The following is a 50,124-nucleotide window of genomic DNA, read 5'->3' as shown; positions in this document are numbered from 1 at the left end:
GCCGCCATCTCCTACACCCTCATCTGTGAAGAGCCCCTTTCCCGGCAGGTTCGCCTGGGACAGGTAGGCAGCAGCGCGGCGGAGGACCTCGTTCTCCTGCTCCAGCAGCCGGATCTTCTTCCGAGCATCACGCAGTTCGGTCGACTCCTCCCGGGACGCACCGGGCCGGTTGCCGTCGTCGATGTCGGCTTGGCGGATCCACTTATGGAGCGTCATCTCGTGGACACCGAAGTCCTTCGCGATCTGCGCGAGAGTGACGCCGTCCTCGCGGGACCGGGCCACACGCACGACGTCCTCGCGGAACTCTCGGGGATAGGGAGCGGGCATGATGCACATCCTTCCAGGCCGCCCATCAGGCAAGCCAGATCAGATGTCACCTATCCGTGCGGCAGTCCCGGTCCACTCGTAGAGCTTGTCGCCCGGCTTCGCCGTGGACGGCCTCGTCATACCTTGGCTGTAACCGGCGAGCAGGAAGTAGGGAACGCCTTCCTCCTGCGCGATGGACAGCTCGACGGCGACCCCGGTGGCCGTGCCCATGTGCTTGCCGCACAGAACGATGACGAGGCCACTGGCCCTGATCTGCCGCCGGGCCCTCGCCCTCCAGTCGCTCGAGGGCTCCTTGAGCGACCAGTCATGGATGACAAAGGGCGAGTCGGGGTTCTTCGACTGGCCGACGAGCAGGTCCTTGAGCCTGGCGTCGTTGTCGTAGTCGAAGCTGATGAATGCGCGCTGTGCCATGGGTTCCTCCCGGCGTCGTTCGTCCGGGCGTTCCCGGTCCGCGACCATCATGTCAGTGGGTAGCGACACTGAGGCGCACAAATCCCTGGTAGGGAGCCTCACCTGATGACGCCGTCAGGCACTGACACACGAGCGCCAAGGGCACACCCGTTCAGCCCCATCCGTGCATCGCACTTCTTACACGAATCATGCCGTGTTAAGCACCGCGCCAATACCTCAATAAGACCTGTAGTTCTCGCGAACCCTTCCCGCCCAAGTTTTAATCACTACTTCAGACTGAGTTGCGAGATGTGGCTCCGATACCCCAATGGGAAGCTCTTGCACATATGCATCGCTCACACCGTTATCGAAGATTCCGCCAGTAATTCCCGGCTGACGGAATATCAATAGCGGGAGGCGAAGGGCAAACAAAATTCCGGCCTCCAGCTGGTTCCAAGGAGTCGGAATCGACACGTTGTTGAGCACCCGAGCTACAGGCGTACCCATCTTTGACTCAGCGCGCTCTGCGCGCATCTGTTCGAACCCAAGGACCACGCCTCCGGCGCAGTGCCTGGCAATCGAAAAGACTTCTTTCAATGGGACGTCGACGCCATAATCAGTTCGCCCTAAAGCTCGATGCTCAAGATTCTCGCGGCGAAGGAGTTCGACGATGTAGTCGTAGGACGCTTGTTGGTCGCTCGACAGGGCCGAGGGTGCCGACACAAAAACGGGAATTCGCGCAGTCATCGGGGCAGTCTAGCCCCTCTCCCGCAGAGCCTTTTCGCTACACATTAAACCTAAATTCTACCACGTCGCCGTCGCGCATGACGTACTCCTTGCCCTCCATGCGCACCCAGCCCTTGGCCTTGGCCTCGGCCATGGACCCGGCCTCCATCAGCTGGTCGAAGGAGACGATCTCGGCCTTGATGAAGCCGCGCTCGAAGTCGGTGTGGATGACGCCGGCGGCCTGCGGGGCGGTCGCGCCCTTGGGGATGGTCCAGGCGCGGGACTCCTTGGGACCGGCGGTGAGGTAGGTCTGCAGACCGAGCGTGTCGAAGCCGACGCGCGCGAGCTGGTCCAGGCCCGACTCCTCCTGGCCGGTGCTCTCGAGCATCTCGGCGGCCTCGTCGGCGTCGAGCTCGATGAGCTCCGACTCGAATTTGGCGTCGAGGAAGATCGCCTCGGCGGGGGCGACGAGATCGCGCAGCTGCTGCTGCATGGCGGTGTCGGCGAGGCCGTCCTCGTCGGTGTTGAAGACGTAGATGAAGGGCTTGGCGGTCATCAGCTGCAGCTCGCGCAGCTGGGCGACGTCGATGCCGGCGTCCTTCGCGCCCTGGTAGAGGGTCTTGCCGGTCTCGAGCAGGGCCTTGGCCTTGGTGACGTTCTCGAGCACGGCGGCGTCGATGAGGCCGCGCTTGGTGTCCTTCTCCAGGCGCTGCATCGAGTTCTCGATGGTCTGGAGGTCGGCGAGGATCAGCTCGGTGGTGATGGTCTCCATGTCGCCGGCGGCGTCGACGGAGCCCTCCACGCGGGTCACGTCGGGGTCGGAGAACGCACGGGTGACCTGGCAGATCGCCTCGGCCTCGCGGATGTTGGCGAGGAACTTGTTGCCGAGGCCCTCGCCCTCGCTCGCGCCCTTGACGATCCCGGCGATGTCCACGAAGGACACCGTCGCCGGCAGCAGCTTCTGGCTGCCGAAGATCTCGGCGAGCTGCGCCAGGCGCGGGTCGGGCAGCGGGACCACGCCGACGTTGGGGTCGATCGTCGCGAACGGATAGTTCGCCGCGAGGACCTCCGCGCGGGTCAGAGCGTTGAACAGGGTGGACTTGCCGACATTGGGCAGCCCGACGATTCCGATAGTAAGAGCCACGGGAGATGAGTCTACGAGGCACGGGCGCTCCGGCAACGCCCTCGGACAGTGAGATCGCGGACCCTGCCTCGCACAGGGCCGCTCCCGGCCGTCGCGACGCCCGAGCTGCCGTCATGGTCCACCGGCGAGCAATCGGCCGACAGCCGCCGCCGGACGGCCTCGGGGGCCCGCCGGCGCGCGGCCGACGGGACCCCGGAGAGTCGCCCTCAGTACGCGACGGTGAAGCGGGTGCGGCGGTGGGCCGGGGTCTCGATCTCGTCGACCAGTGCGACGGCGAGGTCCTGGCCGGAGAGATTCGAGTCGCCGTTCTCGTCGCTCAGCAGCACGTCGCCGCCGACGCGATAGGCGCCGGTGCGCTCCCCCGGGGCGAAGGAGCCGAAGCCGCCGGCGGGGCTGACGAAGAACCAGTCCAGCCCCTCCTCGGCGCCGCGGAGGTCCTGCAGGACGGCGTCGAGCACGCGCGGCTCCTCGGCGAACTCCTTGGGGAACTCGGGGGTGTCCACGAGCTTCGGGCCGCCCTCGGCGACCAGCAGCGAGCCGGCCCCGCCGATCACGCCGAGCCGCACGCCCTTCTCGCGGGCGAGACGGGCGACGGACGCGATCAGGGCGCGGAAGGCCTCGAGGTCGGCCATGTCGCCGCGGGGCGAGAGAGCGGAGACGACGACGTCGGCGCCGTCGAGTGCCTCGGCGAGGAAGGACTCCTCTCGCACGTCGCCGGCGCGATGGGTGACCCCGGCGGGGACCTGCTCGGGGGCGGTGCGGCTGAGCGCGAGGACGTCGTGGCCGCGGTCTGCGGCCTCCTGCGCGAGGTGGCCTCCTGCGTAGCCGGTGCCGCCGAGGATGACGATGCGAGCCATGTGCTCTCCTTCCGCGCCCGCTGCGGAGCGCTGCTGCGAGGCACCGTCGAGGGTGCCGTCTCGATGAGGGATCCACTGTGAAGCGTGGACCTGCATGCTCACTGTAGGTAACCTTCTCTCTGCGGGGAAGTAGGCACTTCGCGGTAACCCCTCGCCGCCGTCGGCCCTCTCCCGTGAGGAGTCCCGGCCCGCCGGGCCGTCGGCCTTTCACCCACAGCCCGTCCGCCGCCGTTCTTGCACTCGAGGAGACCGCCAGATGTCCGCCCTGCGCCCGTACGACCCCTTCTCCCGCGACTGCCCCTCGCGCCGCCTGCTGGACCGGATCGGCGACCGCTGGACGGTGCTGCTGATCACCACGCTCGAGGACGGCCCACGCCGCTTCTCCGAACTGCTGCGCACGGTCGACGGCATCTCCCAGAAGATGCTCACCCAGACCCTGCGCTCCCTCGAGGCCGACGGGCTCGTGCTGCGCACCGTCCACCCAGAAATCCCGCCGCGCGTCGAGTACGAGCTGACGGAGCTGGGGCGCTCGCTGCTCGAGCCTCTCGCTGCACTGATCAGCTGGGCGACCGACCACATGGGCGAGGTGCAGACCTCCCGGGATGCCGTTTCCGCAACCGCCTGACCGCGCGCCGGGCGCCCGGGTCCGCTCATCTGTCCCACCCCCGTGATGTGCTGATCCCATGAGCGGAACCACCATGCTCCTGCTGGGTCTCGTCCTCGGCGCGCTGCTCGGCGCCGCCGTGACGTTCCTCCTGCTGCGCGAGCGCATGCGCGCCGCGCACACACAGCGCAGCGCGGGCGAGGACTCGGCCGATCGCCTGCTGCGCCTGGCCGACGAGCGCCACGAGCGGGACGTCGCCCGGCGCGACGCCGCCGAGGAGGAGCGCGAGGCCGAGCTGCAGCGCACCCTCGCGCCGCTGACCGCGACCCTCGCCCAGCTCGAGCGGAACCTGGCCCGCTCCGAGGCGGCACGCGCCGAGGCCGAAGGGGCGCTGCGCAATCACCTCGGCGAGCTGGGGCGGCGGGCCCAGTCCCTCGAACAGGGCACCACCGCGCTCACCGCCGCGCTGCGCGCCCCGACCTCGCGCGGCCGCTGGGGCGAGGTGCAGCTGCGCAGCATCGTCGAGGCCGCTGGCATGCTCGAGCACGTGGACTTCTCCGAGCAGCTCGGAGGCACCCGGGCCGACGGGGAGAAGGGGCAGCGCCCCGACCTCGTCGTCCACCTCTCCGGCGAGCGCACCCTGGTCGTGGACGCGAAGGCGCCGATGGACGCCTATCTCGACGCGGTCGAGGAGCAGGACCCGAAGCGCGCCCGCGCCCGGCGCACCGCGCATGCCCGGGCGCTGCGCCATCACGTGGACCAGATCGCCGGCAAGGCCTACTGGAAGGCGCTCGGAGACACCCCGGAGTTCACGGTGCTGTTCGTGCCGAGCGACGGGGTGCTCGCCGCCGCGCTCGAGTCCGCGCCGGACTTGCTCGAGCACGGCTTCGCGAAGGACGTCGTGATCGCCTCCCCCGCCACGCTCATGGCGCTGCTGCGCACCGTCGCGCACACCTGGCGCACCGACTCGCTGAACCGCGACGCCCGCGAGGTGCTCGAGGCGGGCCGCGAGCTCCACCACCGGCTCGGGACGTTCACCTCCCACCTGGGGAAGGTGGGGCGGTCGCTGGACTCCTCCGTCGCCGCGTTCAACGAGGCCGTCGGCTCGCTGCAGTCGAGGGTGATGGTGACCGCGCGGAAGTTCGAGGACCTGGGCCTCGCCGGCACCGCGGTCGAGGACGTCGAGCAGCTCACGCGCCGTGCCCGCACCCTCGAGGAGGACGAGATCGCGCAGCTCGCGAGCCCGCGCGGAGACCGGACCGACCAGACGGAGGAGCGACGCCGCTCCGCCGGCTGAGACCCGAGTCCGCGCGTCGAACGGCCGACGCGCGACCGCCCGCGTCGGTCCTTCCGCCCTCCTGGCGCCGCCCGCCTTCGCGTCGCCCAGGCACCATCGACCCTCGCGCCGATCAGTCGCCGCGCCGGGTCTCGCGACGCTCGAGACCGTCGATGATCAGCGACAGGCCGAGGCCGAACTCGTCGTCGACCCCGAGCGTCCCGCCGTCGATCACGGGGACGTCCTCGCCCGGCTCCTCACCGCCCACCCAGGCGTCCGTCGCGAACAGACCGGCGATGTGCGGGAACCGCTCGGGGGTGATGACCTCGCCGAGCAGGGCAGAGCCCGCCGAGGTCGTAGCGAGCAGCCCCTCCTCGGCGAGATCGCCCTCAAGCTCCACCATCGAGGCCGCGAGCTGGGAGACCACCAGGATCGTGCCCACCTTCGCCTCCATGTCGAGGTCGAGGTCACCGAGGACCCCGAGGCCCAGGTCGGCCGCACGCATCGAGTTGGGCATCAGCACGGAGGACTGTCCGCGCGGGATGCCCAGCACCCAGGGGTGAGCGCGGTACGCCTCGCGCACGAGCTCGGCCCAGGCCCGCAGCCCCTCGCGCCACCCCTCGGGCAGCCGCGCCTCCTCAGGCAGCTTCAGCGCCGCGTCCTGCATGAGCAGCAGCAGCTCATCCTTGCTGGAGACGTAGCGGTACAGCGACATGGTGGTGAAGCCGAGCGACTTCGCGATCGCCTGCATCGTCACCGCGCCCAGCCCCTCGGCATCCGCGATCTCGATGCCGGCGCCGACGATCCGCTCGTGGCTCAGTCCGCGGCTGGGTCCGCGCTGCGGCGCCTCCTCCATCCCCCACGCGATCATCACCGCGCGCGGCAGTCCCGTCTCGCTCTTCTCGGCCATGGCCCCAGTGTTCCACCGACGGGCACGACGCCGCAGCGCACACCTGGATGCGCGCTGCCGGTCGCACCTCCGGCACCGACGCGACGCAGAACTATCTATGCAATACACGGTGTATGACATACGCTGTCTGCGTCATACACAGTTCGGTGGGATCCCTTCCCGCCCCTCCCCAGGAGCCGGCAATGATCGCACCCCCTCCCCTGCTCGAGATCCGCGACCTGCGGAAGTCCTACGGCCCGCGCCCCGTCCTCGACGGTCTCGACCTCGTCCTCCCGCCGGGCGTCCACGCCCTGCTCGGCCCCAACGGCGCCGGCAAGACCACCCTCATCAAGATCCTCTCCACCCTGCTCCCGCACGACGGCGGCAGCGTGCGCGTCATGGGCCTGGACCCTGTGCGCGATCGCCGCCGCCTGCAGGGACTGCTCTCCCTGACCGGACAGTTCGCCGCGGTCGACGGCGCCCTCACCAGCGCCGAGAACCTCGAGATGATCGGACGGCTGTTCGGCCTGCCCGGCGCGGAGGCGCGGTCCCGCACCACCGAGCTGCTCGAGCGCTTCGACCTGGCGCGCGCCCGCTCGACCCGGGCCTCGGCCCTCTCCGGCGGGATGCGGCGCAAGCTCGACATCGCCGCAGGGCTTCTGTCCCGCCCCCGTCTGGTGGTCCTCGACGAGCCCACGACGGGGCTGGACACCCGCAGCCGTCAGGTGCTTTGGGAGGAGATCCGCGGCCTCGCCGCCGAGGGCACCTCCGTGCTGCTGACCACGCAGTACCTCGAGGAGGCCGACGCCCTCGCCGAGCAGATCCATGTGCTGGACCGCGGCCGCATCGTCGCCGGCGGCACCGCCGAGGAGCTCAAGGCGCTCGTCGGCAGGGCCGTGATCCGCGTCCTCGACCAGGACGGCACCCTGCTCGAGGAGCTCGCGACCACCGGCACCACGCAGGACCTCGCCGCGCGCCTGGGCGAGGCCGCCCACCGCCACCCCGCGGCGACGGCGACCATCCACCGCCCCACCCTCGACGACGTCTTCCTCCATCTCACCGAGACCGGACCGTCGGCCGCTCCCGTCCGAGTCTGACCTCTCCTGCCCTGCACCCGAGCGATCCGTCCACGCCGCCACCCCAGGAGGCCCTCATGTCCGTCCTCGCCCCGGCCCGCCCCGTCCCGCATCCCGCCGACCCGGCCGAACCCCGCTCGGCCGGCTTCCTCACCGGGCTGCTCGTGCTGTCCCGCCGCAGCCTTCTCCATTCCTTCCGCGACCCCGAGTCGGTGCTGATGGCCGTGCTGCTGCCGGTGATGATGATGCTGATCTTCGTCTACGTGCTCGGCGGCACCATGAGCGTCGGCGACAACGCCCCCTCGCACCGCGAGTACCTGGCCTACGTGCTCCCGGCGATCGCGCTGACCGCAGCCGGCTTCGGCGCGTCCTACACCGCGGTGGTGATCAGCAACGACATGACCACGGGCCTGATCGACCGACTGCGCACCATGCCCTTCCCGGCGGTGACCGTGCTGCTGGGCCACACCGTCGCCTCGATGGCGCGGAACCTGGTGGCGACGGTGGTCGTGGTGCTGGTGGCTCTGGCCGTCGGCTTCCGCACCGACGCGCCGGCCGTGTCCCTGCTCGGGGCCTTCGGGCTCATCGCCCTGTGGATCCTGGTGATCACGGTGGTGTTCGCGACGCTGGGCCTCCTCGTAGGCTCCGCCGAGGCGGCGAGCGGCTACGGCTTCATCCTGCTCTTCCTGCCCTACCTCTCCAGCGGGTTCGCGCCGGTGGGGTCGATGCCGGGATGGCTGCGCGTGTTCGCCGAGCACCAGCCGATGACGCCGCTGATCGACGCCTCGCGCGCGCTGATGCACGGCCGGCCGCCGGGCGGCGACGTCGCGGTCTCCGTGCTCTGGTGCGCAGGACTCATCGCGCTCGCCCTCGTCGTCGCGGCCTACGTGCTCCCCCGCCGGACGTCCCGCTGAGCGATCCGAGACGGCGGCCGGGGTCAGTCGGAGGGCTCGGAGTCACGCGCCGACGGGGCGTGATTGAACAGGCGCAGCCTGCACGCCCCCGGAGTGGTGAGCTCCGAGCCCTCGTCGACCTCGAGCACGCACAGGCTCGCAGGATGCGCGGGGACCGTGCGCTCGGGGTCGAGGCCGACGGTGCGCTGCAGGAGCGCACGCACAGGGCCGCCATGGGTCACGATCAGCACGCTGCGCTCTCCTGCGCCTGCGGCCTCGGCGACGGCCTGCGCGACCGCGTCGAGGACTCTCGTGGTCAGCTCCTCGAAGGACTCCCCTCCCGGGGGCCGCAGCCGTCCGGCCCGCCAGTCCCGGTAGGCCACCGGGTCCGCATCGGCCAGGGCGGATGAGCTCTCGCCCTCCCACCGGCCCAGGTGCGCCTCGTCCAGGCGGGCGTCGGCACGGCCGGTCGCGACGCCGAGCGCCTCGGCGGTCTCCCGGGTGCGCCGCAGCGCCGAGGTCACGACCAGGCGGGGACGGTACGGGAGCAGCGAGGGCGCGAGCGTGCGTGCGTCGGCGCGCCCGGTCTCCGACAGTGCGATGTCGCGTCGGCCCTGGAGCCGGCCCTGGCCGTTCCACTCCGTCTCCCCGTGGCGCACCAGCAGCACGCGGATCATCGGGAGCCTCCCTGCACCAGCGCCCGGCTCCCGAGCGCGGATCGCTCGCGCGGGGCATCGACGGGTTCGTCCGGGACGGGCAGGACCTCATCCATCCGCCGTCCCTCCACGTCGAAGCAGGCCGCCGGCTGCGGGGGCAGCGCGATCCACACCTCGTCACCGGGCCGATGGTCGGTCGGGGCGTCCTGCGTGATGCTCAGCCTGCGCCCGACCGTCGGCTCGACGCCGAGCACCCATCGCTCCGCCATCGGCACCTGGTCCACGAAGACGGCGGGCAGGCGTCCGGGGCCCGGTCCGTCCGTCAGGACCGGTCCGGAGGGCCGGTACATGAGCTGCACCGCGCCCTCCGGCAGGGAGGGTCCCGCCGCTCCGACGTCGACGCCCCGGATGCGCAGTCGCCTCGCGCGCACCTCGCCGTCGAGGATCGCGGCCGGCGGGGTGCCGACGAAGGTCGCGGTGAAGGCGGTGGCCGGCTCCGCCAGCAGCTCCGCAGGGGTCCCGAACTGCTCGATCCGTCCCTCGCGCATGAGCGCGACGTGCGTCGCCATGGCCATCGCCTCGACCTGGTCGTGGGTGACGTAGACGCTGGTCGCCCCCGTTGCACGGTGGATCCGCATCAGCTCCGCCCGCGTGCCGACGCGCAGCGTCGCATCGAGGTTGGACAGGGGCTCGTCGAAGAGCATCACCCCGGGTCGGGAAGCGATGGTCCGGGCGATCGCGACCCGCTGCTGCTGTCCGCCGCTGATCTCCCCCGGATATCTCTCGGCGAGATCCTCGATGCCGAGCAGCTCGAGCACCTCGGCGACCCGTCGGCGCCGCTGGTCCCGGGGCCAGCCGGCGACGCGGAGCGGCCAGTCGATGTTCCCGCCGACGGTCTTGTGGGGCCACAGGGCGTAGGACTGGAACACCATGCCCGCGCCGCGCTGGGCGGGATCGACCTGCACGCTGCCGTCTCCGCGCGCCACCGGCCTGTCCCCGAAGCGGATCTCGCCGCCGGAGGGATCCTCCAGTCCCGCGAGCATCCGCAGGGTCGTCGTCTTCCCGCATCCGGAGGGTCCGAGCAGGACCAGGAAGGCGCCGGCGGGCACGTCGAGCGAGATGCCGTCGACTGCGGCGGGACCGTCGGCGGCTCCGTAGCTCTTGCGCAGGTCGGTCAGGGAGATCGGCAGGCCGGTGCCGGGCCGGTGCGGCGAGGGGGAGATCATGCGGACTCGTTCCATGGTCGGGCAGCGCCTTCGGCGCGGCGGGCGAGGAGCGTCGCACCCACCGAGATCACGGCGATGACCACCGTGACGGCGTTGGCGAGCTGGGTGAAGTTCTCGGAGGAGTACTGGTAGGTGAGCACGGCGAGCACCGGCATCGCCGGGGTGGCCAGGAGCACCACGAGCGACAGGTCGCGCACCATCTGCACGAACACGAGCACCCCTCCGGTGAGCAGGCCCCGTGCAGTCAGCGGCGCGATGATCGCCCGCAGGCGCAGGCCGAGCCCGGCCCCTGCCATCCGCGCGGACTCCTCCACGTCGCGGGAGACCTGCGAGAGGGCCGCCGTCGAGGAGCGCACCGCGAACGGCAGGGTGGCGGCGATCCCGGCGATCACCAGCAGCGCGAAGGTGCCGTACAGGCTGGGCAGCGGCCCGATGGGCGCCCCGAACTGGGCGATGAAGGCCGCGCCGAGGGCGATGCCGGGGATCAGGAACGGGAGATAGGACAGCAGCGCCATGGCGCCGAGCACCGGCCTCGGACCGCCCGAGCGGGTGATCACGTACGAGATCAGCAGTCCCAGCAGTCCTGCGCCGAGGGCGACGCACACCCCGAGCGCCACCGTGTTCCAGGTCGCCTGGAGGATCTGCGGGTTCGACAGGATGCCGCGCTGGCCCTGTGCGAGGGACGGGTCGGAGCCGCCGATCCAGAAGTGGAGCGTGAACCCGGAGGAGAAGTCGTTCGTGCGCCGGGTCAGCGAGCTCGCCAGCAGCACCAGTCCCGGGATGATCGTGGTCAGGAGCACGAGTCCCCAGGCCAGTGTCGCCACGGGCAGCGCCCACGCGCCCAGCCGCACGGTGCGACGGCGACCGCCCTTGCCGGTGATCGTCTCGAACCGCCGCCGGCCGCCGGTGGCGCGCGAGGCGACGAGCATGATCATCGCCGAGACGACGATCAGCACGATCGCGAGCACGTAGCCGCGGGAGACGTCGCCGGTGGAGATCGCCCCGTACAGCCTGGTCGACAGGGTGTGGAAGCGCACGGGCAGCCCCAGGAGAGCGGGGCTGACGAAGTTCGAGACGCCCTCGGCGAAGGCCAGCAGCGCTCCCGAGAGCACCGCCGGGGCCACCACCGGAAGGGCGATGTCGCGGGCCACCGCGAAGCGCGAGGCCCCGGTCATCTCGGCCGCCTCCGTGAGATCGCCGCCCACCGCGGCGAGCGCGGCGGCGATCAGCATGAACGAGAGCGAGAAGTAGTGCGCCGTCAGGGTGAGGGCGACGGGCACCGGGCCCCAGGCGATCCAGTCCGGGACCGGGATCCCGAGTCCCGCGAGGATGCCCGTGGTCCCGCCCAGAAGGTCGTTGCGGAAGACGGTGTCCCAGGTCAGCGCGAGGGCGAAGCTCGGCAGCGCGAAGGGGATCGTGGCCAGCACCGCGATCGCCCCGCGTCCGGGGATCCTGGTCATCACGACCACCCAGGCGAGGAACCCTCCCAGCAGCGTGGAGAGCACCGCGGTCGCCGCGCCCATCAGCAGGGAGTTGCGCAGCGGCCGCCACAGGAGGTTCTCCGACATCCGGCTGGCGAACACATCGCCCCAGGCCGTCCGCTCGCCCTCGGCGAGGGTGGTGGCGACGAGGCCGCTCAGCGGGGCCGCGACGAGCACCAGCAGCACCAGCAGCGTGCCCGCGGCGAGAAGCACGACGGGACGACGGACCGTCCCGGCGAGGCGTGCGGCACGTCGGGACCAGGGACGAGTGTTCTCGGCGAGAGCGGTCATGCTCGGCCTTCCTCCGCGAGAGCGGTGCGTCGATCGCTCAGCCGAAGGTGAGCAGCAGGTCGGCGACCTGACCGCGGACCTCCGCGGTGGCGGCCGGGTCGATCGTCCAGGCGCCGAGCTCGTCCAGCGGAGCGGCGTCGGCCGGGACCGTCACATCGGTGCGCACGGGATAGTCCCCGGGCACGTGGAAGGGTGCATAGGCCGGACCGCCGGTCTCGGAGTCGTCGCCCATCATGAAGTCGATGACCAGGCGCGCGGCAGCCGGGTGCGCCCCGCCGCTGACCAGTCCGAGATAGGCGGGGAAGGTGATCCCGACGGCGGGGGCGGTGTCGAGGGAGGCCTGGAGCGCCCAGCCCTCCTCCTCGTTGTCCCGACGGTCCGAGTAGGACGTGAAGCCGACGGGCGGCGCGTCCTTCCCGGTGGCGCCGACGGCGGCGTTGACGTTGTCGGTGTCGTCGACGAGAACGAGACCGTTGGCGTAGAGGTCCTTGAGGAACTGCTCGCCGGCGTCCCGCACGTCGTCGTCGAGCTCGACCGGCCTGCCGAAGTGCGCCTCGTGCGCCTCCGCCATCGCGTCGGCCTGCAGCACGATCTCCGTCATCAGGTCCAGGTAGTCGCCGCGCACGGAGGGGTCCACGGAGATCACCCGACCGTTCCACTCCCCCTCGGTGAGCTGCCACAGGTTCGCGATCGGGCTGCCCTCCGGATAGGACTCCTCGTTGTACATGAGGATCTTCGTCGAGAGACGGTTGGCAAGCAGCGGCTCCTGGAACTCCTCGGGCACCACGTCGGCGACGCGCTCGGGGACGTGGGCGGTGAGGATCCCCGTCTCGAGCAGCTCGGTGAGCACGACGGGCGCGTCGGAGATGTAGGCGACGTCGGCCGAGGGCGCCCCGGCCTCCGCCTCGGAGCGCAGCCGTGCGATCTGCTCGGTCGCGGAGATGTCATGGCCGATCATGTCGATGCCGGGGTAGGCCTTCTCGAACTCCTCCTCGACCTGGGCGATCCGGGAGGTGAAGGCGTAGACCGTCACCTCCCCCTCCTCCCTCGCGCGGGCCACGAGCTCCTCGTGGGAGAGCGCGTCGAGCTCGGCGGCGAGCTCATCGGCGCCGGCAGCCTCGGCGTCGGCGGGCGCGGTCGGGGCTCCTCCTCCGCAGGCGCTCAGGCCGAGCAGCACGGGGAGGGACGCGGCGGCGGTGATCTGGAACTGGCGGCGGGTGGTGCGCATGGCGAGGTGCTCCTGAGGTGTGGGGCGGCAGACCGGGATCGGGCAGGGCGGGCCAGGGGCGTGCAGGGGGCGGGCAGGGCGGACCGCACCGCGAGCGCCCGGAACGGCAGCGGGGCGCAGCGGTGGGAGTCGTCGGCGGGAGGCGTCGGAGGCGGGGTGACTGCGGTGAGGGTGTCGGACGAGTCGGCGGTCGTCAGTCGAAGACGGGCAGCAGATCGTCGAGCCGGTCGAGGGCGGGGAGGGTGAGACGCGGATGTCGCTGGGCGAGGGCGAGGACGATCGCATTGGAGATCGCCATCGGGACGGTGAGCGAGGCGAAGCCGTCGAGGTCGCCGCGGGGAGCGGCGAGGACGGTGGTCGGGGCCGGGTCGAGGGTGTGCAGCGAGTCGGTGACCAGCACGGAGCGAGCGCCGACGGCGCCGACGTGGCGCAGCAGGGGGCCGAGGTCGCGCGGGGCGCGGCGGAAGGCGAACGCGAGCACGAGGTCGTCCTCGCGGAGCGGGAGGATGCGCTCGGCGAGGTCGCGGCCGCTGCCGGCGAGGTTCACCGACGTGATGCCGAAGCGACGCAGCCGTCTGTCCATGAGCTCTGCCAGCACGCTCGCATTCCCGCGCCCGAACACGAAGATCCGCCGTGCCCCGGCGATCTCGTCCGCGACCTCGGCGAGGAGGTCGTCGTCGAGGTGGCGCACGAGCATGTCCAGCGCCCGCACCTCGCTGTCCACGAGGGCGCTGAGCGGGCCCTGGGAGCCACGCTCCCGCTGCTCGGAGCGGAACCGGTCGGCCGAGCCGGTGAGGCGTCGGTTGTGCTCGGCGCGCAGCTCCTCGCGCAGCTGGAGGTAGCCGTCGTAGCCCAGGCGCTGCGCCAGTCGGGTCGCCGCGGCGGGATGCGCCCCGGCGCGGCGGGCGAGATCCTCGCCGCGCCAGAGCGGCGCCTCGACAGGGTTCTCGAGCAGCTCGTGCAGGAGGGTGCGGTCGCCCCGGGTGAGGAGCGGGGACTTCTCGTGGACGCGCTCGGCGAAGGTGGGCATGCCCTCACCCTAGGGGCAATTTTCCTTGCAGGATGGATCCTGCGCGCAATTTTCATTGCTGTTCATGCGGTGCTCACCTCGATGCCCCGCACCACGCGGACGCGCGCCTCAGCGGCCCCGGCGCACCAGCACCACGGCGCCGATCACGATCGCGGCCAGCAGCACACCGCCGCCGAGTCCTCCGAGCACGGCCCACACCACCGGCGGCACGGCGAATCCGCTGCGCTCGTCCTCGGTCGGCGGGTCCTCGAGCTCGGGCGCGCCGCCCGCGTCGGAGGCTCCCCCGCTGTCGGAGGCTCCCCCGCCGTCCGAGGCCCGGGGAGCCGAGCCGGGGTCCGCGGCGAAGCGGTCCTCGACCGCGCCCTGCCCGCTCAGCTCCGGCCCCTCGGCGGGCTCGCCCACCGCATCGAGATCGAGCACGTAGGGCACCTCGAACAGACGCTGCGCCGAGTAGTCGGAGGGGACCACGGCGAGCTGCAGGTAGTAGTCCCCGGCGAGGAAGGAGGTGCGGGCCTCGGTGCCGCCGTCCTCGCGGTTGCGGAACTGGATCGGGGAGCCCTGGTTCACCTGCAGAGTGGTCTTCGGCGCGGCCTTCGTCGAGACCCCGGTCGCCTCGCCCGAGGCCGACGGCGGCACCACGAGGTACACGTCGTCCCTCAGCGGCGAGTACAGCCGGGCCTGCAGCGTCAGCCCCATCCCGCCCGGCACCTCGAACTCGCCGAGCGCGATCGCCGCGCGGACCTGCTGGCCGTACTGAGCCGGGATGCGGAAGAACTGCACCTCGCCGGGGATGATCGTGCCGCGCATCGGCCCGTCGAGGTCCTCCACGGCGGAGGCGAAGGAGAACGCGGGCTGGATCTGCTCACCGTCGGTAGGAACGGCGAGCGGCTCCTGCGGGCGCACGTACTTCGCGGCGGGAGGCAGGCCGTCCAGCGCCACCTTCTCCTCCGCGAAGAACTGCAGCTCGACCGGCACCGCCTCCTCGAGCGCCGGGTCTCCGGTGCGCTCGACCTCGAGGATCACCGTGCCGTCGGCGTCCTGCCCGAAGCAGGTGAGGTTCGCGGTCTCCCCCAGGCGCGGGGTCGCGACGGCCGCGGTGATCGGCCCCTGGCCCAGGTCGGCCTCCGCGCGGGCCTGGACCTCGCCGATGCGGCAGTCGACCCCGTCGGCCGAGCTGGTGGCCAGGCGCAGCTGCGCGAGGCTGCTGGCGTCCCCGCCCCCGCCGGGCAGCACCATCGTCGCGGTGAGATGCGCGATCTCGCCCTCGGCGAGCTGCAGGCGGTAGAAGCGGGAGAAGCCCTCGCCGTCGTCGATCGCGGCGCTGCCGTGCTCGAGCACGTCGAGGAAGGAGCCAGGTGCGAGGTCCACGGCGGTCTCGGGGCTGGTCCCTCCGGTGATCGGCTGGCCCTGGGTGGCGTAGCCCTGGATCGCGCGGGTCATCTTCACCAGCAGCTCGTCGCGCAGGGTCTCGGCGTCGGTGGCGTCGGCGAAGGTGCCGCCGGTCGCCTCGGCGATGCAGGCCAGCTCGTCGCGGGCGTCCTGCTCGGCCTTGAAGCCGATCGTGTGGATACGCATCTCGGGGTGCTTCTGCGCGAGGTCGGCGGCGACCTCGCAGGGCGGCGGGCCGCCGCACTCGTCGATCCCGTCGGAGACCAGCACGATCGAGCGCATCTCCGCCTCCGGCAGCTCGGCCGCGGCCTTCGTCAGGGACAGGCCGATCGGGGTGTACCCGGAGGGCTGCACGCCCTCGATCGCGCCGAGCAGCGCCTGGCGGTCCAGCCCGTCGGGCTTCACCAGGGTCTTCACGTCCTGGCAGCCGGCCTCCTGCCTCGCGGCGGTCGCAGGATCGGAGTTGCCGTAGGTCATCAGACCCACGCTCGCGTCCTCGGGCAGCATCGGCACGAGGGTGCTGAGCGCCTCCTTGGCCACGTCCATGCGGCTGCGCCCGCCGACGTCGTCGGCCCGCATCGAGCCCGAGCCGTCCACCACCAGCATCGACGGTGCTGTCCGGCCGGTGTTGTAGCCCTCGGCGCGGGCCTGCGGCAGACCGGCCGGGGCCAGCACGACGAGGGAGACGAGCAGGGTCGCCAGGAGCGCGAGGGACAGCGGGCGGGCGGCCGTGCGTGGGATCACCGGACCATCATGCCGAATCCCGACGGTCGACGGTGCCGGTCTCCACACCGAGATGACCGACGGGTCAGGAGCTGCTGAGCCGGCGTCCGCACGCCGCGGCGGGTCAGGACTCGGCAGTGGCGCGATCCCCGGTGGGCTTGGTGCGGCGGTCGGACTCGCCGCGGCTCTTCATCTCCTGGCGCAGCTCCCGCGGCAGGGAGAACATGAGGTCCTCGGTGGCAGTGCGCACGGGCTTCACATCGCCGAAGCCGCGCTCGGAGAGCTCGGCGAGCAGCTCCTGGACCAGCACGTCCGGCACGGAGGCGCCGGAGGTCACGCCCACGCTCTCCACACCCTCGAACCACTCCTCGCGCAGCTCGGAGACGCTGTCGATGCGATGGGAGGCCTTCGCCCCGGCCTCGAGCGCGACCTCCATCAGGCGCACGGAGTTCGAGGAGTTCGGGGAGCCGACGACGAGGACGAGGTCCGCGTCGGGGGCGATCTTCTTGATCGCGACCTGGCGGTTCTGGGTCGCGTAGCAGATGTCGTCGCTGGGCGGCGCCTGCAGGGTGGGGAAGCGCTCCTTGAGGCGGTCCACGGTCTCCATCGTCTCGTCGACGCTGAGGGTGGTCTGCGAGAGCCACACGACCTTCTCGGGGTCGCGCACGGTGACCTTGTCGACGTCCTCGGGGCCGTTGACGATCTGCACGTGCTCCGGCGCCTCGCCGGCGGTGCCCTCGACCTCCTCGTGGCCCACGTGGCCCACCAGCAGGATGTCGTAGTCCTGGTGGGCGAAGCGCACCGCCTCCTTGTGGACCTTGGTGACCAGGGGGCAGGTCGCGTCGATGGTGCGGAGATTGCGCTCCTCGGCCATCTCGCGGACCTTCGGGGAGATGCCGTGGGCGGAGAAGATCACGAGCGCGCCCTCGGGCACCTCGTCGACCTCCTCGACGAAGACGGCGCCCTTCTCCTTCAGGCGGTCCACGACGAACTTGTTGTGCACGATCTCGTGACGGACGTAGACGGTCTCGTCATAGTGCTCGAGGGCGCGCTCGACGGCGACGACGGCACGATCGACGCCCGCGCAGTACCCGCGGGGCTCGGCAAGGAGGACGGTTCCGGTGCTCACGCCTCCCATCGTAGGAGGCCCGCGTCTGAAGTGGCAGGTCGTGGGGCAAGAGTCACCAACCCTCCACAGGACGGCGACATCCACAGCCGGCGCCTTCCGGTCCGCGCGATGTCGGCCGGTCGTGGAAGAGTGGACCCCATGACGCAGACGACCCCCGATCCGGGCGGGGCGGGCGAGGGCGCCGAGGTGACCGGCGCCCCGGCCGCCGGGGCCCGCCCGCCGCTCGCCGCGACCGCCGCGCAGACCACGGCGGAGAACCCGTGGCCGCTGCGGCAGCTGTCCGTGAAGGTCGGCGAGTACGTCGCGCGGATGTCCCCGCTGTGGGTCGAGGGCGAGATCGTGCAGCTGAACCGTCGGCCGGGCGCGGGGCTGAGCTTCATGACCCTGCGCGACATCGACGTGGACATGTCCTTCTCGGTGCCGGTGCGCGAGCACGTTCTGCGCGCCCTGCCGGTCGAGCCGGTGCCCGGCGCGCGCGTGGTCGTGCACGCCAGGCCCACCTTCTGGACCAAGCGCGGCAGCCTCCAGCTCGAGGCCGACGACATCCGCCCCGTCGGGCTCGGCGAGCTGCTGGCCCGGCTCGAGCAGCTCAAGCGGGTCCTCGCCGCGGAGGGTCTGTTCGCCGCCGCGCGGAAGAAGCCGCTTCCCTTCCTGCCGCGCGTGGTGGGGCTGATCTGCGGGCGGGAGTCCGCCGCGGAGCGCGACGTGGTCGTCAACGCCCGTCGGCGCTGGCCCGCCGTGCAGTTCGAGATCCGGGAGGTCGCGGTGCAGGGGACGAAGGCGGTGCGGGAGGTCTCCGCGGCGCTGAAGGAGCTCGATGCCCGCGAGGACGTGGACGTCATCATCATCTCGCGCGGCGGAGGCTCCCTCGAGGACCTGCTCCCCTTCTCCGACGAGCAGCTCACCCGCCTGGTCGCCGGCGCCGACACCCCGATCGTCTCCGCGATCGGACACGAGGTGGACACCCCGCTGATCGACCTCGCCGCCGACGTCCGCGCCTCCACCCCCACCGATGCCGCCAAGCGCGTCGTGCCCGACATCCAGGCCGAGCTCGAGCAGCTGGACCTGGGCCGCACGCGTCTGCGCGCCGCGATCCGCGCCCGCATCGAGCGGGAGCAGTCGGGGCTGGACGCCATGCGCTCGCGGCCCGTGCTCGAGAACCCCTCGAGCATCCTCGCCGGCCGCGCCGACGAGATCCGCTCCCGCATCTCGCTGGCCCGCACCCTGATCGGCTCGCGCCTGGACCGGGCGGCCGACGAGGTCTCCCACCTCGGCAGGCAGGTGCGGGCCCTGAGCCCCCTGGCGACCCTCGAGCGCGGCTACGCCGTGGTGCAGACGGCCGACGGCACGATCATCCGCGCCCCCGAGCAGAGCGAGGTCGGCGAGGCGCTGTCGGTGCGGGTCGCCGGCGGCCGCTTCGGCGCCCTGCACGTGGACACCGACCCCTATACCCCGCCTGCCCCGCAGGCACCGACCGACGACCAGGCCCGCCCCGCCCAGGATCGGACCGAGAACGACGAGGAGACCGCATGAGCACGCCCGATGCCCCGGAGAACGCACTGACCGCCGACGAAGGCGCTCCCGGCACCCCGGGCACCGCGCCCGTCACCCCTGCCGGGGACGAGAAGGCCCTCCCCGCCGATGTCGCCGAGCTGTCCTACGAGGCGGCCCGCGACCAGCTCGTCGAGGTGGTGCGCCGCCTCGAGTCCGGGCAGGGCGGGCTCGAGGACTCGATCGCGCTGTGGGAGCGCGGCGAGATGCTCGCCCGTCGCTGCCAGCAGTGGCTGGACGGGGCCCGCGAGAGGCTCGAGGACGCCGTGGCCGCGCGGCGCGAGGAGGACGGCGCCGAGCGCTGAGCGACCGCTCCGGATCGTCGGCCGAGGCCTCAGCCGATCGCGGCGAGCGCCTCGTCCATGAGCTGCTCGAGCTCGGCCTGATCGGCCGCGCCGTGGACGAGGATCCCGAAGCCCTCGCCCTGGCAGGCGATGCCGGTCTGCTCCGCGTCGTCCCCGCCGCCGAGCACCTGGCACTCGGCGCCCCGAAGGCTCGTCTCCTCGGTGACGGTCGCGCCGGGCATCTCGGCCGACAGCAGCGACGCGCTGACCTCGGCGTCCTCGGCCAGGGTCACGAGATCCCCGCCGGGCGCGGTGTACTGCACGGTCCAGCGCGGGCTCTGCCCGTCGGTGAAGCGCGCCGAGCGCACCTGCCAGTCCTCGCCGGTCGCGGGCACGGCGACGGGGAAGTCGGCCACGTCCTGGGCGCGCTCGGCGGTCGCGGCGACGTCCACCTCCGAGTTCTCCAGCGGCTCGCGCTCGAGGTCGCTGCCCACCCCGAAGAAGCCCACCGCCAGCACGATCACCACGAGCATGGTCAGCACGATCGCCCAGACGATGTTGCGCAGCACCGTGTTCTGCTTGGTCGGCAGCTGGTACGCGGACCTCGGCCGCTCGACGGGCAGCTCGTCAGCGCCGGTCACCTCGGCCTGCGTGCCGACGGCCCCGGCCCCCGCGCCGTCGGACCCAGCACTCGCTGCCGCTGCGCCGTCGGCCCCCGTGCGACCCGCGCCCTCGCTGTCGGCCCCCGTGGGGACAGGGCCGCCCTCACCGCCGGCGGGGCTCGCGGTGCGGTCGGGGCTCTCGGACTGGGCATCGTGCATGCGGGCCATTGTCCCCGCCCGCGCCGCCCTCCGCCTCCCGTGGTGATCCGGGCCACGGCGCCCCTCCCTCGCTCATGTCGCCCGCGCCCTGGAAACCTGCGATGATCGAAGCGTGACCGCGAGAATCCTGATCGCCGGAGAAGCCCTCACCGATATCGTCGTCGACGCCGATGGCGCTCGTCGCGAGCACCCCGGCGGCTCCCCCCTGAACGTGGCCGTCGCCCTGTCGCGACTCGGCCACGATGCCCATCTGCTCACCGCGATCGGCGACGACGCCCGGGGCGACGCGATCCGCGCCCACCTCGATGAGTCCGGCGTGCAGCTTACGCCCGCCTCGGTCCGACCCGGCCGCACCTCGACCGCCGAGGCTGTGCTGGATGCGCACGGCGCCGCGACCTACACCTTCGACCTCGCCTGGGACCCGGACACCGCCGGGCTGCCCGAGACGCCGGACGCCGTGCACACCTCCTCCATCGCCGCCGTCCTGGATCCGGGGGCCACGACGCTCTCCGCCCTGCTGCGCAGCGCCCGCGGGTCCTCGACGATCAGCTACGACCCCAATGCGCGCCCCACCCTGATGGGCGCGCCGGAGGACGTCCGCGCTCGGATCGAGGAGAACATCGCGCTGTCCGACGTGGTCAAGGCGTCCGACGAGGACGTGGCCTGGCTGTACGGCACCGAGGACGTCGAGGACGTCGCCGCCTCGTGGCGCGATCTCGGCCCGTCCCTCACCGTGCTGACCCGCGGCGGCGACGGCGCGGTCGCGTTCTCCGCCAGCGGGCGCGTGCAGGTCGCGCCGGTGCAGGTCGAGGTGGTCGACACCGTCGGCGCCGGCGACACCTTCTCCGCCGGGATCCTCGACGCGCTGGCCGCCAAGGACCTGCTCGGCGCTGATCGCCGCGAGATGCTCGCCGCGATCCCGTCGGACGATCTCGCGACCGTGCTCCGACGTGCCGCCGCGCTCTCAGCGATCACCGTCTCGCGCGCCGGCGCGAACCCGCCCTGGAGTCACGAGCTCACCTGACCCGCCCGCCCGGGGCAGCTGCGCGGGCACGCCGAACCAGCCCGCCTCCCCCTCCACCGGCCCGGGGCCACCCGAGGACCGGACCCGACCACCCGACAGAGAAGACGAACAGGAAGGCCCGTCGATGAACCAGTCCACCCCCGCAGCGCAGCAGAGCGACTACCGCATCGAGCACGACACCATGGGAGAGGTGCGCGTGCCCGTCTCGGCGCTGTACCGCGCCCAGACCCAGCGTGCGGTCGAGAACTTCCCGATCTCCGGGCAGGGCCTCGAGCCCGCGCACATCCACGCTCTCGCCCAGGTCAAGAAGGCCGCCGCCCGTGCGAACAAGGAGCTCGGGGTGCTGGACGGCACCATCGCCGACGCGATCGTCGCCGCGGCCGACGCGGTCATCGCCGGCGAGCACGACGACCAGTTCCCGGTGGACACCTACCAGACCGGCTCGGGCACCAGCTCGAACATGAACATGAACGAGGTCCTGGCGACCCTCGCCACCAGCGCGGGCACCGAGACCCACCCCAACGACCACGTCAACTGCTCCCAGTCCAGCAACGACGTGTTCCCCACCTCCGTGCACGTCGCCGTGACCGCCGGCGTCGTCGAGCACCTGCTGCCCTCCCTCGCCCACCTCGCCGAGGCGCTCGAGAAGAAGGCCGAGGCGTGGAAGGACGTCGTCAAGTCCGGCCGCACCCATCTGATGGACGCCACCCCCGTCACCCTCGGCCAGGAGTTCGGCGGCTACGCGGCCTCGATCCGCTACGGCATCGAGCGCGTCGAGGCGGCGCTGCCCCGCACCGCGGAGGTCCCCCAGGGCGGCACCGCCGTCGGCACCGGCATCAACACCCCGATCGGCTTCCCGCAGAAGGTCATCGCGAACCTCGTCGACCAGACCGGCCTGCCCTTGACCGAGGCGCGCAACCACTTCGAGGCGCAGTCGAACCGCGACGGCCTGGTGGAGATGTCCGGCGCGCTGCGCACCATCGCCGTCTCCCTCACGAAGATCTGCAACGACCTGCGCTGGATGGGCTCCGGCCCCAACACCGGCCTGGGCGAGATCGCGATCCCCGACCTGCAGCCCGGCTCCTCGATCATGCCCGGCAAGGTCAACCCCGTCATCCCCGAGGCGGTGCTGATGGTGTGCGCGAAGATCGTCGGCAACGACGCGGCCATCGCCTGGGGCGGTTCGCAGGGCGCCTTCGAGCTGAACGTGCAGATCCCGCTGATGGGCACGAGCCTGCTGGAGTCGATCCGCCTGCTCGCCAACGCCTCCACGGTGCTGGCCGACAAGACCGTCGACGGGCTCACCGCGAACGAGGAGAAGGCCCGCTTCTACGCCGAGGCCTCCCCCTCGATCGTCACCCCGCTGAACAAGCTGATCGGCTACGAGTCCGCCGCGAAGATCGCCAAGCACGCCGTCGCCGAGCGCATCTCCGTGCGCGAGGCCGTGATCGCGCTGGGCTTCGTCGAGCGCGGCGAGCTCACCGAGGAGCAGCTCGACAGCGCACTGGACGTCCTCTCGATGACCACGCCGAAGGCCTGATCCGTGCTTCGGGTGCCACGGCATCTCGGTCAGACACGGCGTCGCGCATGACGCGCGAACGGGCAGGGGGCGAACCGTCGACGACGGTGCGGCCCCTGCCGATGCCGCTCCCGCTCGCGCTCCTGCGCGGGCTCTTCACGGTGGCGGGCTGGATGATCTCGGCCGCGCCGCTCGCTTTCCTCGCGCTGCTGGTGATCCTGGTGGTCGAGTCCCTGCTCGCGGTCGTGCACGTGCCGGCGTTCTCGACCTCAGACTATGGTGATCGCCTCATCGGGCTGATGCTCGGAGCCGGCGCGATGGTCTCCGGTGCGGCGCTGCTCGTGACCGTCTTGGTGTGGACGGTGCTGCCGGCCATCGAGCTGCACCTCGCACGGGCCAGCGCGCCCCGTGCACGTCTGTCCGCGCAGGACGGTCGACGGCTCGTCGTCCCTGCTGCGCGGCGCGCCGGCCTTCTCCTCGCGGTCGCGGCCGTCGGCCTTCTTGCAGTCGGTGCGGTCGTCGGGCTCCTTGCGGAGGAGCGGGGGGACGGTCTCCATGCAGTGGTGTTCGCCGGTCTCGGTCTGAGTGCGGCAGTTCTGAGTCTGTTCGTTCGACGGCGAACCTCCGGTTCATCTGCTGATCTCATTGCGCTGGAGACGGCCTGGCCTCGCGTCGAGTCGACACCCGAGCAAGTGACGGTGATCCTCGCGCGCGAGCGCCGGCGCGAGGAGGATCCAGCGCACGACGTGCCGATGCACGGCCGACGACGGTCCGACGCTCGCCTGCCGGCAGACGGTTCGTATCTTTCCGCGTGGCCCCTCGCGCTCGTCGGCGCCGGAATCACGGGTCTCGTGCTGTCCGACGTGCTCGAGTACGACGGTCCGTTGCTGGCCGTGCCTTTCGCGCTCCTGCTCGCCGCCGCCGGGCTTGGTGCCTTGGTCGCGATCCTCCCCGTCCAGAGTGCTTCGAGAACTTGGGCACGCGAGACCAGTGCGGAGACCGCACCGCGAGCGTCCGCCGCCGTATACACGCGCCGTCATCCCGCTTTGCTTCCCGCCGCGATGCTCGCGATGACGGCGGCGGCCGCGTTCACCGCTGCACTCACGGCGCACTGGCTCGGTCCCACCACGTACTCGTCGGTATCCCTGTCGACGAGCTCCACACTCGGGGCGCTTGGAGTCACGCTCGCTGTCGTGTCGATCGGAGTCAGCGCGATCGAGCATCGGGGGACACGGGCCTGGCGCGAGCGGTTCCTTCTCGCCCGTCAGGATCTCGATCCATTCTGGTGCCCCGACCTGCACCACGATGGGTTGCAGAGCATCCACGGCTGGCTGAACGGGGACGACGCACCTCCGCATGGACGACGGACTCTCTGACACTGCAAGCATTCGAACGCGACAGCCGCCCTGCCGCGCGTTGCCCGGTCGGGCCACACCGTGCCGATGCGCACGGCGCACCTTGACCTGGAGCGCACTCCAGGGTCTGGGATGAGCGGCATGTGGATCCTGCTGCTCGGCCGGACACACCCATCGGCTGCTGAGCTCTCCCGCCGAGCACGCACATCCCGCGGTCCGTCGCCGCCGTCCCCGCCGTCGCCGTCGCCCCACCAATGTCGCCGTCCCGGCGTCGCCCTGCAGTCGCCGCCTCCGCTGCAGCGGTGTCTGTGGTCACTGGCGAAATGCGGGGATCCTCCGCCCCAGAGAACGTCGGTGCCCAGATACCGCCAGTGAACACAACCACGCCGACCGGCCGGCGCCCTTCCGACGTCCCCGGTCCTCGGTACTCGGTCCCCGGTCCCCGGTCCCCGGTCCCCGGTCCCCGCACGGATGTTCAGCCACTCCGGGCGCTCCGTCGGAGCTCGCGTCGATGATCACCGCGGCTGAGGATCGTCTGCAGCTTCCGGCGCGTGTCCGGCCAGTGCAGGAACACCTGCTCCCACGTCAGGCGCGTGACCCGGTACCCGATCGACTCCAGATACAGGTCCCGTGCCCGGTCCTCGGCATAGCTCAGCGGGTCGTCATGGAACTCGCGGCTGTCGCACTCGATGATCCAGTTCCGCCCCACCAGCAGATCCACGCGCCGGGCGTCGTACGGGAAGCGCACCTGGGTCTTCACGCCGATGCCCCGCGACTCGAACCACCAGCGGACGGCCGTCTCGGTGCCCGACTCCGCATCACCTCGCACGCGTGAGAGCGGCCGACGGATGTCCTTCGGCAACCTCAAGAGGAGCTGTTCCAGCTGCCCCCGGCCGATCAGCCTGCGCTGGAGCGAGGACTCCATGAGCACCGCCGCCTTCACCGTGGGAAGGCATCGAGCAGCGTGCTCCAACACCAGGCCCAGGTCAGGGACGGGATCGTCGTCCGGCCAGGATCGCAGCTCCGGTCCGTGCAGGACGAGACGCTGCAATGGCCTCTTCCCGGTGTCGTTCATCCGCCCGCGCCGCAGGGGCAGCTCCCTCACGTCCTCGAGCTCGGGCGGCAATCTCAACATCCGCGGCCGGAACACGTGCACGCCGGTGTGCGGTGGTGTCCAGACTCCGTGCAGGGATGCCGCGTCAAGGCAGGTGGGGCGCAGCCCCAGCTCGAGCAGGGCGAGGAGGTCGGTCGGCGCCGCGTCGGTGACGTACCAGGGTCGCACCGTGCGATGCTCGCCGTGTGCAGTGCGTCGAAGGAGCTCGGCACGGGCGACGCCCTGCGCACGGAGGGTCCGCTGGTGGTCAATGCCGTCGATCTTCATGAGGGCATCGGAGCATGTCCCCACTCGTGGCCGACCACGCGCATCCCTCCTGGGGACGGAGCGCCGGTGGGGAGGAACAGTCCCAGCGCCGGCGCCGCCAGGAAGACTTGATCCCGGTCCGGAACGTGCAGGGAAGGTCAGCCGGGCAAAGGTGCCGACGGCCAGAGGCAGGACCGGACGTGATCCGAGAGCCTCGCCCCTGCCCGCGCCGCGGTCCTCTGCGTTGACTGGCGGAATACGGGGACGCTCCCGCCTATACGGACTCCGTCCGGCTATGCCGCCAGTCAACGCATGCGCTGCCGACGCGCGACGTGACGACTTGGCGTCGGCGAGCCCGCGGACGCAGCGGGTCTCGATGTCTCACACTCAGCGCGGCGAGCCCGCGGAGGCGGGATGTGCCGGCTCCCCGCACCCCGGACCCCTGCGCTCACTGGCGGAATACGGGGATGCTTCCGCCCATGCGGCCTCCGTCCGGGTATACCGCCAGTGAACGCAGAGACTCCACCGCAGCGTGGACCGCCCCCCGGCGCTCAGCGCCAGGACCGTGCCCCGCCCCTCAGGGGATCGGCTCGTCCAGCACGTGGGTGACCAGCTCCGCGACCTTCGACCGCTCGGAGCGCTGCAGGGTGATGTGCGCGAAGAGCTCCTTCTCCTTGAGCGCCTCCACCACGGAGGCGATCCCGTCGTAGCGGCCGATGCGGAGGTTGTCGCGCTGGGCGATGTCGTGGGTGAGCACCACGCGGGAGTTCTGGCCGATGCGGGAGAGCATGGTCAGCAGCACGTTGCGCTCGAGGGACTGGGCCTCGTCGACGATCACGAAGGCGTCGTGGAGGGAGCGGCCGCGGATGTGGGTCAGCGGGAGCACCTCGAGCATGCCGCGGGAGAGCACCTCGTCGATGACGTTCTGGGAGACCATCGAGCCGAGGGTGTCGAACACGGCCTGCCCCCAGGGGCCCATCTTCTCACTCTGGTCGCCGGGGAGATAGCCGAGCTCCTGCCCGCCGACCGCGAACAGGGGACGGAACACCATGATCTTCCGCTGGGTGCGGCGCTCGAGCACGGCCTCGAGACCCGCGCAGAGGGCGAGGGCGCTCTTGCCGGTACCGGCGCGGCCGCCGAGGGAGACGATGCCGATGGACTCGTCCTGGAGCAGGTCGATCGCGACGCGCTGCTCGGCGGAGCGGCCGGCGACCCCGAACACGGTCTGGTCGCCCTGCACGAGCCGCACCTGTTTGTCGCGGGTGACGCGGCCCAGCGCCGAGCCGCGCGGGCTCGTGATCGTCAGGCCGGTGTGCACCGGGTGGTGGGCGATCTCGGGCACTTCGACGACCTGGCCGTCGTAGAGGTCGGTCATGGTCTGCTCGTCCACGGAGGTGGCGACCATACCGGTGTAGCCGCGGTCGCGGGCGAGCTCGGCCCGGTACTCCTCGGCGTGGATGCCGGAGGCGCTGGCCTTGATGCGCATCGGCAGATCCTTGGACACCAGCACCACGTTCTTGCCCTCGAGCTGGAGGTTCTTCGCGACGGCGAGGATGCGGGTGTCGTTGTCGCCGAGGCGGAAGCCGTCGGGCAGCGAGGCGGTGCTCATGTGGTTCAGCTCGACGTGCACGTGGCCGCCGTCCTTGCCGATCGGGAGCGGCACGGAGAGGTTCCCGTGGAGCTCGCGCAGGTCGTCGAGGATGCGCAGCGCCTGCCTCGCGAAGTAGCCGAGGTCGGGGTGGTGGCGCTTGGCCTCGAGCTCGGTGACCACGACGATCGGCAGCACGATGTCGTGCTCGGCGAAGCGGTGCAGCGAGAGCGGGTCCGAGAGCAGCACCGAGGTGTCCAGCACGTAGGTGATCACGCCCGTCTCGATCTCGGCGAGCAGCTGCTGGGCGGCGCCGGGCCGGAGCGAGGGGACCACGGGGGCGCCGTCGGGGTTCGCGGCGCCGATCACCGCCGTCCCGCCGTCCGGTCCGGGCGAGAAGCTGCCGCCGAAGGCGGTCGTCGTCTCGCGGGCAGTGGTCGTCTCGTCCATGGGAGCCTCCCGGAATCTCGCGGATGCCTGGACCTTAGCCCTCGGTGCACCCGCCGTCGGGCGAGTCCCGCGGGCGGCGGACACGACGTTCACCCGATCGTCATCGGGAGTTCTGCGGGCTCCCGATGAGGGCCAGTGTGCCACCGCTCACAGCGCGATGCGGGGAGGGCGCGGGCGGTGCGTCGCGCTCACGGCGGCCGACGAGGCACGGGGCCGACGGTCTCAGGCTCCGTACCGGCGCTCGCGTCGGCAGAAGTCGCGCAGGGCGCGCAGCAGGTCGATGCGGCGGAACCCGGGCCAGTAGGTCTCGCAGAACCAGTACTCGGAATGCACCGACTGCCAGAGCAGGAAGCCGGAGAGGCGCTGCTCGCCGGAGGTGCGGATGATGAGGTCGGGGTCGGGCTGACCGCGCGTGTAGAGGTGCTCGGCGATCGCGCCGACGCTGATCCCCTCGGCGATCTCCTCGATGCACTTCCCCTGCGCGCCGAGGTCCCGCACCAGCTCGCGCACCGCGTAGACGATCTCCTCGCGGCCGCCGTAGCCGATCGCGACGTTGACGGTCAGGCGGGCCTCGGGCGAGGTCTCCTGCTGCAGGCGGTCGATCCCCTCCCGCATCTCCTCGGGGAGAGAGTCGGCGCTGCCGGTCAGGCGCACGCAGTAGCCGGCATCGGTGATCTGCTCGATGGTGGAGGTGATGATCTCGTACAGGGCGACGAGCTCCTCCGGCGGGCGCCGGAGGTTGTCGGTGGAGAGCATCCACACGGTGACCAGCGGGATGCCGAGGTCCTCGCACCAGGAGAGGAACTCGACGATCTTCGCGGCGCCGGCGCGATGACCCTGGGCGGTGGACTCCCCCGCGGCCTTCGCCCAGCGGCGGTTCCCGTCGACGATCACGCCGAGGTGCTGCGGGAGGTCGAAGGACTCGAGCTCCTTGGACAGCCTGCGCTCGTACACGCGGTACAGCAGCCCGTCGCCGGCCATGCGCGCCTCCGTCCCCTCGTCGTGCCCGCCCGGCACCACCGCCCCGGGTGCGCGCCGGGTGCGGCGCGCTCCGTCCATTATCGACGACCGCGGGAGCGCCGCCCGACGATCGGTGGGAATCCGCACGAGACGGTCACAGCACCCCCATATCGAACCTACGGTTGCGTAGGTTACGGTGTGCCCATGACCCCCGGACCCCATGACGAGGCCGCCGCGAGCGCCTCCGGCCGCACCCCGCGCGCCGCCGACGAGTCCCCCGCCTCCCCCGGCGGCGCCCCGACGCTCCAGGACCCCGCGCCGCGCGAGATCGCCGAGGCCGTCGCCGGCAGCGGCGGCACCACCGAGCTGCGCGACGAGGACCTGCCCACGGCGGAGAACTTCCCCTTCGCGCCCCGCACCCTGACCCGGGCGATGGCACGCCGCGCCACCCAGCTCGGCCTCCAGCTGCCCAAGCCGCGACTGCGCGGGATGCTGCACCTGATCGCCTTCCCGACCACGCTCGTGCTCGGGCTGCTGCTGGTCGCCGTCGGCCAGACCTTCACGATCCGCCTGGCCTGCGCGGTCTTCGTGCTGACGGCCGGGATGCTGTTCGGGATCAGCGCGGTCTACCACCGCGGCACCTGGTCCCCGCAGCGCGCGATCATCCTGCGCCGCTTCGACCACGCGAACATCTTCCTGATCATCGCAGGCACCTACACCCCGATCGCCGCGGCGCTGCTGGCCCCGCGCCAGGCGCTCACGCTGCTCGCGATCGCCTGGGGCGGCGCGCTGGTCGGGGTGTGCTTCCGGATCTTCTGGACCGGTGCGCCGCGCTGGCTGTACGTCCCCGCCTATGTCGCCCTCGGCTGGGTGGCCGTGTTCTACATGCCGCAGCTGCACGCGGGCGGCGGCTGGCCGGTGGTGATCCTGCTGCTCGCGGGCGGACTCGCCTACACGGCGGGCGCGGTGATGTACGCGCTGAAGCGGCCGAACCCCTCCCCCGCCTGGTTCGGCTTCCACGAGATCTTCCACGCGGGCACGCTGATCGGCTTCGGCTGCCACTTCGCCGCCGTCGCCGCGGCGGTGCTCTGAGCAGAGCCGCTTCCCGGGCGGCGTGCGCTCAGCGGCGCGAGTCGCCCTCCTGCGCATCCTCCGAGGGGTCCGAGACTTCCGTCGGTCCCGCAGGATCCGTCGGCTCCGCGGAGCCCGCGGGCTCCCCGTCCGGCGCGGCGTCCGCGCCGTCGGCCTGCGCCTCCTCGCCACCCTCGCCGTCGGCGGTCCCTCGGTAGGCGGCGTCACCCGCGGCCTTCTCGCGCCCGGCCGCCTCGGCATCGACCTTCTCGGCCTCGGCCTCCTCGCGCTCGAGCTGCGCCTGGCGCTCCTCGACCCGGGCCCTCGCCTGCACCCGTCGGACGCGCCGCGTCATGTCGATCAGGAGCAGCACGACGACCACCGCGAGCACGAAGGTCGCGAAGAAGCCGGGCAGACCCGGGGAGACGGTGACGGAGTTGAACTCCTCGCCGTCCGACGGGCTCGGCGCGGCCTGGAGCACGGTGCCGAGGGCCGGGAGCACGCCCGCCCCACCGAGACCTGCCCCGATCACGGGCGGGCCTCCACGGTCTCGTGGCGGAGCCCGGCGAACAGGTCCCGCTCGGGCAGCTTCACGCCGATCCGGGAGATGTGCAGCTCGTAGTCCTCGGTGCCCCAGGCCGCGATCTCCGCGTCGTGCGCGATGCGGAAGAAGGGCCCCTCGGGGTCGACCTGGGTGGCGTGGGCGCGCAGCGCGTCATCGCGGATCCCGAGATAGTCGCGCACGTCGATGCGCGTGGTGAGCAGCCGGTCGTGGCTCTCGTCGTAGTGCTGGAGCATCTGGTCGAGCTCCTCGTTGGGGGTGCCCTCCGCGCGCAGGTGACGGCTCACGGCGGCGAAGCGCTGACGGTGGAAGCCGTTGATGTAGTACAGCTTCGCGATCTCCCAGGGCTCGCCGAGCTCGGGCGCGAAGTCCGGGTCCGCGGCGAGGTCGAAGGCCGCCACGGAGATGCGGTTGACCTGGATGTGGTCGGGGTGCGGGTAGCCGCCGTTCTCGTCATAGGTGGTCATCACGTGCGGGCGCAGTCGGCGCACCGCCTCGACCAGCGGACGGACCGCCTCCTCGACGGGGAGGGTCGCGAAGCTCCCGGCCGGCAGCGGCGGCAGCGGGTCCCCCTCAGGCAGTCCCGAGTCGACGAAGCCGAGCCACTCGTGGTCCACGCCCAGGATCTCCTTCGCCCGCTCCATCTCACGGCGGCGGATCCCGGGCAGGCTCTCGGGGGTGATCCCCGGATCGTCGCGGAGGCGGGGGTTCAGCACGTCGCCGCGCTCTCCGCCGGTCGCGGTGAGCACCGTGACCTGCACTCCCTCGCGTGCGTAGCGTGCGGTCGACCCGGCACCCTTGGACGACTCGTCGTCGGGGTGCGCATGGACGGCCACCATCCGCAGGGGCTCATCGGGGGCGGGCAGCTGGACGGTCACGGGACTCCTCGGAGACGACGGGCGGGGCACTGCCCCGGTGCGGTTCACGCGCGCGACCGACTCGGTCCGCGACACCTGCACCAGCGCCCGATCGTACGCCACCCCTCCGCGAGCGAGCAGGGCGCGGGCCGCCTCCTCGCCTCGGACGTGACCGGTCCCTCGCTCCCTCCGCCCGGCCTTCCGGGCCGCTCCCGGGGAGGGTCTGGGAGACTGGGCGCATGGACGATGTCGAGGACCTCCACCGCCAGCGCTACGGCGGACCGCTCGTCTCCCCCCGCACCGCGAAGATCCTGGTCGCCGTCGCCGGCGCGGTGTTCGTCGCGATCGTGATCGTGGTGGGGCTCTTCGTCGCGCGCGAGGAGGTCCGCTACGACGTCCTGGCCTACGACCACCTCGCCTCCGACCGCATCGGCGTGGACTTCGTGGTGACGATGGCGCCCGGCACCGAGGCGACCTGCCGGATCCAGGCGATGAACGAGGGGCGCGCGCAGGTCGGCTTCGTCGAGACCACGATCCCGGCCCAGGCCGAGCGCCGCACCGCGCACCGCGTCGAGATCTCCACCCAGGGCGAGGCGGTCTCCGCCGAGGTCGTCGGCTGCACCGTCGGCTGACCCCGTTGCCGACCGGAGGACCATTCCCGCGGATTTCACGATGCGCGTAAAACGTCCATCGGTCCCGGGAAATGCTCAGCGCGCCGTGTAATGTTGCACGGAACCGGCGAACGACCGGTCATCATCACCCGCACACGGGGCGCATGAGGACATGTGCCCCGTGATTCGCGTATTGGGGGTCTTCGTCCCCGTGCGCTTCACCGAGGACGACAGGAGTGAACCCATGAGCAGCCAGCCGAATGGCGCCTGGCTCACCCAGGACGCGTACGACCGCCTGGCCAAGGAGCTCGCCGAGCTCGAGGGCCCGGGCCGCACCGAGATCGCCGAGCGCATCGCCGCGGCTCGCGACGAGGGCGACCTTAAGGAGAACGGCGGCTATCACGCCGCCCGCGAGGAGCAGGGCAAGATGGAGGCGCGCATCGCGGACCTCCAGCGCCTGCTGAAGAACGCCGTGGTCGGGGAGTCCCCGGAGGACGACGGCGTCGTCGAGCCCGGAATGGTCGTGGCCATCTCGATGGCCGGCAAGGAGCGCACCTTCCTGCTCGGCAACCGCGAGATCGCCGACGGCGACGACGACCTGGAGGTCTACTCCATCGAGTCGCCGCTGGGCAGCGCGATCCACGGCTCGAAGGTCGGCGACACCGTCGACTACACCGCGCCGACCGGGAAGTCCTTCCCGATCGAGATCCTCCGCGCCAAGCCGTACTCGGCCTGAGCCGCGCGCCCCACGGGGCGACCGGGCACTGCTCGGACCGACGAGAGAGCCCCTCCGGCAGCTGCCGGAAGGGGCTCTCTCGCGCCGCGAGCGGGGTCAGTCCCGCTCGTCCTCCGCGCGGTGACGCGGAGCGGGCTGTTCGGCCGACGCACCGTCCACCTGGTCGGTCGACGGGGCCCGGGGCGCGGTCCCCCCGGGCGCGTCAGCGGGGTGAGCGCCGGCCGCACCGGCGTCCTGCGCGTCCGTCCCGTCGGCGGCGTGCGCGCCGGTCCCCGTCGGCGACGCGCCGCCATCCGTCGCGCTCCGGCGCTCGACGGCGGGAACGGTGCCGAGCATCGCCAGATCCGCCGAGGAGTCCTCGTCGGCCGACGCCCGCTGCGCCTCGGAATCCGAGGAGGCCTCGGCAAGCTGGTGCGCGGGCACGCCGGCGCCGAGCGCGGCGAAGTGCTCGGCGCTGGCCCTGTCGTGGCCGAGCTCGGGGCTCGGGTCGCGGCCCACCACGTACAGCAGCGTCGCGTTGACGAAGGCGATCAGCGGGATCGCGAACAGCGCGCCCGGGATCCCGGCGATCATCGCGCCGAGGGCCACGCCGAGGAACACGCCGAGCGGGTGGATCTCCACGGCCTTGCCCATCAGGAAGGGCTGGAGCACGTTGCCCTCGAGCTGCTGCACGGCGAGCACGACCGCGAGCATGATCAGCGCGCCGACCCAGCCGTTCAGCACCAGCACCAGCAGCACGGCGATCGCGCCGGAGGCGATCGCGCCGACCAGCGGGATGAAGCTGAACAGGAACACCAGCAGCCAGATCGGCACCGCGTAGGAGCCCAGGCTCAGCGCGACCATGCCGATCGCGATGCCGGTCGCGTCGACCGCGGCCACCAGCACCTGCGTGCGCACGTAGGCCGACAGCGCCTTCCAGCCGCGGCGGAACGCCTCGTGGGTGGGCACGCGGGCGGCGGGCGGCAGCAGGCCGACGGACCAGCGCCAGATCCCGCCCCCGCCGTGGAGCACGAAGAACAGCGTGAACAGGGCGACGACGATCCCGGTGCCGATGTTGCCGAGCGCCGTGGCGGTGGTGACCGCGCCGCTGACCAGCTGGCCAGAGTACTGCTGCAGCTGCTCGAGCCCTTCCTGGAGGGCGGAGTCGATCATCGGGGTGTCGATCTGGAAGGTGCTCTGCACCCACTCCAGCAGCGCCTGGAAGCCCTGCACCGCGCGGGTCTGGATGTCGTCCCACTGAGCGATCAACTGCCGACCGGCGAGGGTGAACATCCCCGCGATGACGAGCAGCAGGCCCAGCAGCGCGATGCCGCTGGCCGCGGCGCGGCCCAGGAAGGTGTAGCGGGTGAGGATCTTGACCACGGGCTGGAGCAACGCGGCGAGCAGGATCGCGATGAGCACGGGGATCACGATGGTCGTGACCCGGGTGAGCCCCCACAGCAGCAGTGCGCCGGCGGCGACGATCACGAGCAGTCGCCACGACCATGACGCGGCCCGGCGCACTCCGATCGGGATCTCCTGGACCTCGGGGGCGAGACCCGAGTCCCCGGGGGCGGGGCGCGGATTCGACATGGGGCTCCTTCCGTTCGAGCCACGGTGACTCACCGGCATCCTAGTCACCGCCTCGCTCTGCTCCGCGACTGCCACTCTCCTCCACGACTGCCTGCGCCTTCGACGGCGGCTCGATCCCGGTTCGACCGATGCTCTGCCGCGGTCGAGCACCGACGAAGGTCGTGGTCCCGCCCGCCGTGGGAAGGGATCGTCGCGGACGGACCGGCCGATAGCGTGACCCCATGCACAGCAACCCCTCCCTCCCCTCCTCTCCTCCTGTCCCGGGGACCGCCCCGGAGGCGGGAGGGACCTCGGCGCCGCCCCCGGCCCACCCCTCCGGGACCGTCGAGGCGCCCGGCCCCCTCGCCGGTGCCGCCGCCCCGGTCTCCGCCGAGGCGTCGGTCCCGAGCTCGACCGCACTGTCGATCCGCGGGCTGCGCAAGTCCTTCTCCGGCACCGAAGTGGTCCACGGCCTGTCCCTGGACGTGCCGCAAGGCTCGTTCTACGGGATCGTCGGTCCCAACGGCGCCGGCAAGACCACCACCCTGTCGATGGCGACGGGCCTGCTGCGGCCCGACGGCGGCACCGCGCACGTGCTCGGCCATGACATGTGGGTCGAGCCGCAGGCGGCCAAGGCGCGCCTCGGCGTCCTCGCCGACGGGCTGCGCACCTTCGACCGGCTCACCGGACGGGAGCTGCTGACCTACGTCGGCCTGCTCCGCGGGATGGAGCCGGCCGTGGTCGAGGAGCGGATGGAGTCGCTGCTGACCGCGCTCGACCTCGCGGGCGAGGACGGGAAGCTGGTCGTGGACTACTCCGCCGGCATGACCAAGAAGATCCTGCTGGCGAGCGCCCTGCTGCACGCCCCGCGCCTGCTGGTGCTCGACGAGCCGCTCGAGGCCGTCGACCCGGTCTCCGCGCAGGTGATCCGCACGATCCTCACCGCGTACGTCGAGGGCGGCGGCACGGTCGTGCTCTCCAGCCACGTCATGGAGCTGGTCGAGGGGCTGTGCAGCCACGTCGCGATCATCGCCGACGGGCGGCTGATGGCCGATGGCACCCTCGACCAGGTGCGCCAGGGCGGCAGCCTCGTGCAGACCTTCATCGACCTCGTCGGCGGCGGGGACGTCGCGGAGGGGAGCCTGTCGTGGCTGGAGTCCTGAGCACCGAGCACGCACGGACCGCGGCCGCGCAGGACGTGCGCCACGGCGAGATCCGCGGACGCGACCTGGTGCGCCTGCAGCTGAAGCTCAAGTGGACGCTGTGGAAGCGGTCCTACCGCAAGAACGTCGGCAAGATCATCGGCACCTCGATCGGGGCGCTCTACGGCCTGGGCGGCCTGGCCATGCTGGTCTTCCTGTTCCTGGGCACGACGCTGTGGGCCGGGGAGGGAGAGCTGTTCCCGCAGATCGTGCGCGGCCTCGGCGCCGTCACCGTGCTGCTGTGGTTCCTGATCCCCGTCCTCGCCTTCGGGATCGACGACACCCTGGATCCGCGTTCGTTCGCCCTCTTCCCCCGCAGCGCGAGGGAGCTGCAGCCGGGGATGTTCGCGGCGGCCGCGCTGAGCCTGCCGAGTCTCTTCACCCTGCTCGCGCTCGCGATCGCCACCGCCTTCGAGCTGCTGTGGCTCGTCCTGTTCGGACAGGGCGCCGGGTGGGTCGTGCTCGGCGCCCTCGCGCTGATCCCCGCGAACCTCGCCGGCCTCGCGCTGTGCCTGCTGCTGCCACGTGCCTGGTTCGCGCACTCCGCCGCGCGGGCCTCGAGCCGCAAGGGCCGCGAGCTCGGCGGGATCTTCGGCTTCCTGGCGATGTTCGTGGCGATCTACGCCTTCTCGCTGTCGATGCAGCGCATCGAGGACCTCGACGTCACCTGGGTGCGCGAGCAGCTGCCCGGCGTGGTGGAGGTGCTGGCCTGGACGCCGCTCGGTGCGCTGTTCTCCGTGCCGATGGATCTCGTCGAGGGACGGGTGCTCACGGCGCTGCTGCGCGCCCTGATCGGCGCGGCGACGATCGTGCTGGTCTGGCTGTGGTGGCGGCGCTCGATCGATCTGTCGATGACCTCGGCGCTGACCGGGGACGCCTCCTCGGGCCAGACGAAGGTCTCCCCGCTCGTGCCGCGCTTCGTGCCCGCCGGCCCCTTCGGCGCCGTGCTGGGCAAGTCCCTTCGCTACTGGCGACGGGACACCCGCTATCTCGCCGCCCTCGGCATCTACCCCGTGGTGATCGTGTTCTTCGTGGCGATGGGGTTCATAGTCCCCGAGGCCCGACCGATGATGCTGGGCATGGCCGTGTTCATGTGCGCGATGACAGGGCTGAGCATCTCCAACGAGATCGGCTTCGACGGACCGTCCGGCTGGGTCAACATCGTCGCCGGCGCCCCTGCCCGCGCCAACCTGCTGGGCCGCATCGCGGCGATGGCGGTGCTGATGATCCCCGCGGTCGTGGTGGTCACCGTCACGCTGCCGCTGCTGTACGGACTGCCGGAGCTGATCCCCATGACCGTCCTCGGCTCGCTCGGCGCGATGATCTCCGGCTGGGGCACCTCGATGGTCGTGGGCGTGCTGCTGCCCTACCCGAGCTCTCCCCCGGGCACCAACCCGATGAAGGACAAGTCCGCCTCGAGCTCCAACGCCATGCTCTCGATGGCGATCTCGATGGTGACGGTGTTCGTGCCGATGCTGCCGCCGCTGGGTCTCGGCATCTGGGGCGCGATCGCGGGGAACCTGGCGCTGATCACCGGGGCCGGCGTGCTGGCGATCGTGATCGGCGTGGCCGTGCTGCTGATCGGTCTGCGCATCGCGACGGTCCGCCTGGACGCCCGCTACCCGGACATCTTCCAGAAGGTCCGCGACCACGTGTGAGCCGGTGCCGGGCCGGGGCTGCTGACCTGACGCCTCCGGCCCTGCGCCCGGCAGCGCCAGGCGACCGGGGAGGGTCAGGCCGACGGGCCGCCGGGCGCGCCGAGCGTGCGCTCCATGACGAGGGCATCGATGCGCCGGCCGCGGATCCGGTAGTAGCCGCGTCGTCGGCCGATCTCCCGATAGCCGGCGGCGGCGTAGACGGCGCGGGCGCGGTCGTTGTCCTCGCGCACCTCGAGCAGCATCCGCTCGGCGCCGCCGCGCCGGGCCTGCTCCTCGCACCAGGCGAGCAGGGCGCGGCCGATGCCCTCCCCCTCGCGACGGGTACCGATGGTGTGGAGGTCGGCGAGGTCTCCGGCGAGCATGATCCCGGCATAGCCGAGCAGCGCGCCGCCGCGCGAGGGGAGCGTCCGGCCGTCGGGGCTGCAGACCGGTTCGGCGTCGCCCTCGACCGCGACGACATAACGGCGGTCGGGGTGCTCGACCTCCTCGGCGAGCTGGAAGACGGTCCAGGCCTCGTCGGGGAACAGCTCGAGCTCGGCGAAGGCGATCTCCTGGACGTCCTCGAGGGTCGCCGGGCGCAGGGTCCAGACCCCGTCGGCGGCCGTCACCTCAGCGGCCGAGCGCGCTCTTGCGCGCGGTGGGCTTCGCGGCGTCGGGCTCGCGCAGGTACATCGGCTCGGTGCTCGTGAGGTCCTCGCCGCGGACGGCGAGGGCGGAGGCGGCCAGCAGCAGGTGCCCGGCGTCGACGTGCTCGAGCCCGACGGTCGCGGGCAGCAGCTCGGGGTAGAGCGCTGTGCCGGAGCCGACGAGCAGGTCGCAGGCGGTCAGCTCGGAGGCGACCTCGGCGGGCGCGTCCACAGCCGGCTCCGCGATGCGGAGGATCTCGCCGTCCGCCTCGCGGCGGTAGCGGGCGTGGTAGACCTCGCGGCGGCGCGCATCGAGCGCCACGCCGACGGTGACGGGGCCGCGCTCGGCGGGCACGGCGGCGAGGGCCTCGTGGGCGAGGGCGTCGAGGGAGCTCAGCCCGTGCAGCGGCACGCCGAGCACGGAGGCGATCGAGCGGGCGGAGACGAGCCCCACGCGCAGGCCGGTGAAGGGGCCCGGGCCGCGGCCGACGACCACGCAGGTCAGCTCGCCGCGGGTGACGCCTGCGGCCTGCAGGGTCTCCTCCACCAGGGCGAGCAGCACCTCGTCGTGGTGACGAGAGCGCGTGTCGGAGCGGACGGCGAGGATGTCCGGCGAGGGATCCGTGCTGTCGCCGGCGAGCTCTCCACGGGCGACGGCGACGCTCACCGCGCCCGAGGTGTCGATTCCCAACAGCATCAGCGCTCTCCCTCGGCGGTGTCGGTGGTCGGATCGGCATCCGCCGCGGTCGGTTCGGCATCGGCGGGCTCCGCCGTGCCGTCGAGCCCCGCCACCGCGGCGAGCGCCGCCTCGAGCGCGGCGATCGCGGCGCCGTCCCAGCGGGGCCCGCGCGGGGTGAGCCGCAGCGTGCGGGGCTCGTCCGGGTCCAGCGGGTCGTCGACCCGGTCGGGCCGCTCGAGCTCGACCAGCAGCACCGAGTCCGCGAGATGCTCCACCCGGTCCCTGCCCCATTCCACGACGGTCACGGCGCGGTCGAGGTCGGCCTCGAGGTCGAGGTCGTCGATCTCGCCCTCGCCGCCGAGGCGGTAGGCGTCCACGTGCACGAGGTCGGGGCCGCCCGTGAGGCTCGGGTGGACCCGCTCGATCACGAAGGTGGGCGAGGCGACGGGGCCGCGCACGCCGAGGCCGGCGCCGAGTCCCTGGGTGAAGGTGGTCTTGCCGGCGCCGAGCGGTCCGTCCAGGACCAGCAGGTCGCCGGGACGCAGCGCCCCGGAGAGCGCCTGGGCGAGGGCGCGGGTGCCGTCCGCGTCGCGGGTGCGCAGCACGACGGCGCCGTCGGACTCCCCCGCCGCACCGTCCGCGCTCCCGGCCGCGCCGCTCCCCTGGGCCTCGCTCATGCGCGCACCTCCCGGGTGACGCGTCCGGAGACGGAGGTCAGCACCTCGTAGGGGATGGTCTCCGCGGCGCGGGCCCAGTGGTCCGCGGTCGGAGCGGAGGGGGCGTCGGGCTCTCCGCCCGCGTCGCCGAACAGGACCACCTCGTCGCCGGCGCGAGCGGCGGTCTCGGGGCCGAGGTCCACGACGATCTGGTCCATGCTGATCCGGCCCACCTGGGGGACGCGGCGGTCCCCGCTCCGGGTGCGCACGAGCACGTCGATGCTGTCCGAGGCGGTGCGGTGGAGGCCATCTGCGTAGCCGATCGGCACCAGGCCCAGGGTCGTGGCGCGGCTGGTGCGGTGGATCCGGCCGTAGCCGACGCTGTGCCCCTCGGGCACCTCCTTGACCAGCGCGAGCCGGCTGGAGAGGGTCATCGCGGGGCGCAGCGGGACGTCGGCCGGGACCGGCGGATAGCCGTACAGCGCGATGCCGGGACGCACGATGTCGCGGTGCAGGTCGGGGCGGGTGAGGGTCGCGGCGGAGTTCGCGATGTGCTGCAGCGGGATCGGTCCGACCTCGTCCTCGAGCGCCTCGCAGGCCGAGTCGAACAGCTCCGCCTGCTGGTCGGTGGCGGGGCCCTCGGGATCCTCCGCGCTGGTCAGGTGGGTCCAGGCGGCTGTGAGCTGGAGGAAGTCGTCGTCGCGGATCGCGGCGCCCATCTCCCGGACCTGCCAGGGCAGGACGCCGTTCCGGCCCATGCCGGTGTCGATCTTGAGGTGGACGCGGGCGCGACGGTCCGCCTCGCGCGCCGCCGCGGCGACCAACTGCAGCATCTCCGGGGAGCCGACGGCCACGTCGACGCCGGAGCGGAGCACCTCGGGCAGCACGATCCGCGCGGTGTGCGGCTCGTACAGCCAGGTGAGGATCTGGGCGTCGAGGTCCGCGCGGGCCAGCGCCAGGGCGCTCGCGGGGTGGGCGACGCCGAGCCAGGTCGCGCCACCCTCGATCGCGGCACGGGCGGCGGTGAGCATCCCGTGCCCGTAGCCGTCGGCCTTCACGACCGCCATCAGCGCCGTCTGCTCCTCGAGGAGGGTCCCCAGCGCCCGCGTGTTCTGCGTGATCGCGGAGGGGTCGATCACCGCCCGGTTGGGCACGTGCCGGGGGTCCTCGGCAGGGATCGGGATGGTCATCTGGCTCCTCGGTTCAGGTCCTGGGCGTCCGCCAGGATAGTCCCGATGGCCTCCGGCAGAGAGTCCGCGACGTCGAGGGCGACCAGGGGGTGCAGTCCGTCACGCGAGGTGAGGCGCCCGGCGCGGCCGTGGAGCAGCGCCGCGAGCGCGGCGGCGTCGGGGCCGGGCAGGCCCGCGGCGAGGAGGGCCCCGAGCACCCCGGCGAGGACGTCCCCGGTGCCGGCGGTCGCGAGCTGGGGCGTGGCGTCGTCCTGGGAGCGCAGCGGCCCGCCGTCGCCGGGGGCGACAAGCGTGATCGCGCCTTTGAGCAGCACGGTCGCGCCGGTCGCCGCGGCGAGCGCCCGGGCGAGCTCGGGAGCGGGCAGGTCCGGGTCGAGGTCGAGGCGGCGGGCGAGGCGCTCGGCCTCGCCGCGGTGCGGGGTGAGCACCACGTCGGGGCAGAGACGGGTGCCGGGGTCGATCGCTCCGAGCGCGCCCGCGTCGAGGACGCCGCGGCGCGGCGCCTCCGCCGGGACGTCCATCTGCCCGGCCAGCAGCGCGACGCCCCTGCGCACGCGGGGGTCGTCGCCCGGCAGACCGGGGCCGATCACGACGGCATGGGTGCGGGCGAGGGTCTCGTCGTCCAGCACCCGGCCGCCGGCGCGACCGGGGCCGACGGGATGGCCGACGGTCTCGGGCCGGGCCCGCAGCACCAGGTCGAGCACGGCCTGCGGGGCGAGGCAGCGGACCATCCCCGCGCCGGTCCGGGCGGCGCCGGAGACGGCGAGGACGGCCGCGCCCGGGTACTGCTCGCTGCCGACGGCGAGCGCGACCACGCCACGGCTGTACTTGGTGGAGTCGCGGCCCGGGCGCGGGAGCAGGGCGCGCACGTCGGCGTCCTCGAGCCGTTCGACGGCCGCCCGGGCCGGGAGGTGCTCCTCGAGGCCGAGGTCCACCAGGTGCACGGTCCCGGCGAGCTCGGCCCCGCCCGGCAGCAGCAGCCCCGCCTTCACCGCGCCGAAGGTGACGGTCGCCCGCGCCGGGAGCGCCTCGGGCGCCGCCTGGCCGGTGGTGGCGTCGACGAAGCTGGGAAGGTCGGCGGCGAGGACCGGCACGCCGCTGTCCCGCACCGCCGTGAGCAGGGGCACGAGCGCGGCGGGGACCTCGGGCCGGCCGCCGATGCCGAGGATCGCGTCGATCACCAGGTCGGCGCCGCTGAGGAGGTGGGCGAGGCGCTCCTCGTCGAGGCTCGCGAGGGGGTGGAGGACCCCGCCCGCCGCCTCCAGCGCGGCGGCCCCCTCCTCGTGGCGGCGCGGGGCGGTGGTGATCGCATCGGCGTCCAGGGAGTGCTCGCGACGCAGGATCGCGGCGGCGTGCAGGCCGTCGCCGCCGTTGGAGCCCGCCCCGGCCAGGACCAGCACCTGCGGGGCGAAGGGCGCCGAGCGCAGGTGGTGGACGGCGCGCTCGGCCAGCGCCGCGGCGGCGCGGAGCATGAGCGGCTCTCCCGCCTCGACCAGGGGCCGCTCGGCCTCGCGGACCGCCTCGGCGCCGTGGGCCCGCAGCATCACAGGCTCCTCGGGACGGAGGCGCGCTCGGCGACGACGATCGCGGTCGCGATCGCGCCGTCGTGCGAGAGGGAGAGATGCAGGTGCTCGACGTCCTGTCGCTCGGCGGCGGCGAGGGTCGCGCCCCGCAGACGCAGGTGCGGGCGCCGGCCGGCGGCGCGCTCGACGGTCACGTCCTGCCAGGAGAAGTCGCCGGGCGCGCCGAGGGCCTTGCCCACCGCCTCCTTCGCGGCGACCCGGGCCGCGCGCGAGGCCGGCGAGAGCTCCCGCTCCCCCGGGGTCAGGAGGCGGTCCAGCAGGGCGGGGGTGCGGGAGATCATCGCGTCCAGGCGCGGGATGTCCACGACGTCCACGCCGACGCCGACGATCGTCCCGTCCTCCCGCGGCGCGAACGCCCGGCCACCGAAGGTCTCGTCGGGGCCGGGCGTCGGGGTCGCGGTGGGAAAGGTGCTCACAGGGGCAGTATCACACCACCGGCCGCCTCGCGGGGCGAGGCGGCCGGTGGTCGACGGCGCGAGGCGCCGCCCGGAGAGCTGCTCCTGCGAACGCGGAGAGGCCCGTCGGACGAGCGATCCCGACGGGCGCGCTCACCCGACGGGACAGCTCATCCGAGGCGGCGGGTCACTCGACGGTGACGGACTTCGCGAGGTTGCGGGGCTGGTCCACGTCCAGGCCCTTCGCGGTCGCGAGCTCGCAGGAGAAGATCTGCAGCGGGATCACGGTCAGCAGCGCCGCGAAGAGGGTGCGCGTGGCGGGCACGCGGATCACCTCGTCGGCGTAGGGCAGCACCGCGTCGTCGCCCTCCTCGGCGATCACCAGGGTGCGGGCGCCGCGGGCGCGCACCTCCTGGATGTTCGAGACCACCTTGGAGTGCAGGGAGTGGCGGCCGCGCGGGGAGGGCACGATGACGAACACCGGCTGCCCCTCCTCGACCAGGGCGATCGGGCCGTGCTTGAGCTCGCCGGCGGCGAAGCCCTCGGCGTGGATGTAGGCGATCTCCTTGAGCTTGAGCGCGCCCTCCATCGCCGTCGGGTAGCCGACGTGACGGCCCAGGAACAGCACGCTGGTGACGTCCTTCATGTCCTTCGCGAGCTGCTCGACCTGCGCGGAGCTGTCCAGGACCTGCTGGATCTGGGCGGGGATCTGCTCGAGGTCCTCCATCAGCGCCGCGATCTCGTCGGGGAAGAGGTTGCCGCGCACCTGGGCGAGGAACAGGCCCAGCAGGTAGCTGGCGACGATCTGGCCGAGGTACGCCTTGGTGGAGGCGACCGCGATCTCGGGGCCGACGTGCAGGTACAGCGCCGCGTCGGACTCGCGCGGGATGGTGGAGCCGCGGGTGTTGCACAGCGCGATCACCTTCGCGCCCTGCTCGCGGGCGTGGCGCACCGCCATCAGGGTGTCCATCGTCTCGCCGGACTGGGAGATCGCGACGACCAGGGTCTTCTCGGTGACGACCGGGTCGCGGTAGCGGAACTCGTGGGCGAGCTCGACCTCGGTGGGGATGCGGCACCAGTGCTCGATCGCGTACTTCGCGACGGCGCCGGCGTTCGCGGCGGTGCCGCAGGCGATCACGACGATCTTGTCGATGCTGCGCAGCACCGAGGGGTCGATCTCCATGTCGTCGAGCTGGAGGGTGCCGTTCTCGAGGCGGCCGCGGAGGGTGTCGGCGACGGCATCGGCCTGCTCGTGGATCTCCTTGGCCATGAAGGAGTCGTAGCCGCCCTTCTGCGCGGCCGCGGCGTCCCACTCGATGGTGTAGCGCTTGGCATCGGTGACCTCGTTGCCGTCGAAGTCGACGATCGCGACCGAGTCGGCGGAGACGGTGACGACCTGGTCCTGGCCGATCTCGAGCGCCTCCTTGGTGGAGTCGACGAAGGCGGCGACGTCGGAGCCGAGGAAGTTCTCGCCCTCACCGAGGCCGACGACCAGCGGGGAGTTGCGGCGGGCGGCGACGACGACGTCCGGCGCGTCGCGGTGGACGGCCAGGAGCGTGAAGGCGCCCTCGAGGTTCGCGGCGGTGCGGCGCATCGCCTCGGTGAGGTCTCCGGCGGCCTCCATCTCGCGGGCGACCAGGTGCGCGGCGGCCTCGGAGTCGGTCTCGGAGGAGAAGGTGAAGCCGTCGGCCTCGAGCTCGGCGCGCAGCGCGGCGAAGTTCTCGATGATGCCGTTGTGGACCAGGGCGAGCTCGCCCTCGCGGCCGCCGAGGTGGGGGTGGGCGTTGCCGTCCGTGGGGCCGCCGTGGGTGGCCCAGCGAGTGTGCGCGATGGCGACGTGCCCGGTGGACTCCGAGGAGCCCTCGAGCGCCTCGCGGAGGTTCGCGAGCTTGCCGGCGCGCTTGGTCACGCGCACGGCGCCGTCGTCCAGGACGGCGACACCCGCGGAGTCGTAGCCGCGGTACTCGAGGCGGGCGAGGCCCTGGAGGGCCACGTCCACGGGACGGGAGGAGGGTGCTGCGGCGCGGGGGCCTGCGTATCCGACGATTCCACACATGCCGCTCACCGTAGCTTTCCGCGTCCCGCACGACGCCGTGCACGCAGGATCCGAGCGAGTCGTTCCTCACCTCGCGGCCCCTCGCCGCGCAGGCGTGGCCGAGCGTGCACGGGACCGATCAGAAATGCGCAGACGGGCACGGGCGCGCTGGTCGCCCCGCCGCGTCCCCTGCCTCAGGTCGAGCCGTCGGACGCGGCCGGGCAGGGCGCCGGGCCGTGCCGGGACGGGATCCCGTAGCGGCTGTGCCCGGTGGGTCGACGCACCGCTGCACGGCGCGGCGCCGGAATGCTGGAAGAATCTCCCGCATGAAGGCAGCATCGGCGCACGCCACGGTCACCCCGTTCGAGGAGATCCTCCGAGAGGACTGGGCCCGGCTCTCCCAGCAGACCCCGCTGCCGCTGAGCGAGGAGGACGTGGACCGCCTGCGGGGCCTCGGCGACCGGGTGGACCTCTCCGAGGTCGACGCCGTCTACCGCCCCATCTCGCGCCTGCTGAACATCCAGGTCGCGGCCGCGCAGTCACTGCGGCGGGCGCGCGAGGAGTTCCTGGACCAGCGCCAGCAGCGCACCCCGTACATCATCGGCGTGGCCGGCTCGGTGGCCGTCGGCAAGTCGACCACCGCGCGACTGCTGCGCGAGCTCATGGCCCGCTGGCCCGAGACCCCGCGCGTGCAGCTCGTGACCACCGACGGCTTCCTGCACCCCAACCGCGTGCTCGAGTCGCGCGGGATCATGCAGCGCAAGGGCTTCCCGGAGAGCTACGACCGGCGCCGTCTGCTGCGCTTCGTGGCGGACGTGAAGGCCGGGCAGGAGCGGGTCGAGGCGCCGGTGTACTCCCACCTGACCTACGACATCCTCGAGGACGAGAAGGTCGTGGTGGAGCAGCCGGACGTGCTCATCGTCGAGGGCCTGAACGTGCTGCAGCCGGCCCGGCCCCGCCGCGACGGACGGCTCGGCATGGCCGTCTCGGACTTCTTCGACTTCTCCGTCTACGTCGACGCGCGGGCCGAGGACGTCCAGCGCTGGTACGTGGATCGATTCCTCGCGCTACGCCGCACCGCGTTCTCCGACCCGCGCTCCTACTTCCGCCGCTACGCCGACCTCACCGACGAGGAGGCCGCGGCGACCGCGCAGCGGATCTGGAGCTCGATCAACGGCCCGAACCTCGCCGAGAACGTGATCCCCACCCGCGGCCGCGCCGACCTCGTGCTGCGCAAGGACGGCCGGCACCGGGTCCACTCGGTGCTCCTGCGGAAGGTCTGAGCCCCGGGCTCCCCCTCCCCATGCGCGCGCCCGGCTCTCGAGCACGGACACGCCCACCGGGAACACCGAAACCCGGCACCGGGGCCGGAGAACGGTGATCTCGATGGGCGTGCCGCGGGAGACCGGGCCCGGCTCAGAGCCCGACGCGCTCGCGGACGACGACGGCGAGGCGCTCGGCCACGGCGGTGGCCTGCTCGTCGGTGGGGGCCTCGACCATCACGCGCACGACGGGCTCGGTGCCGGAGGGGCGCAGCAGCACCCGGCCGGTCTCCCCGAGCTCCTCCTCCGCCGCCGCGATCGCGTCGCCGACGCCGCGGTCGATGGTGGCCTTGGCCTTGTCGACGTCCTCGACATTGATCAGCGCCTGCGGCATGCGGGTCATCACGGACTTGAGCTCGGCGGCGGTGCGACCGGTCTCGGCGATGCGCTGCAGCAGGTGGAGGGCGGTGAGCTCTCCGTCACCGGTGGTGGCGTGCTCGGCGATGATCACGTGGCCGGACTGCTCGCCGCCGATGGAGAAGCCGCCGAGGTTCATCTCCTCGAGCACGTAGCGGTCGCCGACGGCGGTCTGCCCCAGCACGACCCCGTGCTCCTTCATGGCGAGCTTGAGGCCGAGGTTGCTCATGACGGTGACGACCAGGGTGTCCTCGTGGAGCTTGCCGCGCTCCTTGAGGTCCAGGGCCAGGATCGCCATGATCTGGTCGCCGTCGATGATCTCGCCCGCCGCGTCGACGGCGAGGCAGCGGTCGGCGTCGCCGTCGAAGGCCACGCCGATGTCGGCGCCGTGGCCGCGCACCGCGGCCTGCAGCGGCTCGAGGTGGGTGGAGCCGACGCCGTCGTTGATCAGCCCGCCGTCGGAGCCGTCTCCGATCACGTGCACGGTCGCGCCGGCGCGGCGCAGCGCCTCCGGGCCGGTGATCGCGGCGGCGCCGTTGGCGCAGTCGGCGACGACGGTGAGGCCCTCGAGGGAGCGGTCCAGGGTCGAGGCGAGGTGGGTCACGTACTCCTCGATCGCGCCCTCGTAGCGGGTGATGGTGCCGACGTCGGTGCCCTGCGGGCGCTCCCACTGCTCCCCGAGGCGGGCCTCGATCGCGTCCTCGACCTCGTCGGGCAGCTTCGTGCCGCCACGGGCGAAGAACTTGATGCCGTTGTCGGGGGCGGGGTTGTGGGAGGCGGAGATCATCACGCCGAGGTCCGCGCCCGTGGACTGCACGAGATAGGCGAGGCCAGGCGTGGGCAGCACCTCGGCGTCGAGCACGTCCACGCCCGCGGAGGCGAGGCCGGCGCTGACCGCGGCGGCGAGGAAGTGCCCCGAGGGACGCGTGTCGCGGGCGACGATCGCGCGGGGACGGGTGCCGCCGAAGGCGCCGAGCGTACCGAGCACGTGCGCCGCGCCCACGGACAGCTCCACCGCGAGCTCCGCGGTGATGTCGTCGTTGGCGCGTCCGCGCACTCCGTCGGTGCCGAAGAGTCGTGCCACGGGGTTCTCCTAGGAAGTATCGGGGGTGGTGCTGCTCCCGGCGCGGGGTCGACGGAGCCGACGGGCCCGCACGGGCCGGGAGGACGCTGTGAGACTACCCGCTGAGGGTCGTGATTCCGGTGAGATCCCTCGTGCGCGGGGTGCGGCGCGGGTTACGTTGGCGGGATGTCCCCAACGGTCCTGCTCCCTCGACTGCTGCCCTCCGCGATCAGCCACCACGTGGGCGATCGCACGGCGGGCAGGAGCCTCGCCGCCGCGCGCGGCGGGAGCGTGGGCTCGGTGGACTGGGACGAGGCGAGCTCGACCCTGTCCGCCCCGGTCGTGGACGCCGACGGCGCCCGGCACCACGCCGAGGCGGTCCTGACCGAGTACGAGCAGGACGCCGTCTCCCGCCGCTTCCAGACCCCGGGGCCGGGCGGGCTGTGGCGACCTCTCTCCTCGCGCTGCGACTGCCCGGTGGGCGAGGCGTGCCTGCACGTCGGCGCACTGCTGTACCGGACCAACGACCTCGCGGTCCGCGCCGCGCGGGAGGAGCCTCCCGCGGAGTGGCGCACCGTGCTGCGTCCCCTGCTGAGCTCCCGCGCCTCCTCCGCGCGGTCCGGGACCGTCGCGAAGCCGCTCGCGCTGCGGGTGGATCTCGAGGCGGCCACCTCGGGCACCGGCACCTCCCGCCACCACCGCGAGGTCGCCACGCCCGCGCATCTCGCCGCCGGCGCCGAGCTGTGGCTGGGCCTGCGACCCGTGACCCGCGGGCGCAAGGGCCTGTGGATCAAGGGCGACCTCTCCTGGCGCAGCTTCGAGTTCCGCCTCGCGGGCCGCGAGTACGACCCCGCCCAGGGCGAGGCGCTGACTAGGATCTTCGCGGCCGCCTCGGTGGAGCGCTCCTACACCTCCGGCGCGGTCGACCACCTGTGGCTGAACACCATCACCTCGCCCCTGCTGTGGCAGGCTCTCGCCCATGCGCTGGACGCGGGGGTCGAGCTGCTGCCCGGCAGCGGCCTGGCCGCGATCTCCCTCGCGCGCGACGGGGAGGCGGGCCTGGACCTGCGCTCCGAGCAGGACTCCGGCGCCCTCGAGGTCGCCCCGCGCTTCGCGATCGACGGCCTCGAGACGGAGCACGTCCGGCTGCTCGGCGGCGCCGGGGTGCTCGAGGCGCTCCCCGCGGACGAGCAGCTGCTCACCGCCCGCATCGCCCCGCTGCCCGCCGCGGTGCCGCGCGACCTGCGCACCCTCCTGCACCGTCGGGAGCCGCTGCGCGTCCCCGCCGCGGACCGGGAGGCGTTCCTCGAGGTCGCCTACCCGAAGCTGCGCGCGCTGAGCCCCATGACCAGCCTCGACGGCAGCGTCGCGCTGCCGGCGGCCCGTCGGCCCGCCCTCCACCTCGAGGCCGCCTACGCCGACGGGGACCGGCTCGCCCTGCGCTGGTCCTGGCGCTACCACGACCCGGACCGGCGCCTGCCGATCGACCAGCGCCAGGGCGCGCACCGTGACACCGCCCACGAGGACGCGGTGATCGCCGAGGCCATGACCCTGTGGCCCCATCAGCCCAGCGACGCCGCCCAGCTCCTCTCCGGCGTGGACACCGCCGAGTTCACCGCCCACGTGCTCGATGCGCTGGACGCCCTGGACCATGTGGAGGTCGAGGTCACCGGCACCCGCCACGCTTACCGCGAGCTCGACGGCGCCCCGCAGGTGCGGATCACCCAGCACGCCTCCCCCGGCAAGAACGACTGGTTCGACCTCGGCTTCGACATCACCGTCGAGGGCCGGCAGATCCCCTTCCCGAGCCTGTTCGTGGCGCTCGCCCGCGGCCGGGACAAGCTGCTGATGCCGGACAGGACCTACTTCTCCCTGGACCACCCCGCCTTCGACGCGCTGCGCGAGCTGATCCGCGAGGGCGAGGCGCTCGCGGAATGGGAGCCCGAGGTCCAGCGGATCTCGAAGTACCAGGTCGACATGTGGGACGAGCTCGCCGAGATCGCCGACCAGACCGAGGCGAGCGCGGAGTGGACCGCGGTCGTCGACCCGCTGCGCACCCTCGAGCACCGCCCCGCGCCGCCGCTGCCCCGCGGCCTGCAGGCGGAGCTGCGGCCCTACCAGCGTGAGGGCTTCGCGTGGCTGGCCATGCTGTTCGACCAGGGGCTCGGCGGGGTGCTCGCCGACGACATGGGCCTGGGCAAGACGGTGCAGACCCTCGCCCTGATCGCCCATGCCCGCGAGCAGTCCCCGTCGGCCCCGCCCTTCCTCGTCGCCGCCCCCGCCTCGGTGCTGCCGGTGTGGCGCCGCGAGGCCGAGCGCTTCGCGCCGGGGCTGCGCGTGCGGGTGCTCGAGGGCACCTCCGCATCCCGCGGCGGCGCCGCCGAAGAGGACCTCGAGGGCGTGGACCTGGTGGTGACCAGCTATGCGGTGCTGCGACTGGACGAGGAGCTGTTCGCCTCGCGCCGCTTCCAGGGCTTCGTGCTGGACGAGGCGCAGTTCGTGAAGAACCGCCGCTCCCGCACGCATCAGGCCGCGAAGCGGGTGCGCGCCGGCATGCGCCTCGCGATCACGGGCACCCCGATGGAGAACTCCCTGGACGACCTGTGGGCGATCCTCGACCTGGTCGCGCCGGGCCTGCTCGGCACCGCGATCGGGTTCCGCAAGCGCTTCACGCTCCCGATCGCGACCGGCGAGGCGCCGCAGCGGATGGAGCAGCTGCGCCGTCGGATCCGCCCCTTCCTGCTGCGCCGCACCAAGGAGCTCGTCGCGAAGGAGCTGCCGGAGAAGCACGAGGAGGTGCTCACGGTGACGCTGTCGCCGGAGCACCGCGCCGTCTACGACTCGGTGCTGCAGCGAGAGCGGAAGAAGGTGCTGGGCCTGATCGACACGGACCTGGACCGCTCCCGCTTCATCGTCTTCCGCTCCCTGACCCTGCTGCGGATGCTGGCGCTGGACCCCTCACTGGTGGACGCGGAGGAGTACGCGGACGTGCCCAGCTCCAAGCTCGAGGCGCTCTTCGACCGGCTCGAGGAGGTCATCGGCGACGGGCACCGGGTGCTGCTGTTCAGCCAGTTCACGACCTACCTGGACCGGGTCGCCGGGGAGCTCTCGGCGCGCGGGATCGACTTCGCGCACCTGGACGGCTCGACCCGGGACCGAGATGCGGCCGTCAGCGGCTTCCGCGACGGGGACGCGCCGGTGTTCCTGATCTCGTTGAAGGCGGGGGGCTTCGGCCTGACCCTCACCGAGGCGGACTACGTCTTCCTGCTGGACCCGTGGTGGAACCCGGCGGCGGAGAACCAGGCCGTGGACCGCGCTCACCGGATCGGGCAAGACCGGCAGGTGATGGTGTACCGCATGATCGCGGAGGACACGATCGAGGAGAAGGTCCTCGCCCTGCAGCGCCGCAAGGCCGAGCTGTTCGACTCCCTCACCGACGGCGGGGAGGCCTTCCGCTCCGCCGTCACCGCCGAGGACCTGCGCGAGCTGCTGAGCTGAGCACCGGGCGGAGCGCGTCGGCCCCGGCCCTTGCGGCTCCGGGTCCCGACGGCACCGGCCCCAGCCCCGGCCCTGGCCCCGGCCCTGGCCCTGGCCCTGGCCCTGGCCCTGGCCCGATTAGGACCCCGGCCCCTGCCGCGCCCGGCCAGCCGTGGTCGACTCCTGGCGTATGGCGTACCGGTACGGCGATATGGCGGTTTCAGATGATCACTGCATCGGTGGTGA

General features: G+C 72.4%; 44 protein-coding genes. 16 read left to right on the top strand and 28 right to left on the bottom strand.

What is annotated here, in order from left to right; translation table 11 throughout:
• The 5 genes from Y09_RS12140 to Y09_RS12125 form a co-directional block, all read right to left on the bottom strand.
• On the bottom strand, window positions 1-327 hold a 327-nt coding region (locus Y09_RS12140), incomplete at its 3' end, for a transposase (protein ID WP_082358813.1).
• 39 nt (window positions 328-366) lie between these two features.
• Window positions 367-738: a TIR domain-containing protein gene (locus Y09_RS12135; RefSeq protein ID WP_053917953.1), complete on the bottom strand. Its 372-nt coding sequence runs from the start codon at window positions 736-738 to the stop codon at window positions 367-369.
• Window positions 739-954: 216 nt separating this feature from the next.
• Window positions 955-1,464 carry a hypothetical protein gene (locus Y09_RS17265; RefSeq protein ID WP_148639642.1) on the bottom strand — a complete coding sequence of 170 codons (510 nt, stop codon included), beginning with the start codon at window positions 1,462-1,464 and terminating at the stop codon, window positions 955-957.
• Between the two features lie 37 nt (window positions 1,465-1,501).
• Window positions 1,502-2,587, bottom strand: coding sequence for a redox-regulated ATPase YchF (gene ychF / locus Y09_RS12130; RefSeq protein ID WP_053917952.1), 1,086 nt, complete (start codon window positions 2,585-2,587; stop codon window positions 1,502-1,504).
• A gap of 206 nt (window positions 2,588-2,793) precedes the next feature.
• Window positions 2,794-3,444: an NAD(P)-dependent oxidoreductase gene (locus Y09_RS12125; protein WP_053917951.1), complete on the bottom strand. Its 651-nt coding sequence runs from the start codon at window positions 3,442-3,444 to the stop codon at window positions 2,794-2,796.
• 256 nt (window positions 3,445-3,700) lie between these two features.
• On the opposite strand from Y09_RS12125, the gene Y09_RS12120 reads away from it, so the two are divergent.
• Both Y09_RS12120 and Y09_RS12115 read left to right on the top strand, forming a co-directional pair.
• Window positions 3,701-4,069 (top strand): helix-turn-helix domain-containing protein, encoded by a 369-nt coding sequence (locus Y09_RS12120; RefSeq protein ID WP_148639641.1) that lies wholly within the window; start codon window positions 3,701-3,703, stop codon window positions 4,067-4,069.
• Between the two features lie 58 nt (window positions 4,070-4,127).
• Window positions 4,128-5,345, top strand: coding sequence for a DNA recombination protein RmuC (locus Y09_RS12115; protein WP_234695718.1), 1,218 nt, complete (start codon window positions 4,128-4,130; stop codon window positions 5,343-5,345).
• A 112-nt stretch (window positions 5,346-5,457) separates the two neighbouring features.
• On the opposite strand, the gene Y09_RS12110 is transcribed toward Y09_RS12115, so the two are convergent.
• Window positions 5,458-6,234 (bottom strand): TetR/AcrR family transcriptional regulator, encoded by a 777-nt coding sequence (locus Y09_RS12110; RefSeq protein ID WP_053917949.1) that lies wholly within the window; start codon window positions 6,232-6,234, stop codon window positions 5,458-5,460.
• 182 nt (window positions 6,235-6,416) lie between these two features.
• Between Y09_RS12110 and Y09_RS12105 the strand changes: the two genes are divergently transcribed.
• On the top strand, window positions 6,417-7,310 hold the full coding sequence (locus tag Y09_RS12105; protein WP_053917948.1) for an ABC transporter ATP-binding protein: 894 nt from the start codon (window positions 6,417-6,419) through the stop codon (window positions 7,308-7,310).
• 56 nt (window positions 7,311-7,366) lie between these two features.
• Complete coding sequence (locus Y09_RS12100) at window positions 7,367-8,203, top strand: ABC transporter permease (RefSeq protein ID WP_082358810.1); 837 nt, start codon at window positions 7,367-7,369, stop codon at window positions 8,201-8,203.
• Window positions 8,204-8,226: 23 nt separating this feature from the next.
• Here the strand turns inward: Y09_RS12100 and Y09_RS12095 are convergent, their stop codons facing one another.
• From Y09_RS12095 to Y09_RS12065, 7 genes are all read right to left on the bottom strand, one after another.
• Window positions 8,227-8,859, bottom strand: a complete 633-nt coding sequence (locus Y09_RS12095; protein ID WP_053917947.1) for a histidine phosphatase family protein — start codon at window positions 8,857-8,859, stop codon at window positions 8,227-8,229.
• Window positions 8,856-10,064 carry an ABC transporter ATP-binding protein gene (locus Y09_RS12090; protein ID WP_082358809.1) on the bottom strand — a complete coding sequence of 403 codons (1,209 nt, stop codon included), beginning with the start codon at window positions 10,062-10,064 and terminating at the stop codon, window positions 8,856-8,858. Before Y09_RS12090 ends, Y09_RS12095 begins: the two co-directional genes overlap by 4 nt.
• On the bottom strand, window positions 10,061-11,836 hold the full coding sequence (locus Y09_RS12085) for an iron ABC transporter permease (RefSeq protein WP_053917946.1): 1,776 nt from the start codon (window positions 11,834-11,836) through the stop codon (window positions 10,061-10,063). Before Y09_RS12085 ends, Y09_RS12090 begins: the two co-directional genes overlap by 4 nt.
• 37 nt (window positions 11,837-11,873) lie before the next feature.
• Window positions 11,874-13,064 carry an ABC transporter substrate-binding protein gene (locus Y09_RS12080; protein ID WP_053917945.1) on the bottom strand — a complete coding sequence of 397 codons (1,191 nt, stop codon included), beginning with the start codon at window positions 13,062-13,064 and terminating at the stop codon, window positions 11,874-11,876.
• 193 nt (window positions 13,065-13,257) lie between these two features.
• Window positions 13,258-14,094: a MurR/RpiR family transcriptional regulator gene (locus Y09_RS12075; RefSeq protein WP_053917944.1), complete on the bottom strand. Its 837-nt coding sequence runs from the start codon at window positions 14,092-14,094 to the stop codon at window positions 13,258-13,260.
• 108 nt (window positions 14,095-14,202) lie between these two features.
• Complete coding sequence (locus Y09_RS12070; RefSeq protein WP_053917943.1) at window positions 14,203-16,227, bottom strand: VWA domain-containing protein; 2,025 nt, start codon at window positions 16,225-16,227, stop codon at window positions 14,203-14,205.
• A 103-nt stretch (window positions 16,228-16,330) separates the two neighbouring features.
• Window positions 16,331-17,344: a 4-hydroxy-3-methylbut-2-enyl diphosphate reductase gene (locus tag Y09_RS12065; RefSeq protein WP_053917942.1), complete on the bottom strand. Its 1,014-nt coding sequence runs from the start codon at window positions 17,342-17,344 to the stop codon at window positions 16,331-16,333.
• 129 nt (window positions 17,345-17,473) lie between these two features.
• Here Y09_RS12065 and xseA point away from each other — a divergent pair, with 129 nt between their 5' ends.
• Together xseA and Y09_RS12055 are read left to right on the top strand one after the other, a co-directional pair.
• Entirely contained in the window at window positions 17,474-18,868 is a 1,395-nt protein-coding gene (gene xseA / locus Y09_RS12060; protein WP_053917941.1) for an exodeoxyribonuclease VII large subunit, read from the top strand.
• Window positions 18,865-19,191, top strand: coding sequence for an exodeoxyribonuclease VII small subunit (locus Y09_RS12055; protein ID WP_053917940.1), 327 nt, complete (start codon window positions 18,865-18,867; stop codon window positions 19,189-19,191). Before xseA ends, Y09_RS12055 begins: the two co-directional genes overlap by 4 nt.
• 29 nt (window positions 19,192-19,220) lie before the next feature.
• Here Y09_RS12055 and Y09_RS12050 read toward each other — a convergent pair whose 3' ends face one another.
• Window positions 19,221-19,991 (bottom strand): DUF4245 family protein, encoded by a 771-nt coding sequence (locus Y09_RS12050; RefSeq protein ID WP_234695717.1) that lies wholly within the window; start codon window positions 19,989-19,991, stop codon window positions 19,221-19,223.
• Between the two features lie 112 nt (window positions 19,992-20,103).
• Here Y09_RS12050 and Y09_RS12045 point away from each other — a divergent pair, with 112 nt between their 5' ends.
• The 3 genes from Y09_RS12045 (at window position 20,104) to Y09_RS12035 (ending at window position 23,910) form a co-directional block, all read left to right on the top strand.
• Entirely contained in the window at window positions 20,104-21,015 is a 912-nt protein-coding gene (locus Y09_RS12045) for a carbohydrate kinase (RefSeq protein WP_053917938.1), read from the top strand.
• Window positions 21,016-21,139: 124 nt separating this feature from the next.
• Window positions 21,140-22,555 carry an aspartate ammonia-lyase gene (locus Y09_RS12040; protein ID WP_053917937.1) on the top strand — a complete coding sequence of 472 codons (1,416 nt, stop codon included), beginning with the start codon at window positions 21,140-21,142 and terminating at the stop codon, window positions 22,553-22,555.
• Between the two features lie 47 nt (window positions 22,556-22,602).
• Window positions 22,603-23,910: a hypothetical protein gene (locus Y09_RS12035; protein WP_148639640.1), complete on the top strand. Its 1,308-nt coding sequence runs from the start codon at window positions 22,603-22,605 to the stop codon at window positions 23,908-23,910.
• Between the two features lie 454 nt (window positions 23,911-24,364).
• Here the strand turns inward: Y09_RS12035 and Y09_RS12030 are convergent, their stop codons facing one another.
• From Y09_RS12030 to Y09_RS12020, 3 genes are all read right to left on the bottom strand, one after another.
• Window positions 24,365-25,270 carry a hypothetical protein gene (locus Y09_RS12030; protein WP_053917958.1) on the bottom strand — a complete coding sequence of 302 codons (906 nt, stop codon included), beginning with the start codon at window positions 25,268-25,270 and terminating at the stop codon, window positions 24,365-24,367.
• A 556-nt stretch (window positions 25,271-25,826) separates the two neighbouring features.
• Window positions 25,827-27,287: a PhoH family protein gene (locus Y09_RS12025; protein WP_159419657.1), complete on the bottom strand. Its 1,461-nt coding sequence runs from the start codon at window positions 27,285-27,287 to the stop codon at window positions 25,827-25,829.
• 222 nt (window positions 27,288-27,509) lie between these two features.
• Window positions 27,510-28,268, bottom strand: coding sequence for an isoprenyl transferase (locus tag Y09_RS12020; protein ID WP_053917935.1), 759 nt, complete (start codon window positions 28,266-28,268; stop codon window positions 27,510-27,512).
• 183 nt (window positions 28,269-28,451) lie between these two features.
• On the opposite strand from Y09_RS12020, the gene Y09_RS12015 reads away from it, so the two are divergent.
• Window positions 28,452-29,339 carry a hemolysin III family protein gene (locus Y09_RS12015; RefSeq protein WP_082358805.1) on the top strand — a complete coding sequence of 296 codons (888 nt, stop codon included), beginning with the start codon at window positions 28,452-28,454 and terminating at the stop codon, window positions 29,337-29,339.
• 28 nt (window positions 29,340-29,367) lie between these two features.
• Here the strand turns inward: Y09_RS12015 and Y09_RS17565 are convergent, their stop codons facing one another.
• Both Y09_RS17565 and mca read right to left on the bottom strand, forming a co-directional pair.
• On the bottom strand, window positions 29,368-29,850 hold the full coding sequence (locus tag Y09_RS17565) for a hypothetical protein (protein WP_053917934.1): 483 nt from the start codon (window positions 29,848-29,850) through the stop codon (window positions 29,368-29,370).
• Window positions 29,847-30,758, bottom strand: coding sequence for a mycothiol conjugate amidase Mca (gene mca, locus Y09_RS12005; protein ID WP_053917933.1), 912 nt, complete (start codon window positions 30,756-30,758; stop codon window positions 29,847-29,849). The genes Y09_RS17565 and mca overlap by 4 nt, the downstream gene beginning before the upstream one ends.
• A gap of 218 nt (window positions 30,759-30,976) precedes the next feature.
• On the opposite strand from mca, the gene Y09_RS12000 reads away from it, so the two are divergent.
• Window positions 30,977-31,369: a DUF4307 domain-containing protein gene (locus Y09_RS12000; protein WP_053917932.1), complete on the top strand. Its 393-nt coding sequence runs from the start codon at window positions 30,977-30,979 to the stop codon at window positions 31,367-31,369.
• A 223-nt stretch (window positions 31,370-31,592) separates the two neighbouring features.
• Window positions 31,593-32,084 (top strand): transcription elongation factor GreA, encoded by a 492-nt coding sequence (gene greA, locus Y09_RS11995; RefSeq protein ID WP_053917931.1) that lies wholly within the window; start codon window positions 31,593-31,595, stop codon window positions 32,082-32,084.
• Between the two features lie 96 nt (window positions 32,085-32,180).
• Here greA and Y09_RS11990 read toward each other — a convergent pair whose 3' ends face one another.
• The gene (locus tag Y09_RS11990; protein WP_053917930.1) at window positions 32,181-33,656 is read right to left on the bottom strand and encodes an AI-2E family transporter; all 1,476 of its coding nucleotides are present in this window, start codon (window positions 33,654-33,656) and stop codon (window positions 32,181-32,183) included.
• 221 nt (window positions 33,657-33,877) lie between these two features.
• On the opposite strand from Y09_RS11990, the gene Y09_RS11985 reads away from it, so the two are divergent.
• Both Y09_RS11985 and Y09_RS11980 read left to right on the top strand, forming a co-directional pair.
• Window positions 33,878-34,798 (top strand): ABC transporter ATP-binding protein, encoded by a 921-nt coding sequence (locus Y09_RS11985; RefSeq protein ID WP_082358803.1) that lies wholly within the window; start codon window positions 33,878-33,880, stop codon window positions 34,796-34,798.
• Window positions 34,783-36,495, top strand: coding sequence for a hypothetical protein (locus tag Y09_RS11980; RefSeq protein ID WP_053917929.1), 1,713 nt, complete (start codon window positions 34,783-34,785; stop codon window positions 36,493-36,495). Before Y09_RS11985 ends, Y09_RS11980 begins: the two co-directional genes overlap by 16 nt.
• A 74-nt stretch (window positions 36,496-36,569) precedes the next feature.
• Here Y09_RS11980 and Y09_RS11975 read toward each other — a convergent pair whose 3' ends face one another.
• From Y09_RS11975 to glmS, 7 genes are all read right to left on the bottom strand, one after another.
• The gene (locus Y09_RS11975; RefSeq protein ID WP_053917928.1) at window positions 36,570-37,103 is read right to left on the bottom strand and encodes a GNAT family N-acetyltransferase; all 534 of its coding nucleotides are present in this window, start codon (window positions 37,101-37,103) and stop codon (window positions 36,570-36,572) included.
• Between the two features lies 1 nt (window position 37,104).
• Window positions 37,105-37,818, bottom strand: coding sequence for a tRNA (adenosine(37)-N6)-threonylcarbamoyltransferase complex dimerization subunit type 1 TsaB (tsaB, locus tag Y09_RS11970; protein ID WP_053917927.1), 714 nt, complete (start codon window positions 37,816-37,818; stop codon window positions 37,105-37,107).
• Window positions 37,818-38,477, bottom strand: coding sequence for a tRNA (adenosine(37)-N6)-threonylcarbamoyltransferase complex ATPase subunit type 1 TsaE (tsaE, locus tag Y09_RS11965; RefSeq protein ID WP_082358802.1), 660 nt, complete (start codon window positions 38,475-38,477; stop codon window positions 37,818-37,820). The genes tsaB and tsaE overlap by 1 nt, the downstream gene beginning before the upstream one ends.
• Complete coding sequence (alr, locus tag Y09_RS11960; RefSeq protein ID WP_053917926.1) at window positions 38,474-39,646, bottom strand: alanine racemase; 1,173 nt, start codon at window positions 39,644-39,646, stop codon at window positions 38,474-38,476. The genes tsaE and alr overlap by 4 nt, the downstream gene beginning before the upstream one ends.
• On the bottom strand, window positions 39,643-41,190 hold the full coding sequence (locus Y09_RS11955) for an NAD(P)H-hydrate dehydratase (RefSeq protein WP_053917925.1): 1,548 nt from the start codon (window positions 41,188-41,190) through the stop codon (window positions 39,643-39,645). Before Y09_RS11955 ends, alr begins: the two co-directional genes overlap by 4 nt.
• Window positions 41,190-41,645: a holo-ACP synthase gene (locus Y09_RS11950; protein ID WP_148639639.1), complete on the bottom strand. Its 456-nt coding sequence runs from the start codon at window positions 41,643-41,645 to the stop codon at window positions 41,190-41,192. The genes Y09_RS11955 and Y09_RS11950 overlap by 1 nt, the downstream gene beginning before the upstream one ends.
• A gap of 166 nt (window positions 41,646-41,811) precedes the next feature.
• The gene (glmS, locus tag Y09_RS11945) at window positions 41,812-43,680 is read right to left on the bottom strand and encodes a glutamine--fructose-6-phosphate transaminase (isomerizing) (protein ID WP_053917924.1); all 1,869 of its coding nucleotides are present in this window, start codon (window positions 43,678-43,680) and stop codon (window positions 41,812-41,814) included.
• 305 nt (window positions 43,681-43,985) lie between these two features.
• Between glmS and coaA the strand changes: the two genes are divergently transcribed.
• Window positions 43,986-44,942 (top strand): type I pantothenate kinase, encoded by a 957-nt coding sequence (gene coaA / locus Y09_RS11940; RefSeq protein ID WP_053917923.1) that lies wholly within the window; start codon window positions 43,986-43,988, stop codon window positions 44,940-44,942.
• Window positions 44,943-45,075: 133 nt separating this feature from the next.
• Here the strand turns inward: coaA and glmM are convergent, their stop codons facing one another.
• The gene (glmM, locus tag Y09_RS11935) at window positions 45,076-46,422 is read right to left on the bottom strand and encodes a phosphoglucosamine mutase (RefSeq protein ID WP_053917922.1); all 1,347 of its coding nucleotides are present in this window, start codon (window positions 46,420-46,422) and stop codon (window positions 45,076-45,078) included.
• Between the two features lie 165 nt (window positions 46,423-46,587).
• Here glmM and Y09_RS11930 point away from each other — a divergent pair, with 165 nt between their 5' ends.
• Entirely contained in the window at window positions 46,588-49,899 is a 3,312-nt protein-coding gene (locus tag Y09_RS11930) for a DEAD/DEAH box helicase (RefSeq protein ID WP_053917921.1), read from the top strand.
• Window positions 49,900-50,124: the final 225 nt, after the last annotated feature.

Origin of the sequence: Brachybacterium sp. SW0106-09, from assembly GCF_001293905.1 — a bacterium.
Taxonomy (GTDB): domain Bacteria; phylum Actinomycetota; class Actinomycetes; order Actinomycetales; family Dermabacteraceae; genus Brachybacterium; species Brachybacterium conglomeratum.
This window is presented reverse-complemented; position numbering and strand designations above follow the sequence as displayed.

Excerpts from the sequence above, each read along its gene's own strand:
- Y09_RS12135 (WP_053917953.1), bottom strand. The coding sequence starts at position 738 with ATGGCACAGCGCGCATTCATCAGCTTCGACTACGACAACGACGCCAGG.
- Y09_RS17265 (WP_148639642.1), bottom strand. The coding sequence starts at position 1,464 with ATGACTGCGCGAATTCCCGTTTTTGTGTCGGCACCCTCGGCCCTGTCG.
- Y09_RS12125 (WP_053917951.1), bottom strand. The coding sequence starts at position 3,444 with ATGGCTCGCATCGTCATCCTCGGCGGCACCGGCTACGCAGGAGGCCAC.
- Y09_RS12120 (WP_148639641.1), top strand. The coding sequence starts at position 3,701 with ATGTCCGCCCTGCGCCCGTACGACCCCTTCTCCCGCGACTGCCCCTCG.
- Y09_RS12115 (WP_234695718.1), top strand. The coding sequence starts at position 4,128 with ATGAGCGGAACCACCATGCTCCTGCTGGGTCTCGTCCTCGGCGCGCTG.
- Y09_RS12110 (WP_053917949.1), bottom strand. The coding sequence starts at position 6,234 with ATGGCCGAGAAGAGCGAGACGGGACTGCCGCGCGCGGTGATGATCGCG.
- Y09_RS12105 (WP_053917948.1), top strand. The coding sequence starts at position 6,417 with ATGATCGCACCCCCTCCCCTGCTCGAGATCCGCGACCTGCGGAAGTCC.
- Y09_RS12100 (WP_082358810.1), top strand. The coding sequence starts at position 7,367 with ATGTCCGTCCTCGCCCCGGCCCGCCCCGTCCCGCATCCCGCCGACCCG.
- Y09_RS12095 (WP_053917947.1), bottom strand. The coding sequence starts at position 8,859 with ATGATCCGCGTGCTGCTGGTGCGCCACGGGGAGACGGAGTGGAACGGC.
- Y09_RS12090 (WP_082358809.1), bottom strand. The coding sequence starts at position 10,064 with ATGATCTCCCCCTCGCCGCACCGGCCCGGCACCGGCCTGCCGATCTCC.
- Y09_RS12085 (WP_053917946.1), bottom strand. The coding sequence starts at position 11,836 with ATGACCGCTCTCGCCGAGAACACTCGTCCCTGGTCCCGACGTGCCGCA.
- Y09_RS12080 (WP_053917945.1), bottom strand. The coding sequence starts at position 13,064 with ATGCGCACCACCCGCCGCCAGTTCCAGATCACCGCCGCCGCGTCCCTC.
- Y09_RS12075 (WP_053917944.1), bottom strand. The coding sequence starts at position 14,094 with ATGCCCACCTTCGCCGAGCGCGTCCACGAGAAGTCCCCGCTCCTCACC.
- Y09_RS12065 (WP_053917942.1), bottom strand. The coding sequence starts at position 17,344 with ATGGGAGGCGTGAGCACCGGAACCGTCCTCCTTGCCGAGCCCCGCGGG.
- xseA (WP_053917941.1), top strand. The coding sequence starts at position 17,474 with ATGACGCAGACGACCCCCGATCCGGGCGGGGCGGGCGAGGGCGCCGAG.
- Y09_RS12055 (WP_053917940.1), top strand. The coding sequence starts at position 18,865 with ATGAGCACGCCCGATGCCCCGGAGAACGCACTGACCGCCGACGAAGGC.
- Y09_RS12050 (WP_234695717.1), bottom strand. The coding sequence starts at position 19,991 with ATGCACGATGCCCAGTCCGAGAGCCCCGACCGCACCGCGAGCCCCGCC.
- Y09_RS12040 (WP_053917937.1), top strand. The coding sequence starts at position 21,140 with ATGAACCAGTCCACCCCCGCAGCGCAGCAGAGCGACTACCGCATCGAG.
- Y09_RS12035 (WP_148639640.1), top strand. The coding sequence starts at position 22,603 with ATGACGCGCGAACGGGCAGGGGGCGAACCGTCGACGACGGTGCGGCCC.
- Y09_RS12030 (WP_053917958.1), bottom strand. The coding sequence starts at position 25,270 with ATGAAGATCGACGGCATTGACCACCAGCGGACCCTCCGTGCGCAGGGC.
- Y09_RS12025 (WP_159419657.1), bottom strand. The coding sequence starts at position 27,287 with ATGGACGAGACGACCACTGCCCGCGAGACGACGACCGCCTTCGGCGGC.
- Y09_RS12020 (WP_053917935.1), bottom strand. The coding sequence starts at position 28,268 with ATGGCCGGCGACGGGCTGCTGTACCGCGTGTACGAGCGCAGGCTGTCC.
- Y09_RS12015 (WP_082358805.1), top strand. The coding sequence starts at position 28,452 with ATGACCCCCGGACCCCATGACGAGGCCGCCGCGAGCGCCTCCGGCCGC.
- Y09_RS12000 (WP_053917932.1), top strand. The coding sequence starts at position 30,977 with ATGGACGATGTCGAGGACCTCCACCGCCAGCGCTACGGCGGACCGCTC.
- greA (WP_053917931.1), top strand. The coding sequence starts at position 31,593 with ATGAGCAGCCAGCCGAATGGCGCCTGGCTCACCCAGGACGCGTACGAC.
- Y09_RS11990 (WP_053917930.1), bottom strand. The coding sequence starts at position 33,656 with ATGTCGAATCCGCGCCCCGCCCCCGGGGACTCGGGTCTCGCCCCCGAG.
- Y09_RS11985 (WP_082358803.1), top strand. The coding sequence starts at position 33,878 with ATGCACAGCAACCCCTCCCTCCCCTCCTCTCCTCCTGTCCCGGGGACC.
- tsaB (WP_053917927.1), bottom strand. The coding sequence starts at position 37,818 with ATGCTGTTGGGAATCGACACCTCGGGCGCGGTGAGCGTCGCCGTCGCC.
- tsaE (WP_082358802.1), bottom strand. The coding sequence starts at position 38,477 with ATGAGCGAGGCCCAGGGGAGCGGCGCGGCCGGGAGCGCGGACGGTGCG.
- alr (WP_053917926.1), bottom strand. The coding sequence starts at position 39,646 with ATGACCATCCCGATCCCTGCCGAGGACCCCCGGCACGTGCCCAACCGG.
- Y09_RS11955 (WP_053917925.1), bottom strand. The coding sequence starts at position 41,190 with ATGCTGCGGGCCCACGGCGCCGAGGCGGTCCGCGAGGCCGAGCGGCCC.
- glmS (WP_053917924.1), bottom strand. The coding sequence starts at position 43,680 with ATGTGTGGAATCGTCGGATACGCAGGCCCCCGCGCCGCAGCACCCTCC.
- coaA (WP_053917923.1), top strand. The coding sequence starts at position 43,986 with ATGAAGGCAGCATCGGCGCACGCCACGGTCACCCCGTTCGAGGAGATC.
- Y09_RS11930 (WP_053917921.1), top strand. The coding sequence starts at position 46,588 with ATGTCCCCAACGGTCCTGCTCCCTCGACTGCTGCCCTCCGCGATCAGC.